This window comes from [Clostridium] polysaccharolyticum, assembly GCF_900111595.1.
GTDB lineage: Bacteria > Bacillota > Clostridia > Lachnospirales > Lachnospiraceae > Clostridium_AI > Clostridium_AI polysaccharolyticum.
In genome coordinates this window covers 1-56,170 of record NZ_FOHN01000016.1, presented here as the reverse complement: position 1 = coordinate 56,170, position 56,170 = coordinate 1, and the positions used below count along the sequence as shown (strand labels likewise).

The 56,170-nt window shown below is 35.8% G+C and carries 70 protein-coding genes and 1 pseudogene (1 of these 71 cut by a window edge); 69 read left to right on the top strand and 2 right to left on the bottom strand.

What is annotated here, in order from left to right; genetic code table 11:
• From BMY85_RS10645 to BMY85_RS10445, 41 genes are all read left to right on the top strand, one after another.
• Positions 1 to 245, top strand: partial view of a class I SAM-dependent methyltransferase gene (locus BMY85_RS10645; RefSeq protein WP_092478261.1) — the 3' end only. The gene continues 616 nt to the left of window position 1, outside the view; the window shows 245 of its 861 coding nt (coding positions 617–861); its start codon lies beyond the left edge, outside the window; its stop codon occupies positions 243 to 245.
• 582 nt (positions 246 to 827) lie between these two features.
• A complete protein-coding gene (gene rpsJ / locus BMY85_RS10640) occupies positions 828 to 1,145 on the top strand; it encodes a 30S ribosomal protein S10 (protein ID WP_092478260.1) in 318 nt (105 codons plus the stop codon).
• Positions 1,146 to 1,313: 168 nt separating this feature from the next.
• Positions 1,314 to 1,946: a 50S ribosomal protein L3 gene (gene rplC / locus BMY85_RS10635; RefSeq protein ID WP_092478259.1), complete on the top strand. Its 633-nt coding sequence runs from the start codon at positions 1,314 to 1,316 to the stop codon at positions 1,944 to 1,946.
• Between the two features lie 25 nt (positions 1,947 to 1,971).
• Positions 1,972 to 2,592: a 50S ribosomal protein L4 gene (rplD, locus tag BMY85_RS10630; protein WP_092478258.1), complete on the top strand. Its 621-nt coding sequence runs from the start codon at positions 1,972 to 1,974 to the stop codon at positions 2,590 to 2,592.
• A complete protein-coding gene (gene rplW, locus BMY85_RS10625; protein ID WP_092478257.1) occupies positions 2,592 to 2,891 on the top strand; it encodes a 50S ribosomal protein L23 in 300 nt (99 codons plus the stop codon). Before rplD ends, rplW begins: the two co-directional genes overlap by 1 nt.
• A 116-nt stretch (positions 2,892 to 3,007) precedes the next feature.
• Positions 3,008 to 3,853, top strand: coding sequence for a 50S ribosomal protein L2 (gene rplB / locus BMY85_RS10620; RefSeq protein WP_092478256.1), 846 nt, complete (start codon positions 3,008 to 3,010; stop codon positions 3,851 to 3,853).
• Between the two features lie 88 nt (positions 3,854 to 3,941).
• Positions 3,942 to 4,220 carry a 30S ribosomal protein S19 gene (gene rpsS / locus BMY85_RS10615; protein WP_092478255.1) on the top strand — a complete coding sequence of 93 codons (279 nt, stop codon included), beginning with the start codon at positions 3,942 to 3,944 and terminating at the stop codon, positions 4,218 to 4,220.
• Between the two features lie 67 nt (positions 4,221 to 4,287).
• Positions 4,288 to 4,677, top strand: coding sequence for a 50S ribosomal protein L22 (gene rplV, locus BMY85_RS10610; protein ID WP_092478254.1), 390 nt, complete (start codon positions 4,288 to 4,290; stop codon positions 4,675 to 4,677).
• 11 nt (positions 4,678 to 4,688) lie between these two features.
• Positions 4,689 to 5,348: a 30S ribosomal protein S3 gene (gene rpsC / locus BMY85_RS10605; RefSeq protein WP_092478253.1), complete on the top strand. Its 660-nt coding sequence runs from the start codon at positions 4,689 to 4,691 to the stop codon at positions 5,346 to 5,348.
• Positions 5,348 to 5,785 carry a 50S ribosomal protein L16 gene (gene rplP / locus BMY85_RS10600; RefSeq protein ID WP_092478252.1) on the top strand — a complete coding sequence of 146 codons (438 nt, stop codon included), beginning with the start codon at positions 5,348 to 5,350 and terminating at the stop codon, positions 5,783 to 5,785. The genes rpsC and rplP overlap by 1 nt, the downstream gene beginning before the upstream one ends.
• The gene (rpmC, locus tag BMY85_RS10595; protein WP_092478251.1) at positions 5,775 to 5,978 is read left to right on the top strand and encodes a 50S ribosomal protein L29; all 204 of its coding nucleotides are present in this window, start codon (positions 5,775 to 5,777) and stop codon (positions 5,976 to 5,978) included. The genes rplP and rpmC overlap by 11 nt, the downstream gene beginning before the upstream one ends.
• A gap of 53 nt (positions 5,979 to 6,031) precedes the next feature.
• Positions 6,032 to 6,286 carry a 30S ribosomal protein S17 gene (gene rpsQ / locus BMY85_RS10590; protein ID WP_456300581.1) on the top strand — a complete coding sequence of 85 codons (255 nt, stop codon included), beginning with the start codon at positions 6,032 to 6,034 and terminating at the stop codon, positions 6,284 to 6,286.
• A gap of 21 nt (positions 6,287 to 6,307) precedes the next feature.
• Positions 6,308 to 6,676 carry a 50S ribosomal protein L14 gene (rplN, locus tag BMY85_RS10585; RefSeq protein WP_092478249.1) on the top strand — a complete coding sequence of 123 codons (369 nt, stop codon included), beginning with the start codon at positions 6,308 to 6,310 and terminating at the stop codon, positions 6,674 to 6,676.
• A 13-nt stretch (positions 6,677 to 6,689) separates the two neighbouring features.
• A complete protein-coding gene (gene rplX / locus BMY85_RS10580) occupies positions 6,690 to 6,995 on the top strand; it encodes a 50S ribosomal protein L24 (RefSeq protein WP_092478248.1) in 306 nt (101 codons plus the stop codon).
• Between the two features lie 20 nt (positions 6,996 to 7,015).
• On the top strand, positions 7,016 to 7,555 hold the full coding sequence (rplE, locus tag BMY85_RS10575) for a 50S ribosomal protein L5 (protein WP_092478247.1): 540 nt from the start codon (positions 7,016 to 7,018) through the stop codon (positions 7,553 to 7,555).
• 15 nt (positions 7,556 to 7,570) lie between these two features.
• Positions 7,571 to 7,756 carry a type Z 30S ribosomal protein S14 gene (locus tag BMY85_RS10570; protein WP_022439391.1) on the top strand — a complete coding sequence of 62 codons (186 nt, stop codon included), beginning with the start codon at positions 7,571 to 7,573 and terminating at the stop codon, positions 7,754 to 7,756.
• Between the two features lie 27 nt (positions 7,757 to 7,783).
• Positions 7,784 to 8,185 (top strand): 30S ribosomal protein S8, encoded by a 402-nt coding sequence (gene rpsH, locus BMY85_RS10565; protein ID WP_092478246.1) that lies wholly within the window; start codon positions 7,784 to 7,786, stop codon positions 8,183 to 8,185.
• Positions 8,186 to 8,364: 179 nt separating this feature from the next.
• A complete protein-coding gene (gene rplF, locus BMY85_RS10560; RefSeq protein ID WP_092478245.1) occupies positions 8,365 to 8,907 on the top strand; it encodes a 50S ribosomal protein L6 in 543 nt (180 codons plus the stop codon).
• Between the two features lie 19 nt (positions 8,908 to 8,926).
• Positions 8,927 to 9,295, top strand: coding sequence for a 50S ribosomal protein L18 (gene rplR, locus BMY85_RS10555; protein ID WP_092478244.1), 369 nt, complete (start codon positions 8,927 to 8,929; stop codon positions 9,293 to 9,295).
• Between the two features lie 16 nt (positions 9,296 to 9,311).
• Positions 9,312 to 9,821 carry a 30S ribosomal protein S5 gene (gene rpsE, locus BMY85_RS10550; protein ID WP_092478243.1) on the top strand — a complete coding sequence of 170 codons (510 nt, stop codon included), beginning with the start codon at positions 9,312 to 9,314 and terminating at the stop codon, positions 9,819 to 9,821.
• Between the two features lie 18 nt (positions 9,822 to 9,839).
• A complete protein-coding gene (rpmD, locus tag BMY85_RS10545; protein WP_092478242.1) occupies positions 9,840 to 10,022 on the top strand; it encodes a 50S ribosomal protein L30 in 183 nt (60 codons plus the stop codon).
• 27 nt (positions 10,023 to 10,049) lie between these two features.
• On the top strand, positions 10,050 to 10,490 hold the full coding sequence (gene rplO, locus BMY85_RS10540) for a 50S ribosomal protein L15 (protein WP_092478241.1): 441 nt from the start codon (positions 10,050 to 10,052) through the stop codon (positions 10,488 to 10,490).
• A 3-nt stretch (positions 10,491 to 10,493) separates the two neighbouring features.
• Positions 10,494 to 11,843: a preprotein translocase subunit SecY gene (secY, locus tag BMY85_RS10535; RefSeq protein ID WP_092478240.1), complete on the top strand. Its 1,350-nt coding sequence runs from the start codon at positions 10,494 to 10,496 to the stop codon at positions 11,841 to 11,843.
• A 107-nt stretch (positions 11,844 to 11,950) separates the two neighbouring features.
• Positions 11,951 to 12,595 (top strand): adenylate kinase, encoded by a 645-nt coding sequence (locus BMY85_RS10530; protein WP_092478239.1) that lies wholly within the window; start codon positions 11,951 to 11,953, stop codon positions 12,593 to 12,595.
• A gap of 2 nt (positions 12,596 to 12,597) precedes the next feature.
• Positions 12,598 to 13,353, top strand: a complete 756-nt coding sequence (map, locus tag BMY85_RS10525) for a type I methionyl aminopeptidase (RefSeq protein WP_092478238.1) — start codon at positions 12,598 to 12,600, stop codon at positions 13,351 to 13,353.
• Positions 13,354 to 13,357: 4 nt separating this feature from the next.
• On the top strand, positions 13,358 to 13,633 hold the full coding sequence (locus BMY85_RS10520; RefSeq protein ID WP_092478237.1) for a KOW domain-containing RNA-binding protein: 276 nt from the start codon (positions 13,358 to 13,360) through the stop codon (positions 13,631 to 13,633).
• Between the two features lie 64 nt (positions 13,634 to 13,697).
• Entirely contained in the window at positions 13,698 to 13,916 is a 219-nt protein-coding gene (gene infA / locus BMY85_RS10515; RefSeq protein ID WP_092478236.1) for a translation initiation factor IF-1, read from the top strand.
• 129 nt (positions 13,917 to 14,045) lie between these two features.
• Positions 14,046 to 14,159, top strand: coding sequence for a 50S ribosomal protein L36 (gene rpmJ, locus BMY85_RS10510; protein ID WP_073278632.1), 114 nt, complete (start codon positions 14,046 to 14,048; stop codon positions 14,157 to 14,159).
• Between the two features lie 362 nt (positions 14,160 to 14,521).
• Entirely contained in the window at positions 14,522 to 14,890 is a 369-nt protein-coding gene (rpsM, locus tag BMY85_RS10505; protein WP_092478235.1) for a 30S ribosomal protein S13, read from the top strand.
• A gap of 79 nt (positions 14,891 to 14,969) precedes the next feature.
• Positions 14,970 to 15,365 (top strand): 30S ribosomal protein S11, encoded by a 396-nt coding sequence (rpsK, locus tag BMY85_RS10500; RefSeq protein WP_092478234.1) that lies wholly within the window; start codon positions 14,970 to 14,972, stop codon positions 15,363 to 15,365.
• Positions 15,366 to 15,493: 128 nt separating this feature from the next.
• Positions 15,494 to 16,087 (top strand): 30S ribosomal protein S4, encoded by a 594-nt coding sequence (rpsD, locus tag BMY85_RS10495; protein ID WP_092478233.1) that lies wholly within the window; start codon positions 15,494 to 15,496, stop codon positions 16,085 to 16,087.
• A gap of 55 nt (positions 16,088 to 16,142) precedes the next feature.
• On the top strand, positions 16,143 to 17,099 hold the full coding sequence (locus tag BMY85_RS10490; RefSeq protein WP_092478232.1) for a DNA-directed RNA polymerase subunit alpha: 957 nt from the start codon (positions 16,143 to 16,145) through the stop codon (positions 17,097 to 17,099).
• Positions 17,100 to 17,120: 21 nt separating this feature from the next.
• Positions 17,121 to 17,657 (top strand): bL17 family ribosomal protein, encoded by a 537-nt coding sequence (locus BMY85_RS10485; RefSeq protein ID WP_092478231.1) that lies wholly within the window; start codon positions 17,121 to 17,123, stop codon positions 17,655 to 17,657.
• Positions 17,658 to 17,830: 173 nt separating this feature from the next.
• Positions 17,831 to 18,691: an energy-coupling factor transporter ATPase gene (locus BMY85_RS10480; RefSeq protein WP_092478230.1), complete on the top strand. Its 861-nt coding sequence runs from the start codon at positions 17,831 to 17,833 to the stop codon at positions 18,689 to 18,691.
• Position 18,692: 1 nt separating this feature from the next.
• Entirely contained in the window at positions 18,693 to 19,556 is an 864-nt protein-coding gene (locus BMY85_RS10475) for an energy-coupling factor transporter ATPase (RefSeq protein ID WP_092478229.1), read from the top strand.
• A complete protein-coding gene (locus BMY85_RS10470; protein ID WP_092478228.1) occupies positions 19,553 to 20,362 on the top strand; it encodes an energy-coupling factor transporter transmembrane component T family protein in 810 nt (269 codons plus the stop codon). The genes BMY85_RS10475 and BMY85_RS10470 overlap by 4 nt, the downstream gene beginning before the upstream one ends.
• A gap of 15 nt (positions 20,363 to 20,377) precedes the next feature.
• Positions 20,378 to 21,133 (top strand): tRNA pseudouridine(38-40) synthase TruA, encoded by a 756-nt coding sequence (truA, locus tag BMY85_RS10465; RefSeq protein ID WP_092478227.1) that lies wholly within the window; start codon positions 20,378 to 20,380, stop codon positions 21,131 to 21,133.
• Positions 21,134 to 21,290: 157 nt separating this feature from the next.
• A complete protein-coding gene (gene rplM / locus BMY85_RS10460) occupies positions 21,291 to 21,731 on the top strand; it encodes a 50S ribosomal protein L13 (RefSeq protein ID WP_092478226.1) in 441 nt (146 codons plus the stop codon).
• A 26-nt stretch (positions 21,732 to 21,757) separates the two neighbouring features.
• Positions 21,758 to 22,150 (top strand): 30S ribosomal protein S9, encoded by a 393-nt coding sequence (gene rpsI / locus BMY85_RS10455; protein ID WP_092478225.1) that lies wholly within the window; start codon positions 21,758 to 21,760, stop codon positions 22,148 to 22,150.
• A gap of 178 nt (positions 22,151 to 22,328) precedes the next feature.
• A complete protein-coding gene (locus tag BMY85_RS10450; protein WP_092478224.1) occupies positions 22,329 to 23,528 on the top strand; it encodes an MFS transporter in 1,200 nt (399 codons plus the stop codon).
• 21 nt (positions 23,529 to 23,549) lie between these two features.
• Positions 23,550 to 24,065 carry a nitroreductase gene (locus BMY85_RS10445; protein ID WP_092478223.1) on the top strand — a complete coding sequence of 172 codons (516 nt, stop codon included), beginning with the start codon at positions 23,550 to 23,552 and terminating at the stop codon, positions 24,063 to 24,065.
• Between the two features lie 161 nt (positions 24,066 to 24,226).
• Here BMY85_RS10445 and BMY85_RS10440 read toward each other — a convergent pair whose 3' ends face one another.
• Positions 24,227 to 26,341 (bottom strand): FkbM family methyltransferase, encoded by a 2,115-nt coding sequence (locus BMY85_RS10440; protein WP_092478222.1) that lies wholly within the window; start codon positions 26,339 to 26,341, stop codon positions 24,227 to 24,229.
• Between the two features lie 287 nt (positions 26,342 to 26,628).
• Between BMY85_RS10440 and BMY85_RS10435 the strand changes: the two genes are divergently transcribed.
• On the top strand, positions 26,629 to 28,002 hold the full coding sequence (locus BMY85_RS10435; protein WP_092478221.1) for an MATE family efflux transporter: 1,374 nt from the start codon (positions 26,629 to 26,631) through the stop codon (positions 28,000 to 28,002).
• Positions 28,003 to 28,070: 68 nt separating this feature from the next.
• Here the strand turns inward: BMY85_RS10435 and BMY85_RS10430 are convergent, their stop codons facing one another.
• Positions 28,071 to 28,550, bottom strand: coding sequence for an S-ribosylhomocysteine lyase (locus BMY85_RS10430; RefSeq protein ID WP_092478220.1), 480 nt, complete (start codon positions 28,548 to 28,550; stop codon positions 28,071 to 28,073).
• Positions 28,551 to 28,767: 217 nt separating this feature from the next.
• Here BMY85_RS10430 and BMY85_RS10425 point away from each other — a divergent pair, with 217 nt between their 5' ends.
• From BMY85_RS10425 to tnpA, 27 genes and pseudogenes are all read left to right on the top strand, one after another.
• Positions 28,768 to 29,358 (top strand): HD domain-containing protein, encoded by a 591-nt coding sequence (locus BMY85_RS10425; protein ID WP_092478275.1) that lies wholly within the window; start codon positions 28,768 to 28,770, stop codon positions 29,356 to 29,358.
• Positions 29,359 to 29,492: 134 nt separating this feature from the next.
• On the top strand, positions 29,493 to 30,167 hold the full coding sequence (locus tag BMY85_RS10420) for a YkgJ family cysteine cluster protein (RefSeq protein WP_092478219.1): 675 nt from the start codon (positions 29,493 to 29,495) through the stop codon (positions 30,165 to 30,167).
• Between the two features lie 74 nt (positions 30,168 to 30,241).
• Complete coding sequence (locus BMY85_RS10415) at positions 30,242 to 31,399, top strand: GGDEF domain-containing protein (protein ID WP_092478218.1); 1,158 nt, start codon at positions 30,242 to 30,244, stop codon at positions 31,397 to 31,399.
• Between the two features lie 86 nt (positions 31,400 to 31,485).
• The gene (locus tag BMY85_RS10410) at positions 31,486 to 32,994 is read left to right on the top strand and encodes a glycoside hydrolase family 43 protein (RefSeq protein WP_092478217.1); all 1,509 of its coding nucleotides are present in this window, start codon (positions 31,486 to 31,488) and stop codon (positions 32,992 to 32,994) included.
• Between the two features lie 41 nt (positions 32,995 to 33,035).
• Positions 33,036 to 35,453, top strand: a complete 2,418-nt coding sequence (locus BMY85_RS10405) for a CotH kinase family protein (RefSeq protein ID WP_092478216.1) — start codon at positions 33,036 to 33,038, stop codon at positions 35,451 to 35,453.
• Positions 35,454 to 35,681: 228 nt separating this feature from the next.
• Complete coding sequence (locus BMY85_RS10400) at positions 35,682 to 36,416, top strand: SDR family NAD(P)-dependent oxidoreductase (RefSeq protein ID WP_092478215.1); 735 nt, start codon at positions 35,682 to 35,684, stop codon at positions 36,414 to 36,416.
• A 12-nt stretch (positions 36,417 to 36,428) separates the two neighbouring features.
• Entirely contained in the window at positions 36,429 to 37,613 is a 1,185-nt protein-coding gene (locus BMY85_RS10395) for an iron-containing alcohol dehydrogenase (RefSeq protein WP_092478214.1), read from the top strand.
• 38 nt (positions 37,614 to 37,651) lie between these two features.
• Positions 37,652 to 38,431, top strand: a pseudogene (locus tag BMY85_RS16275) (amino acid ABC transporter substrate-binding protein); the annotation flags it as partial.
• Between the two features lie 120 nt (positions 38,432 to 38,551).
• Positions 38,552 to 39,196, top strand: a complete 645-nt coding sequence (locus BMY85_RS16270; RefSeq protein WP_278280409.1) for an amino acid ABC transporter permease — start codon at positions 38,552 to 38,554, stop codon at positions 39,194 to 39,196.
• Positions 39,197 to 39,208: 12 nt separating this feature from the next.
• Complete coding sequence (locus BMY85_RS10385; protein WP_092478212.1) at positions 39,209 to 39,967, top strand: amino acid ABC transporter ATP-binding protein; 759 nt, start codon at positions 39,209 to 39,211, stop codon at positions 39,965 to 39,967.
• Positions 39,968 to 40,027: 60 nt separating this feature from the next.
• The gene (locus BMY85_RS10380) at positions 40,028 to 40,963 is read left to right on the top strand and encodes a calcium/sodium antiporter (protein ID WP_092478211.1); all 936 of its coding nucleotides are present in this window, start codon (positions 40,028 to 40,030) and stop codon (positions 40,961 to 40,963) included.
• A gap of 247 nt (positions 40,964 to 41,210) precedes the next feature.
• The gene (locus BMY85_RS10375) at positions 41,211 to 42,176 is read left to right on the top strand and encodes a radical SAM/SPASM domain-containing protein (protein ID WP_177180746.1); all 966 of its coding nucleotides are present in this window, start codon (positions 41,211 to 41,213) and stop codon (positions 42,174 to 42,176) included.
• Between the two features lie 26 nt (positions 42,177 to 42,202).
• Positions 42,203 to 44,218, top strand: coding sequence for a radical SAM protein (locus BMY85_RS10370; protein WP_177180745.1), 2,016 nt, complete (start codon positions 42,203 to 42,205; stop codon positions 44,216 to 44,218).
• Positions 44,219 to 44,237: 19 nt separating this feature from the next.
• Entirely contained in the window at positions 44,238 to 44,429 is a 192-nt protein-coding gene (locus BMY85_RS10365; protein ID WP_092478208.1) for a PLD nuclease N-terminal domain-containing protein, read from the top strand.
• Positions 44,429 to 45,349 carry an ABC transporter ATP-binding protein gene (locus BMY85_RS10360; RefSeq protein ID WP_092478207.1) on the top strand — a complete coding sequence of 307 codons (921 nt, stop codon included), beginning with the start codon at positions 44,429 to 44,431 and terminating at the stop codon, positions 45,347 to 45,349. The genes BMY85_RS10365 and BMY85_RS10360 overlap by 1 nt, the downstream gene beginning before the upstream one ends.
• Positions 45,346 to 46,110, top strand: a complete 765-nt coding sequence (locus BMY85_RS10355; RefSeq protein ID WP_092478206.1) for an ABC transporter permease — start codon at positions 45,346 to 45,348, stop codon at positions 46,108 to 46,110. The genes BMY85_RS10360 and BMY85_RS10355 overlap by 4 nt, the downstream gene beginning before the upstream one ends.
• 16 nt (positions 46,111 to 46,126) lie before the next feature.
• Positions 46,127 to 46,609 (top strand): GNAT family N-acetyltransferase, encoded by a 483-nt coding sequence (locus BMY85_RS10350; RefSeq protein WP_092478205.1) that lies wholly within the window; start codon positions 46,127 to 46,129, stop codon positions 46,607 to 46,609.
• A gap of 88 nt (positions 46,610 to 46,697) precedes the next feature.
• Complete coding sequence (locus BMY85_RS16080) at positions 46,698 to 46,820, top strand: hypothetical protein (RefSeq protein ID WP_278280408.1); 123 nt, start codon at positions 46,698 to 46,700, stop codon at positions 46,818 to 46,820.
• A 196-nt stretch (positions 46,821 to 47,016) separates the two neighbouring features.
• The gene (locus BMY85_RS10345; protein WP_092478204.1) at positions 47,017 to 48,375 is read left to right on the top strand and encodes a PqqD family peptide modification chaperone; all 1,359 of its coding nucleotides are present in this window, start codon (positions 47,017 to 47,019) and stop codon (positions 48,373 to 48,375) included.
• A gap of 13 nt (positions 48,376 to 48,388) precedes the next feature.
• Entirely contained in the window at positions 48,389 to 49,423 is a 1,035-nt protein-coding gene (locus BMY85_RS10340) for a radical SAM/SPASM domain-containing protein (RefSeq protein ID WP_177180744.1), read from the top strand.
• A 14-nt stretch (positions 49,424 to 49,437) separates the two neighbouring features.
• Positions 49,438 to 49,734 carry a PqqD family protein gene (locus BMY85_RS10335; protein ID WP_092478202.1) on the top strand — a complete coding sequence of 99 codons (297 nt, stop codon included), beginning with the start codon at positions 49,438 to 49,440 and terminating at the stop codon, positions 49,732 to 49,734.
• A 27-nt stretch (positions 49,735 to 49,761) separates the two neighbouring features.
• The gene (locus tag BMY85_RS10330) at positions 49,762 to 50,625 is read left to right on the top strand and encodes a hypothetical protein (protein ID WP_092478201.1); all 864 of its coding nucleotides are present in this window, start codon (positions 49,762 to 49,764) and stop codon (positions 50,623 to 50,625) included.
• A gap of 17 nt (positions 50,626 to 50,642) precedes the next feature.
• Positions 50,643 to 52,001, top strand: a complete 1,359-nt coding sequence (locus BMY85_RS10325) for a B12-binding domain-containing radical SAM protein (RefSeq protein ID WP_092478200.1) — start codon at positions 50,643 to 50,645, stop codon at positions 51,999 to 52,001.
• Positions 52,002 to 52,032: 31 nt separating this feature from the next.
• Entirely contained in the window at positions 52,033 to 52,905 is an 873-nt protein-coding gene (locus BMY85_RS10320; RefSeq protein ID WP_092478199.1) for a class I SAM-dependent methyltransferase, read from the top strand.
• A 40-nt stretch (positions 52,906 to 52,945) separates the two neighbouring features.
• Positions 52,946 to 53,668 carry an ABC transporter ATP-binding protein gene (locus BMY85_RS10315; protein WP_092478198.1) on the top strand — a complete coding sequence of 241 codons (723 nt, stop codon included), beginning with the start codon at positions 52,946 to 52,948 and terminating at the stop codon, positions 53,666 to 53,668.
• Positions 53,652 to 55,250, top strand: coding sequence for a hypothetical protein (locus tag BMY85_RS10310; RefSeq protein WP_092478197.1), 1,599 nt, complete (start codon positions 53,652 to 53,654; stop codon positions 55,248 to 55,250). Before BMY85_RS10315 ends, BMY85_RS10310 begins: the two co-directional genes overlap by 17 nt.
• A 668-nt stretch (positions 55,251 to 55,918) precedes the next feature.
• Positions 55,919 to 56,170, top strand: a 252-nt coding sequence (gene tnpA, locus BMY85_RS10305; protein WP_092478196.1) for an IS66 family insertion sequence element accessory protein TnpA, incomplete at its 3' end; no start/stop codon positions are given.

Sequence of the window (56,170 nt, the reverse complement as noted above, 5' to 3'; positions counted from 1 at the left end):
GGAAAATTGAAGAAAAGATTTATCCATTTATTGAACTTTGTTCGCAGGTGCTATCGGACAAACCATTATTTTTCCTTGTAAATTCTTATACAACAGGACTTCAGCCAGCAGTATTGTCCTATATGATGAATACCGTTCTTGTAAATCAATATGGGGGCAAGGTAAAGGCGGAGGAAATTGGACTTCCTGTTACATCCAATGGATTAGTGCTTCCATGTGGAGCTTCAGGGCGTTGGGAGAAGTAAGTCTTAAAAGCAGGTTAAAATTAATTATGGATGATTTATTAACAGCAGGCAGATAAGGAAAAGCAAGAAAACACACTTCTTTTGCCAGCCTGTTTTTTAAGGCAAAGACAGAGTTTCTTCTATAACATAATATATGTTTAGGAACAACATAATAAAAGATATGTTTAGGCAGCTTCTGAATTGGATATCCTAGAGAAGCTGCTATGATAAATAAGTAGAACAAAAGAAAACTCAAATTACCAAAAAAGATAAATTAATTTATAAAAAAAACTTGCAAAAATTATTATACTAGTATATAATAACAATTGCTGTGGCATTGATAGCTAAGAAGCGTGAGGTTGCCTTGCAGAGAGCAAGGGTTTTCCGTGGAGCGAATGCTGAGTTAGGAAACTGGCGACAAGTCACTGTACAAGAACATAATATTCTGTGTTTAAGTTTATTTAGACAGAAAATGGTTGTGTAGGCATTTTGAAAAATGAAATGTTATGATACACACGGATGAGTGTACAGTCACCGCTTGTCGTACTGAAAGATGTGAAAAGAGGAATTTCACAAAAGTGCGAAAAGGAGGCGACTTTTTTTATGGCAAGTCAAGTAATGAGAATTACATTGAAGGCATATGATCATCAGTTAATCGATCAGTCAGCTGGAAAAATTATTGAAACTGTAAAAAAGACAGGTTCTAAGGTGAGTGGACCTGTACCACTGCCAACAAAGAAAGAGGTAGTAACAATCTTAAGAGCAGTTCACAAATACAAAGATTCCAGAGAACAGTTCGAACAGAGAACACACAAGAGATTAATCGACATCATGAGTCCTTCACAAAAAACAGTGGAAGCATTAACAAGATTGGAAATGCCAGCTGGTGTATTCATCGACATTAAGATGAAAAACAAATAAGATTATTGAAATTGGGAAAATCCTTAGGGTTTATATATAGAGTCCAAGCAACGAGATACAAAAGTTTGTGTTGGATACCAAGCACTCGGTTGTAGACCGTCTAGGATGATTGCGGGAAGGATATCCGGAACGTAATCCGCTGTAGATTAAATAGGAGGTGCGCAAAGCATGAAGAAAGCGATTTTAGCAACTAAAATTGGTATGACTCAGATCTTCAATGAAGACGGAGTATTAACACCTGTAACTGTACTTCAGGCTGGTCCATGTGTAGTAACACAGATTAAAACAATGGACAATGATGGATACGAAGCTATCCAGGTAGGTTTCGGTGATATTAGAGAAAAATTAGTCAATAAACCAGTAACAGGTCAGTTTAAAAAAGCTGGTGTTGCTGTAAAAAGATTTTTAAGAGAATTTAGATTTGAAAACTCTACAGAGTATACAGTAGGTCAAGAAATCAAAGCTGACATTTTTGCAGCTGGCGATAAGGTTGATGCAACTGCAACATCTAAGGGTAAAGGATTCCAGGGTGCTATCAAGAGACACGGACAATCCAGAGGGCCTATGGGTCACGGTTCCAAGTTCCACAGACATGCAGGTTCCAACGGTGCTTGTTCTGATCCATCTAAAGTATTCAAAGGCAAAAAAATGCCTGGCCAGATGGGTCATGTAACGGTAACAACTCAGAATCTTGAGATTGTTAAGGTAGATGTTGAGAACAACGTAATCTTAGTTAAAGGTTGTGTGCCTGGACCTAAGAAATCTATGGTAGAAATCAGAGAATCAGTAAAAGCGAAATAAGCTTTGAGGAAGGAGGAACACAGAAATGGCAAACGTATCTGTTTTAAATATGGAAGGCAAAGAAGTTGGAACACTTGAATTAAACGATTCTATCTTTGCTGCACCAGTTAATGAACACTTAGTTCACATGGCAGTTGTGTTACAGTTAGCGAACAAACGTCAGGGAACTCAGAGTGCAAAAACCCGTTCAGAAGTAAGCGGCGGCGGTAGAAAACCTTGGAGACAAAAAGGTACTGGACATGCAAGACAAGGTTCTACAAGATCTCCACAATGGACAGGCGGTGGAGTTGTATTTGCTCCAAAGCCAAGAGATTATTCTTTTAAAATGAACAAGAAAGAAAAAGCTGCAGCTATTAAATCTGTTTTAACTGCTAAAGTAAACGATAACAAATTCATCGTTCTTGACGAGTTAAAAATGGATGATTTCAAAACAAAGAAAATGGTTGAAGTATTAAACAACCTTAAAGTAAATAAAGCATTAGTAGTTTTAGCTGAAAAAGATGAAAAAGTTCTTTATTCTGCTAAAAACATTCCTACAGTTGCTACAACATTATCAAACAGCCTTAGCGTTTACGAGATGTTAAAATATGATTCACTTGTAATCACAAAGGATGCTGTTGCTAAAATTGAGGAGGTGTACGCATAATGGCAGATTTAAAATATTATGATGTAATCCTTAAACCAGTTATTACGGAAAGATCTATGGAAGGTATGGGCGAAAAGAAATATACTTTCTATGTTCACACAGATGCAACAAAAGGTCAGATTAAAGAAGCTGTTGAGAAAATGTTTGCTGGTGCTAAAGTTGCCCGCGTAAACACAATGAACCTTGACGGTAAGAGCCGCAGACGTGGCAATACAGTTGGAAAAACTGCTAAAAGGAAAAAAGCAATTGTTCAGCTGACAGCTGACAGTGCTGATATTGAGATTTTCCAAGGCCTTTAATTAGCAGGCAATTGTAATTTGATAGAACAGATTATGGTTATTTATAACCGATAAGAATAAATACAGGAATGAGATACGCTAGACAGCGTTGATACTCATCGAAAGGAGTAACAGGCATGGGAATTAAAAAGTTTAACCCATATACACCTTCCAGAAGGCATATGACTAGCTCTGATTTCTCAGAGATTACCGCTTCCAAACCAGAGAAATCTTTAGTCGTTTCTATGAAGAAACACGCTGGTCGTAATAATCAAGGTAAAATCACGGTAAGACATCACGGTGGTGGTGCTCGTAAAAAATATAGAATTATTGATTTCAAGAGAACAAAAGATGGTATTCCAGCTACAGTTAAGACGATTGAATACGATCCAAACAGAACAGCCAATATTGCTTTAATCTGCTACGCTGACGGAGCTAAAGCTTATATTCTTGCACCTGCTGGATTAAAAGTTGGCCAGACAGTAATGAACGGTGAAAATGCTGAAATTAAGGTTGGTAACTGCCTTCCATTACAGTTTATTCCAGTTGGTACTCAGGTACACAACATTGAGTTAATGCCTGGAAAAGGTGGACAGATGGTGCGTTCTGCTGGTAACAGTGCTCAGTTAATGGCGAAAGAAGGCAAATATGCTACATTAAGATTGCCATCTGGCGAAATGAGAATGGTACCAATTATGTGCAGAGCAACAATTGGACAGGTTGGAAATGCTGACCACGAGTTAATTAACATTGGTAAAGCTGGACGTAAGCGTCACATGGGTATCAGGCCTACAGTGCGTGGTTCTGTAATGAACCCTAATGACCATCCACATGGTGGTGGTGAAGGCAAGACTGGTATCGGTCGTTCAGGCCCATGTACTCCTTGGGGTAAACCAGCTCTTGGCTTAAAGACTAGAAAGAAAAACAAATCTTCTAACAAGCTGATTGTAAGAAGAAGAGACGGTAAAGCGTTAGCTAAATAATAGGACGCACAGTTTTAAAAAATTCGTGGTTTTGCCAGTGGCGACACAATAAGGCAGAAACGATTGTAATATAAGGAGGTCAAAACCTATGGCACGTTCATTAAAAAAGGGACCATTCGCTGATGAGCATTTATTAAAAAAAGTAGATGCTATGAACGAAGCAGGCGAGAAAAGTGTAATTAAAACCTGGTCACGTCGTTCTACAATCTTCCCTTCCTTTGTGGGACATACAATTGCAGTTCATGATGGCAGGAAACATGTACCTGTATATGTAACTGAAGATATGGTAGGACACAAATTAGGTGAGTTCGTAGCAACTAGAACTTACAGAGGTCACGGTAAGGACGAGAAAAAAGGCAGAAGATAGTTTGCGTAACATCTTCATTTCGATATAAATTGATAGAGAACGTATAGTTTGAAAGGAGGTTACATCCATGGCAAAAGGACATAGATCCCAGATAAAGAGAGAAAGAAATGAAAACCAAAGAGATAATAGACCATCCGCAAAATTATCTTACGCTAGAGTTTCTGCTCGTAAAGCAGGTTTTGTTTTAGACGCAATCAGAGGCAAGGATGTACAAACAGCACTTGGTATTTTAGCATATAATCCAAGATATGCATCAACATTGATAGAGAAGTTATTAAAATCTGCAATTGCTAATGCAGAAAACAATAACGGAATGAATCCAGAGAACCTTTATGTTGCAGCTTGTTATGCGAACAAGGGACCAACAATGAAAAGAATCAGACCAAGAGCACAGGGCAGGGCTTACAGAATCGAAAAGAGAATGAGCCACATCACTATCGTGCTTGATGAAAGATAAGGAGGGCAATAATGGGACAAAAAGTTAATCCTCACGGCTTAAGAGTCGGTGTTATTAAAGATTGGGACTCTAAATGGTATGCGGAAGCTGATTTTGCTGACAACTTAGTCGAAGATTATAATATCAGAAAATTCTTAAAGAAGAAATTATATAATGCAGGTATTGCAAGAATCGAATTAGAAAGAGCTATAGAAAGATTAAAAATTACAATTCATACAGCTAAACCAGGTGTTGTAATTGGCAAAGGCGGTTCTGAAATCGAAAAATTAAAAGTTGAGTTAGCGAAATACACAAGTTTTAAGGTATTAGTTGATATCAAAGAAGTAAAGAAACCAGATAGCAATGCACAGCTTGTTGCAGAAAATATCGCTCAACAGCTTGAAAACCGTATTTCTTTCAGAAGAGCTATGAAATCTTGTATGTCCAGAGCAATGAAGAGTGGTGCGAAAGGTATCAAGACAGCAGTTGCTGGACGTTTAGGCGGTGCTGATATGGCTCGTACAGAGTTCTATAGTGAAGGCACTATTCCACTACAGACATTACGTGCAGATATTGATTACGGTTTTGCTGAAGCAGATACAACATATGGTAAACTTGGCGTTAAGGTCTGGATTTACCATGGTGAAGTTCTTCCAACAAAAGCAGTTAAAAAGGAAGGGAGCGATAAATAATGTTAATGCCTAAAAGAGTAAAACGCCGTAAACAGTTCCGTGGTTCCATGAAAGGAAAAGCAACTAGAGGAAATAAGATTTCCTACGGCGAATTTGGTATTGTTGCCTTAGAATCTGGCTGGGTTAAATCCAATCAAATTGAGGCTGCCCGTATTGCTATGACTCGTTATATCAAACGTGGTGGTAAGGTCTGGATTAAAATCTTCCCTGATAAGCCAGTAACAAATAAACCAGCAGAAACTCGTATGGGTTCCGGAAAAGGTTCCTTAGAATACTGGGTAGCTGTAGTGAAACCAGGACGTGTAATGTTTGAAATCTCTGGTGTAGCTGAAGAAGTTGCAAGAGAAGCGTTACGTCTTGCTACACACAAGTTGCCAGTGAAGTGTAAAGTAGTTTCTCGCGCAGACTTAGAAGGAGGTGCGGGCAGTGAAGAGTAAGAATTTTGTACAAGAATTAAACCAGAAATCAGTAGTTGAATTAAATGAAGAATTAGTAGCTGCTAAAAAGGAACTTTTTAATTTAAGATTCCAGAACGCAACAAATCAATTAGATAATACCAGCAGAATTAAAGAAGTTAGAAAAAATATTGCTAGAATCCAAACCGTTATTTCTGCAAAAGCTAAGGCATAATCAGAACGTTTAAAATAGATGGTTTATCAAGTTGAATGGAAAGGAGAATTGTTGTGGAAAGAAACCTTAGAAAGACTCGTACAGGTAAAGTCGTAAGCGATAAAATGAATAAAACAATCGTTGTTGCAGTAGTAGATAACGTAAAACATCCGCTTTACAACAAAATCGTGAAAAGAACTTACAAATTAAAAGCTCATGATGAAAATAACGAATGTAAAATCGGCGATAGAGTAAAAGTTATGGAAACAAGACCATTGTCAAAGGATAAGAGATGGAGACTTGTTGAAATTATTGAAAGAGCAAAATAATGCTGAAAGGAGTATATTCGCATGATCCAACAAGAATCAAGACTAAGAGTTGCTGATAATACAGGTGCTAAAGAATTACTTTGCATCAGAGTATTAGGCGGCTCTACTAGAAGATATGCTGCAATCGGTGATGTAATCGTTGCTACAGTCAAAGATGCAACACCAGGCGGAGTTGTAAAAAAAGGCGATGTAGTGAAAGCAGTTGTAGTCCGTACTGTAAATAGCACACGTCGTAAGGACGGTTCCTATATTAGATTTGATGAAAATGCAGCTGTAATTATTAAAGATGACAAGAATCCAAGAGGTACCCGTATCTTTGGACCTGTTGCAAGGGAATTAAGAGAAAAACAGTTTATGAAAATCGTATCATTAGCACCAGAAGTATTATAAGGAGGTGTCGAGAGTGGCAACTATGAAGATCAAAAAAGGCGACATGGTTAAAGTTATCGCTGGTAAAGATAAAGGCAAAGAAGGAAAAGTTCTTTCTGTGAAAGATGGTAAAGTTGTAGTTGAAGGTATTAACCAAGTAACGAAGCATGCGAAACCTAGTCAAGCGAATCCTCAAGGTGGTATCATAAAGAAAGAAGCAGCTATTGACATTTCTAACGTTATGTACTCTCTTAAAGGAAAAGCTACAAGAATCGGTTTTAAAATTGATGGTGATAAAAAAGTACGTGTAGCCAAAGCTACTGGCGAAGTTATTGATTAATTCAGGAAGGAGGTAACGTTGTGGCTAGATTAAAAGAAACTTATAAAAGTGAAATTGTAGAAAATATGATGAAAAAGTTTGGATACAAGAACGTAATGCAAGTACCTAAACTTGATAAAATCGTAATCAACATGGGTGTTGGCGAAGCAAAAGACAACTCCAAAATACTAGAATCAGCTGTTAAAGATCTTGAAATTATTTCTGGTCAGAAAGCAGTTTTAACAAGAGCAAAAAAATCTGTAGCGAACTTTAAAATCAGAGAAGGTATGGCAATTGGATGCAAAGTAACTTTAAGAGGCGAAAGAATGTATGAGTTCGCAGATCGTCTTATCAATTTATCATTACCTCGTGTACGTGACTTTAGAGGTGTAAATCCTAATGCATTTGATGGCAGAGGCAACTACTCTTTAGGAATTAAGGAACAATTAATTTTCCCAGAAATCGAATATGATAAAGTTGATAAAGTTCGTGGTATGGATATTTGTTTCGTAACTACTGCTAAAACTGATGAAGAAGCTCGTGAATTATTAACACAGTTCGGTATGCCATTTAAGAAATAATAAGGAGGATGTATCATGGCTAAAACTTCTATGAAAGTAAAACAACAACGCCCAGCAAAATTCTCAACAAGAGAATACAGCCGTTGTAGAATCTGTGGACGTCCACATGCTTATTTAAGAAAATACGGAATCTGCCGTATCTGTTTCCGTGAATTAGCATACAAGGGCCAAATCCCAGGTGTGAAAAAAGCAAGCTGGTAGGATAAAAAGGAAGGAGGCAAACAAAAAATGACAATGAGCGATCCAATCGCAGATATGCTTACAAGAATTCGTAATGCAAATACTGCTAAACATGATACCGTAGATGTTCCTGCTTCAAAGATGAAGATAGCAATTGCGGACATTTTATATAAAGAAGGATATATCAAAAAATATGAAATTGAAGAAATCGGTGGCTTCAAATCCATTCATATTACATTAAAATATGGTGCAGACAAGAACGTTAAAGTTATTTCTGGACTTAAGAGAATTTCAAAACCAGGTCTTCGTGTATATGCGAACGCAGAAGAACTTCCTAGAGTATTAGGTGGTCTTGGTGTAGCAATTATTTCTACAAACAAAGGCGTTATCACGGACAAAGAGGCAAGAAAGCAAAATGTTGGCGGAGAAGTATTAGCTTTCATTTGGTAAGAAATGCTAGCAGTTTTAATCAGCCGGCTAGCTGATAGAACGGGCTGGCAGGTAAGCCTGCTTTCTTTAGGAGAATCTGGTTTGTATTCTTACAAATTATATTGCGTTCTTATGTGAAAGCATTTAAAATGAAGTAGTAAACAATTGATTTTAGATTAGAAAATTACGGAGGTGCGGGCATGTCACGTATAGGAAGAATGCCTATCGCGGTACCAGCAGGCGTAACTGTTGATATTGCAGAAAATAATAAAGTGACTGTAAAAGGTCCTAAGGGAACTCTTGAAAGAGTATTACCTGCTGAAATGGAAATTAAAATGGAAGGTGATACAATCACAGTTTCCAGACCAAATGATTTAAAGAAAATGAAATCATTACACGGCTTAACAAGAACACTTATCAATAACATGGTTATTGGTGTTACAACAGGCTATGAAAAAGTTCTTGAAATCAACGGTGTTGGTTATAGAGCTGCGAAAAAAGGTAAAGTTCTTGACTTATCTCTTGGTTATTCCCATCCAGTTCATATGGAAGATCCAGAAGGTCTTGAAGTTATTGTTGAAGGACAAAACAAGATCATTGTTAAAGGTATAGATAAAGAAAAAGTTGGCCAGTACGCTGCTGAAATCAGAGAAAAGAGAGCTCCAGAACCTTATAAAGGTAAAGGTATCAAATACGCTGATGAAGTTATTAGACGTAAGGTTGGTAAGACTGGTAAGAAATAATTAAAGGAGTGAAATCAGGATGGTTAGTAAAGAATCAAGAAGTAAAGTTCGTGTAAATAAGCATAGAAGAATTCGTAACCGCTTTGCCGGAACTGCTGAGAGACCACGTTTAGCTGTGTTCAGAAGCAACAATCACATGTATGCCCAGATCATTGATGATACTGCTGGCAATACATTAGTTGCTGCTTCAACATTAGATAAAGAAGTGAAATCTGAGCTTGACAAGACAAACGACGTTGCAGCTGCAGCTTTGGTTGGAACTGTAATCGGTAAAAAAGCAGTAGAAAAAGGTATCACAGAAGTTGTCTTCGATAGAGGCGGATTTATTTATCAAGGAAAAATCAAAGCATTAGCAGATGCAGCTAGAGAAGCTGGTCTACAATTCTAGGCAAGGAGGAGAATAAATGAAACGTACAATCATTGACACTACCCAGTTCGAAAATGAATTAGAAGATAAAGTAGTTTCAATCAAACGTGTTACTAAGGTAGTAAAAGGTGGACGTAACTTCAGATTTACTGCATTAGTTGTTGTTGGTGACAAAAATGGACACGTTGGAGCTGGTTTAGGAAAAGCATCAGAAATTCCTGAAGCGATTCGTAAAGGAAAAGAAGATGCAATCAAGAGAATGATTTCCTTACCAATTGACGAAAACGGAAGTATTCCTCATGATTTCATAGGAAAGTTCGGAAGTGCTAACGTATTATTAAAGAGAGCACCAGAAGGTACTGGTATCATCGCTGGTGGTCCTGCCCGTAACGTATTAGAGTTAGCTGGACTTAAGAATATCCGTACAAAATCATTAGGTTCAAATAATAAACAAAACGTTGTACTTGCTACAATCGAAGGTTTAAGTCAATTAAAAACTCCAGAAGAAGTAGCTAAACTTCGCGGAATTTCCGTTGATCAGCTATAGGAATAGGAGGATATTATAATGGCAAATAAGTTAAAAGTAACTTTAGTAAAATCCACAATTGGTGCTATCCCAAAACACAGAGCTACTGTAACAGCTCTTGGTCTTAAAAAGACAAACTCTACAGTTGAATTACCAGACAATGAAGCTGTTAGAGGAATGCTTTGGCATGTAAAGCACTTAGTTAAAGTGGAAGAAATATAATAAATACTTTATAAGGAGGTGCGCAAGATGAATTTATCAGAATTAAGACCAGCTGAAGGTGCGAAACAAAACGATAACTTTAGAAGAGGTCGTGGGCATGGTTCAGGAAACGGTAAAACTGCTGGTAAAGGCCATAAAGGACAGAAAGCTCGTTCTGGAGCTCCAAGACCAGGTTTTGAAGGTGGTCAGATGCCTTTATACAGAAGACTTCCAAAGAGAGGCTTCACTTGCAGAAACAGTAAAGAAATCGTTGCTATCAACGTAGATGTATTAAATAGATTTGAAGATGGTGCAGAAGTTACTATCGCTAGCTTAATTGAAAGTGGCATTATTAAGAATCCGAAAGATGGAGTAAAGATTCTTGGAAATGGAGAATTAACTAAGAAGCTTGATGTTAAAGTGAATGCGTTTAGTGCATCCGCTGCCCAAAAAATTCAGGCTCTTGGTGGAAAAGCTGAGGTGATCTAGGGGATGTTTAAGACGGTCCGAAACGCTCTGAAAGTAAAAGATATTAGAAATAGGATTCTATATACTTTGGTAGCACTAATTATAGTTAGAATTGGATGTCAGCTTCCTGCTCCTGGGGTTAACAGAGGTTTTGTTGCTCAATTTTTTGAGCAGCAGTTCGGCAGTAATGGAACTGCAATGAACTTTTTTGATGCAATGACTGGTGGTTCTTTTACCACCATGTCAATCTTTGCATTGAATATTACACCATACATTACATCATCCATTATTATGCAGTTGCTTACTATAGCAATCCCTAAGTTGGAAGAAATGCAAAAAGACGGTGAAGATGGACGTAAGAAAATTGCTGAATACACAAGGTACTTAACAGTAGCGTTGGCAATCATTGAAGCATTGTCAATGGCAATTGGTTTTGGTAATCAAGGTTACTTAGAAGGTGATTTGAATTTCACTAATGTTGTTATCGTAGTTACATCTATGACAGCAGGTGCTTCATTCTTAATGTGGTTAGGTGAACAGATAACGGAAAAGGGTGTCGGCAATGGTATTTCAATTATTTTATTAATCAATATTGTTTCCAAAATACCATCAGATTTAAAGAGTCTGTTTGATAAGTATGTTATTGGAAAGACTATCGCTAAAGGCGGCTTAGCTGCAATTGTAATCTTTGCTATATTAGTAGCAATGGTTGTATTTATTGTTATTTTATCAGCTGGTGAAAGAAGAATTCCAGTCCAGTATGCCAAGAAAGTGCAAGGAAGAAAAATGGTTGGCGGCCAGACAACCAATATTCCTTTGAAAGTAAATACTGCTGGTGTTATTCCCGTAATCTTCGCAGGATCATTACTTTCTTTCCCAATTGTAATTGCTCAGTTTTTACAGGTTCAGCCAGCGTCTGGTCCAGGAACTTCTATCTGGCAGAAACTCTTGAAGGTCTGTAATCAGAATGCATGGTTCAATGTAACCAATATTCATGAGTTTAAGTACACATTAGGGTTAGTTGGATATATCGTATTGGTTATTTTCTTCGCTTATTTTTACACTTCAATTACATTCAATCCAATTGAAGTTGCGAATAATATGAAGAAAGCTGGTGGATTCATCCCAGGTATCCGTCCAGGAAAACCTACTACAGATTATTTAAATAAAGTACTTAAGTACATTATTTTCATTGGTGCAGTTGGCCTAACGATTGTATGTGTAATACCAATCATTATTTCAGGTGTATTCAATGCCAATATTTCTTTCGGTGGTACATCACTTATCATTATTGTAGGTGTAGTAATCGAAACACTAAAGAAAATCGAATCACAAATGCTTGTACGTCACTACAAAGGCTTTTTAAATGACTAATGAGCAGATAAAATCATTTTGGCTGTGGTGATACTATAGCTAAAATGATTTTTCTATTTATAAGGAAATGAGTGAAAATCAATAGTATAACTGTGGAGGTAATATTCATGAAAATAATTATGTTAGGAGCTCCTGGAGCAGGAAAAGGAACTCAGGCAAAAAGGATTGCTGAGAAATACAGCATCCCTCACATTTCTACCGGTGATATTTTTAGGGCAAACATCAAAAATGGGACTGAATTAGGCAAGAAAGCTAAGACTTTTATGGATCAAGGATTATTAGTACCAGATGAATTAGTGGTTGATTTAGTAGTAGACAGAGTTGGTCAGGATGATGCGAAAAATGGTTATGTTTTAGATGGTTTTCCAAGAACAATTCCTCAGGCAGAAGCTCTTGATAATGCACTGGCTGCTATTAATGAAAAAGTAGATTATGCAATTAATGTTGATGTTCCAGACGAGAACATTATTAACAGAATGTCAGGCCGTCGTGCCTGTGTAAGCTGTGGCGGAACTTACCATATTGTATATGCACCAACAAAAACAGAAGGTGTATGTGATGCGTGTGGCGGTGAGCTTGTTTTAAGAGATGACGATAAGCCAGAAACAGTGAAAAAACGTTTGGGTGTATATCATGAGCAGACACAGCCATTGATTGATTACTATAATAAGAAGAAGATTTTAGTAGATATTGATGGAACACAGGATATGTCTCAAGTTTTTGATGCAATTGTGAAAGTTCTAGGTGAATAAGAATGTCTATTAGCATTAAATCGGAAAGAGAAATCGGCTTGATGCGGGAAGCTGGAAAGATTCTCGCTCAAGTACATGATGAGTTAGAACAATTTGTCAGACCGGGTATTTCTACAAAGGATATTGATAAAAAAGGTGAAGAAATAATTCGCAGTTTTGGATGTATTCCTTCCTTTCTGAACTATAACGGATATCCAGCATCTATCTGTGTATCAATAAATGATGAAGTGGTACATGGCATTCCTGCTAAAAAGAGAATTTTACAGGAGGGTGATATTGTAAGTTTAGATGCTGGAGTAATATATAATGGATATCATTCTGATGCAGCAAGAACTCATGCCGTAGGTGAAATTAGCAGCGAAGCAAAGCAATTACTTGATGTCACAAAAAATAGTTTTTTTGAAGGTATAAAGTATGCCAAAGAAGGTAATCATCTATATGATATATCAAAAGCAATTCAAAACTATGCGGAGTCTTTTGGATACGGTGTTGTTCGGAAATTAGTAGGCCATGGGATTGGAAAAAATCTTCATGAAGAACCTCAAGTACCCAATTTTAAAATGCCGGGCAGAGGCACAAAGCTTTTAGCAGGCATGACATTGGCGATAGAGCCAATGATTAATATAGGTACTCATGATGTTAAATTTTTAAGTGATAAATGGACAGCTGTAACTGCAGATGGTTCTTTATCAGCCCATTATGAGAATACAATAGTGATTACTAAGGGGGAACCCGAAATCCTATCTTTGACGAGGTAAAAAGATGCTGGAAATAGAACGTGGAATGGTTGTTAAGTCTTTAGCAGGCCATGACAAAACACAATTATATGTCATAATTTCGGTGGAAGGCGAATATGTATATCTAGCTGATGGAAAGTGCAGGACCATGGATCATTTAAAAAAGAAAAAGAAAAAACATATTCAGCTAACCAGCTATGTAGATGAAGATATTCGACTTGGAGGGCGTATTGAAAATAGTTCAATTCGTAAATTGTTAAAGAGCGTTGCTGCAAAGCAAGAGTTGGAAATCCAATCTTAAATAAGAACAGCATTGGGCTGTTATGTATAGAGTGTAACATTATATATCAGGAGGTAATGAAAGTATGTCAAAAGCAGACGTAGTTGAAATCGAAGGAACCGTAATTGAAAAACTGCCTAACGCAATGTTTCAGGTAGAATTAGAAAATGGCCATAAAGTATTGGCTCATATCAGCGGTAAATTAAGAATGAACTTTATTCGTATTTTACCAGGCGATAAAGTAACTTTAGAATTATCCCCATATGATTTAACAAAAGGAAGAATTATTTGGCGTGATAAATAGATCGATAGGCGAAAACAGATTTTATTCCAGAATGGGAAAAATTTTGGTTATTCAGTAAACTTCTACTTGCATTACACTTTGAGTTGTGATAAAATAGCAAGTGGACTTTTGCGAAAGGAGAGAATTACGATGAAAGTAAGGTCATCTGTAAAACCAATTTGTGAAAAATGCAAAATCATTAAAAGAAAAGGAAGCGTTAGAGTAATCTGCGAAAATCCTAGACACAAACAAAGACAAGGCTAAGAAGATTCTTACGCCTTAAGGAACTTCTTACAGGTTTCGGCGTTGTTTATGCATTGGATGTTTCGCTGAATACGTTCAATATATAGATAAGTCTTGCTTTTTGTGTTACAAGCCCTTTGTGGCACGCATGTTTTGCATGTGAATGAGAGTAATGCTGGCATTGCTCCCTGTGATACTGTGGGCAGCCTGATTAACTGCTTGAAATATTGCTCCGTCATTGTGATATTTCGTAGGGGGGTACTTCTGTGCGTTCCTATCATGGTTTAAAGCGGCTGATGTGGTGGCACGCTCGGATATGTTGTCATCGCATAATCAAAACAATCAATAGAAAAACTATTCAAATTTTATGGAGGTTAACGTACATGGCTCGTATTAGTGGTGTAGATTTACCAAGAGAAAAACGTGTTGAGATTGGTTTAACTTATGTATACGGTATCGGCAGAGTAAGTTCCAATCGTATTTTAGCAGAAGCAAATGTTAATCCAGATACACGTTGTAAGGATTTAACTGACGAAGAAGTAGCTAGAATTCGTGACGTAATTGATGCTTCTCAGACTGTAGAAGGTGATTTAAGAAGGGAAATTGCCCTTAACATCAAGAGACTTCAGGAAATCGGATGCTACAGAGGAATCCGTCATAGAAAAGGTCTTCCAGTTCGTGGACAGAAGACTAAAACAAACGCTAGAACAAGAAAAGGTCCTAAGCGTACAGTGGCAAATAAGAAGAAATAATTAAAACAGTAAAAACGTGATTATAATCAAACGTGATTAGATAAAAAATTAATTTGAAATCCAGTAGGAGGGTTTGTCAATGGCTAAAAAAGTAGCAAAAAAAGTGACAAAAAAGCGTGTCAGAAAAAACGTTGATCGTGGACAAGCACATATTCAGTCATCTTTTAATAATACAATCGTTACGCTGACAGATTCAGAAGGTAATGCTATTTCCTGGGCAAGTGCAGGTGGATTAGGATTCAGAGGTTCTAGAAAATCAACTCCATTCGCAGCTCAGATGGCAGCTGAAACTGCAGCAAAAGCAGCTTTACCACACGGTTTAAAATCTGTAGAAGTTATGGTAAAAGGTCCTGGTTCAGGCAGGGAAGCAGCAATTCGTGCTCTTCAGGCTTGTGGAATCGAAGTTACAAGCATTCGTGACGTAACACCAGTTCCTCACAACGGATGTAGACCACCAAAACGTCGTCGTGTATAATTTTTAGACAATGTTTTGCACGCATTCATGCGGTAAGGCAATAATTGTTGAAATGAGTCAAATTGTAGTAGGGGCTATGGCTACCGAACAATATGGAAATATAGTGAAAAACTTAGGAGGTAAATTCAATGGCAATTGATAGAAGCCCGGTTCTTAAAAGATGCAGAATGCTTGGTTTAGATCCTATTTACATGGGTCTTTCCAAGAAATCTAATAGAAACGCTAGAGCAGGAAAGAAACAAAGTGAATATGGTCTTCAGTTAAAAGAAAAACAAAAGGCAAAATTCATCTATGGCGTATTAGAAAAACCATTTAGAAATATGTATGCAAAAGCTGAGAAAATGAAATTAAGCACAACAGGTGAAAACTTAATGATTCTTCTTGAGCTTAGATTAGATAACGTAATCTACAGAATGGGTTACGCAAGAACTAGAAGAGAAGCTAGACAGATCGTTGACCATAAACATGTTTTAGTTAATGGCAAAAGAGTTAACATTCCATCTTACTCTGTAAAAGCTGGTGATGTTATCGAAATCGCTGAAAAATACAAATCAGCCCAAAGATATAAAGATATCTTGGAAGTTACAGGTTCTAGAGTAGTTCCTGCCTGGCTAGATGCTGATCAGGAAAACCTGTCTGGTACTGTTAAAGAACTTCCAACAAGAGATCAAATTGATGTTCCAGTTAATGAAGTGCTTATTGTCGAGTTATATAGTAAATAATCCTATATAACAAAGTGATTGTAATAGCATAGAAACCCAAAAGGAGGGTCCATTCGTGTTTGATTTTGAAAAACCAAAAATTGAGATTGCAGAAATTTCTGAAGATAAAAAATACGGACGATTTGTAGTAGAACCTCTTGAAAGAGGTTATGGTACAACTTTGGGAAATTCTTTAAGAAGAATTATGCTTTCATCCTTGCCAGGTGTTGCGGTTAGTCAGGTTAAGATTGACGGCGTAGTTCATGAATTCAGTTCTATCAATGGTGTAAAAGAGGATGTAACTGAAATTATCATGAATATTAAAAGCTTGGCTATCAAAAATACAAGTGAGACCAACGAGCCTAAAACAGCTTATATTGAGTTTGAAGGAGACGGTGTTGTGACTGCTGGTGATATTCAGGTAGATCCAGACATCGAGATTCTGAATCCAGATTTAGTTATTGCAACACTTAGCGGTAGCGATAGTAAATTGTATATGGAATTAACAATTACAAAAGGTCGTGGTTATGTAAGTTCTGATAAGAACAAAAACCCGGATCTTCCAATTGGTGTAATTCCAGTGGATTCTATCTACACTCCTGTTGAGCGTGTTAATTTAACTGTTGAAAATACTCGTGTAGGTCAGATTACTGATTATGATAAGCTTACATTAGACGTATTTACGAATGGAACTTTAGAACCAGACGAAGCAGTCAGCTTAGCAGCAAAAGTACTTTCTGAACATTTGAATTCTTTCATCGACCTGTCTGAAAATGCCAGAACAGCAGAAATCATGGTTGAAAAAGAAGATAATGAAAAAGAAAAAGTACTTGAGATGAATATAGATGAACTTGAGTTATCAGTACGTTCTTACAACTGCTTGAAACGAGCAGGCATCAACACAGTTGAAGAGTTGACAAACAGAACTGCTGAGGACATGATGAAAGTTAGAAACCTTGGTAGAAAATCGCTAGAAGAAGTTTTAGCAAAATTAAAAGAATTAGGTTTATCACTTAACTTAGGTGACGAATAATAAATAAAAGGAGGCACTCACATGGCAGGCTATAGAAAACTTGGCAGAACATCTAGCCAGAGAAAAGCTTTGCTTAGAAATCAGGTAACTAATTTGTTATACAACGGAAAAATTGTTACTACTGAAGCAAAGGCGAAAGAAATTCGCAGAATGGCAGAGAGCTTAATTGCATTAGCTGTAAGAGAAAAAGATAATTTTGAAACTGTAACTGTTACTGCGAAAGTTGCTCGTAAAGATAAAGATGGCAAGAGAGTAAAAGAAGTTGTAGATGGTAAGAAAGTTACTGTTTATGATGAAGTACAGAAAGAAATCAAAAAGGATAACGCTTCTCGTTTACATGCAAGAAGACAGATGATGAAAACTCTTTATACTGTAAAAGAAGTTCCTGCTGAAAACGCTGGTAAGAAAAGAAACACAAAAGTAGTTGATATGACACAAAAGCTTTTTGATGAAATTGCTCCTAAATATGCAGACCGTAACGGTGGTTATACAAGAATCGTAAAGATAGGACCTCGTAAAGGTGATGCTGCTATGGAAGTTCTTATCGAATTAGTATAGTAGATAATTCTTGAAAGACAGGTAAGTCAATTCTTGCCTGTCTTTTTAATATATAAAATTGTGCAGGTTATTAACGATATCGTATAATCAAAACCACAGTTATCCAGCTTATAGAGGATAACATAAGAAAGATTGTGGATAGCTGCAGTCTGGAATAAAGGATTGGTGGATAAATGGAGATTATCAAAACAGAACATGTTGTATTCAACTATATTCGAAAAGATGAGAATGGGGAAATAGAAGCGGTAAAGCGTGCAGTTGATGACGTAAGTATATCCATACAGAGAGGAAAGTTTACGGCAATATTAGGGCATAATGGTTCAGGAAAGTCCACGTTGGCAAAGCAGTTAAATGGCATTTTAATGCCATCAGAAGGAGCTATTTGGGTGGAAAACATGGATACCAGAGAAGAAGAATATCTATGGGATATTAGGCAGACAGCAGGGCTTGTTTTTCAGAATCCGGATAACCAGCTAATCTCCAATGTAGTAGAAGAAGATGTAGGGTTTGGACCAGAAAACCTTGGTATTCCGACAGATGAGATTTGGGAGCGCGTTGTGCATAGCTTAAAGGCAGTAGGAATGTACAGTATGCGTAAAGAATCGCCTAATAGATTATCAGGCGGACAAAAGCAAAGAGTTGCCATAGCTGGTATTCTTGCAATGAAGCCGTCTTGCATCATTTTAGATGAACCAACTGCAATGCTCGATCCCAATGGGCGTAAAGAAGTGCTAGACGCACTCTATGAGTTAAACCAAAAGGAAAAAGTAACGGTTATTTTAATAACCCATTACATGGAAGAAGTAATTCATGCTGATAATGTAATTGTAATGGATCAAGGAAAGGTTGTTATGGAGGGAACTCCAAATCAAGTATTCCGCAATGTGGAGCAGCTTAGAGCAATACGTTTAAATGTTCCACAAGTAACAGAACTAGCATATGAATTAAGAAGAAATGGGTTTCCTATTAAGGAAGGCATTCTGACGAAAGAAGAACTGATAGCAGAGATACTTAAAGTAAGGGGGAAGAGGTAAGATGGGAATACAGCTACAAAACGTAAATTACATCTATTCTCCTGGAACTGCTTTTGAAAAGCATGCTCTAAAGAATATTAGCCTAGATATAAAAGACGGGGAATTTCTTGGACTAATCGGTCACACAGGTTCTGGAAAGTCAACCCTTACCCAATTATTAAATGGATTAGTAAAGGCTACTAGTGGAAGGATCTTATTTCACGGGGAAAACATTTATCAAGAAAAATATAATATGCGTAAGCTTCGTGGAAAAGTCGGGCTGGTATTTCAGTATCCAGAGCATCAGCTGTTTGAAGCAGCCGTAATCAAAGATGTGGAGTTTGGTCCTAAGAATTTAGGATTTAGCAAGGAAGAGGCCAGAATGAGAGCGGAACAGGCATTAAAGGATGTAGGCTTACAGGAAGAGTTCTTTGAATTGTCTCCATTTGAATTATCAGGGGGGCAAAAGCGCCGAGTTGCTATTGCTGGTGTTCTTGCAATGGAACCAGAGGTCTTGATTTTAGATGAACCAACAGCCGCATTAGATCCATTAGGAAAAGAAGAGATTCTTGAATTGGTAAAGTATTTACAGAAAGATAAAAAAATAACAGTAATTCTTGTATCTCACAGTATGGAAGAGGTTGCGAAATATGTAGATAAGCTCATTGTTTTAAATAGAGGAGAAATCGTTTTTCATGATACTCCAAAAGAGGTATTTAAACAGTATAAAAAGCTGGAGAAAATCAATCTGGCTGCACCTCAGATTACGTATATTATGAATGATTTGAAGGATAATGGCATTCCTGTTTCGACAGATGCGATTACAGTAAATGAGGCAAAAAATGCACTGCTAGATTGGGCAAAAGGTGAGGGACTGATACCATGATAAGAGATATAACAATAGGACAGTATTACCCAGAAGATTCTTTCATACACCGCTTAGATCCGCGTGTGAAATTATTAGGGACAGTTTTGTTTATTATTTCCCTGTTTACTTTTTCAAGTTTTTCAGGATATATTGTAGCAGCATTATTTTTAGGAACGGTTATAAAGATTTCAAAAGTTCCTTTAGGATACATTATAAAGGGACTTAAAAGCCTGCTGATGATTATGCTCTTTGCCGTTGTGTTTAATGTATTCTTTTCAACTGGAGAGCGTGTGCTTTATGAATATGGAGTGATTCATATTACAGCAGAAGGACTGCGAAATGCGGCATTTTTGTCTATTAGGCTTGTATTTCTCATTATTGGTTCGTCCCTTATGACATTTACTACAACGCCAACGCAGCTAACGGATGGAATTGAAAAAGTATTAGGACCTCTTAATAAGATAAAAGTTCCTGTTCATGAAATTGCTATGATGATGTCAATTGCTCTTCGTTTTATCCCGATTTTAATGGAAGAGCTGGATAAAATCATGAAGGCACAGACTGCACGTGGAGCTGATTTTGAAAATGGAAAATTAATAGAACGTGTTAAAGCTATGGTTCCTATACTGATTCCTCTATTTATTTCGGCATTCCGACGTGCCAATGATCTTGCTATGGCTATGGAAGCAAGATGCTATAGGGGTGGAACTGGAAGAACCAAAATGAAGCCATTAACTTATAAAAAGCTGGATTTTTACGGTTACTGCTGTTTAGCAGTCTATTTTATGCTGACAATACTAGCAGGCAGAGCTTTTTATATTTAACAGCGGAGGTAGGATATGAAACGAGTAATGCTTGTTGTGGCCTATGACGGAACTGGCTATTGTGGGTGGCAGGTTCAGCCTAATGCGGTAACAGTGGAAGGCGTACTAAACCAGAAGCTGTCAGAACTGTTACATGAGGATATAAAAGTGACAGGGGCCAGCAGAACCGATTCAGGTGTTCATGCACTTGGAAATGTAGCAGTATTTGATACAGAATCACGAATTCCAGGGGAAAAGTTCAGTTATGCTTTAAATCAGAGACTGCCAGACGATATTCGGATTCAGAAATCTATGGAAGTGGAACCAGACTTTCATCCACGTCACTGCAAATGCTGGAAAGAATACGAATACCACATTTTTAATGCAGAGTTTGCCAATCCTATTGAAAGGCTTTATTCGTATTTTGTTTATAAAAAATTAAATATAGAAGCAATGAAGCAGGCTGCCGCCCATTTAATTGGGGAACATGACTTTAAGAGTTTCTGTTCTACGGCAGCACAGACGGAAACAACCGTACGCACCATATATGGAATTGATGTAGAAAGCCAAGGCAATAGTATTGTTATTAAAGTCAGGGGAAATGGATTCTTGTACAACATGGTCCGTATTATCGCTGGAACCTTGGTACAGGTAGGATTAGGATTTTATGAACCAGATCGTGTCAAGGAAATGTTAGAAGCAAAAGACCGGACAGCGGCAGGGCCTACGGCACCAGCCTGTGGCTTGCGGTTAAATGAAATTTTTTATAATGTGGATAAAAATTGTGGATAAAGTATTGACAGAGAAAATATGTTGCCGTATAATATTTAACTGTGACATGTTGTCCGAATTTATAATATTTGGTGAAAAAATACTGATCCAATGCCCCGGTTAGGTATTTTAACATATAGAAAAGATTTATTGAGATAGTAGTTCAAGGAGGTTACCCATGAAGAGTTTTATGGCTAGTGCATCTAACATTGAAAGAAAATGGTATGTTATTGATGCTCAAGATCAGACATTAGGTCGTCTTTGCTCGGAAGTTGCAAAGATTTTAAGAGGAAAAAATAAACCAATTTATACACCACATATGGACTGCGGTGATAACGTAATCGTAGTTAATGCTGAAAAGATCAAAGTTACAGGCAAGAAAATGGAACAGAAAATCTATTACCGTCATAGCGATTATGTTGGTGGCATGAAAGAAACAACATTAAAAGAGATGATGGCTAAAAAGCCTGAAGATGTTATTACCCTTGCAGTTAAAGGGATGCTTCCAAAAGGACCTTTAGGAAGAAGCATGATTAAAAAATTACATGTTTATGCAGGTCCGGAACATGATAATGCAGCTCAAAAACCAGAAGTTCTTGAACTTCAGAAAAGATATTAATTTGGGTGTGAAAGGAGGAAATAACATTGGCTAGTGCAAGATATTACGGAACAGGTAGAAGAAAGAGCAGTGTTGCTAGAGTATATTTAGTACCAGGTACAGGTAAAGTTGTTATCAATAAAAAAGATATGGATGAGTACTTTGGTCTTGAAACTTTAAAATTAGTTGTTCGTCAGCCATTAGTTGCGACAGAAACAACTGAAAAATTTGACGTTTTAGTAAACGTTCATGGTGGTGGATTTACAGGCCAGGCTGGTGCCATCCGTCACGGAATCTCCAGAGCTTTATTACAAGCAGATGCAGATTATCGTCCAGTATTAAAGAAAGCTGGTTTCTTAACAAGAGATCCTCGTATGAAAGAAAGAAAGAAATATGGTTTAAAAGCGGCTCGTCGTGCACCTCAGTTCTCCAAACGTTAGTTTTCAGAATGGGTATGCGAGAGAAGTTTATATCGGATATACTGCCCCTTCACAGCTCTGCTGTGGAGGGGTTTTTATTATGGGCTTTAGCCTTTTTAAGTACATTAGAAAGAAGATTTTATAACAAATTGAGCCAATGCTTAGAACATATAAAATGGATATTGAAAAGGAGAAAACAATGAAATCGACTTACAAATCTACCATGTACGCCTGCTTTGTTGGCTATATAGTACAAGCAATTGTCAACAATTTTATCCCTTTGTTATTTTTAACATTTCAGTCTGCATACGGAATCCCTATTACTAAGATAACTTTTCTAGTAACCTTTAACTTTGGAGTACAGCTTATAGTAGATTTCATATCACCGCCAATTATAGATAAAGCAGGATATCGAATATCCATTATCATAGCACATGTTATGACAGTTTTAGGTTTCTTGGCACTAGTAATACTGCCAGATTTATGCTCCGATCCATTTACAGGCTTAATGACAGCAGTTATTATATATGCAATTGGTGGTGGATTGTTAGAAGTGTTAGTAAGCCCTATTGTGGAAGCTTGTCCAAGTGATAATAAAGAAGCTGCCATGAGTCTTTTGCATTCTTTCTATTGCTGGGGACATGTAGCCGTAGTATTGTTATCTACAATATTCTTTTCATTAGTGGGAATTCATCATTGGAAGATTCTTGCCCTGTTATGGGCAGTAATTCCATTTGCAAATGCTGTCTTTTTTGCAAAGGTTCCAATAGGAAGTTTACTAGAAGACGGAGAAACTGGCTTAATGGTGAAAGAGTTAGCTGTTAGTAAAACTTTCTGGCTAATGGTGGTGTTAATGGTATGTGCAGGTGCTAGTGAGCAGGCAGTCAGCCAGTGGGCATCCGCATTTGCAGAAATGGGCCTAGGGGTTTCGAAAACCATTGGAGATTTAGCAGGGCCAATGTTCTTTGCTATTATGATGGGAACATCCCGTGCCATATACGGAAACTTTGGGAATAAAGTGAGTTTGCAAAAGGTTCTATTAGGAAGTGGAATACTGTGTGTTGCAAGCTATCTGATCATTGTATTTACAACCTTACCAGCTATGGGACTGATAGGCTGTGGTATCTGTGGATTTTCAGTGGGTGTTCTCTGGCCAGGAACTTTTAGCATGTCTTCAGCAAAGTTAAGAGGCGGTGGAACTGCTATGTTTGCTTATTTGGCTTTGGCAGGGGATTTGGGATGTTCCATAGGTCCTACTACCGTAGGAAATGTATATGGATTATCAGGTAGAAGCCTAAAGACAGGAATTTTAGTGGCAATTATTTATCCTGTCTTGTTTGCTTTGTTTTGTGTTATACTATATAAAAAAGACAGGAAGCCAAAGGTTTCTAAAAAATAATTTAAGAGAGGAAATACAGAAATGAAAGAAACATTAATGGATTTAAAAACAAGAAGAAGCTGCCGGAACTATAAGCCAGAGCAGATTAAAGATGAGGAATTAAATGCAGTGCTAGAAGCAGGCATGTATGCACCTACAGGAATGGGGATGCAGTCTCCGGTCATGGTTGTGGTACAGAAACCTGAGATCATAAAAAAACTGTCTGCCATGAATGCAGCGGTAATGGGAGTGGATACAGATCCATTTTATGGAGCTCCAACTGTTGTAATCGTATTAGCAGATAAGACAAGAAGCACATATAAGGAAGATGGAAGTTTGGTTCTTGGCAATCTTATGAATGCAGCTCATGCCATTGGTTTAGGTTCTTGCTGGATACACAGAGCAAAAGAAGTATTTGAAAGCCAGGAAGGGAAAGCAATGTTAAAAGAATGGGGAATTGAAGGAGACTATGAAGGAATTGGACATTGCATTCTTGGATATGCAGAAACAGAGGCACCAGCAAAGCCAAGAAAAGAGAATTATATAGTTCGGGTATAAATGGAATAAGGTGGTTTATTGCAGCTAGATACAAAAAATAGTTCTAGAAATTGTCGTTTCTAGAACTATTTTATCCTAATCTGAAGTTTATTATAAATGACAATTTTGGCAAATATTAAATTTAAAATAATAAATTTTTTGGAAGGATTAAATTGACGATGTTATATTGCATATAATACAATTTCATTTGGATATAGTGTACCACCATAGTACCTTATGTACAATTGATAGCTATCATCTAAAACATCAATTATTCTTGCTATTTTCCATAAATCTTCATTTCCATGATAAATGCAGACAGCCAGCTTAGGGTGTTCCTCTTTAATATGCCTGCTTGCGCCTCTTAAAATATCTCGTTCGGCACCTTCTACATCCATTTTAAGAAATGTAATTTTTTCTTTGATATCTTCATCTAGTGAAACCATTTCTATTAATTTTTGAGCAGTATCTTCTTGTTTTTTGCTGATTCGACTAGATACACTTCGTTCTTCTTGTATATTAACTGCAACTTTTTCACCATGATTCAATCCTACAGCATTATTTCTGGTTTCAATATTAGGAAAGTTTTTTGATGTTTCTGCTAATTCTTTATAATTGTTTGGATCGAGTTCATAGCAGATAATTTTTTTATATTCTTTATAATTGTCTAAAAATGTTAGTAATGTATCTCCATTATATGCACCGATATCTACAAAAACGTCATTTTGATTTATTTTAATGATATCGTGATCAAAATACTGCTGATATCTGCTTTCACAAGAATTTGTTAAGTATTGATTATCAAATGTGATCCAGTAATATAATACATTTGTTAGAATGGTTCTTGATGCACAATCATTTAATCTCTGATATAACCAGATAAAGTCATCCATATGCTGTTTTAAATGATATGCCCTTTGGTAAATTAGTTCAAATTCTTCTTGGTCTAATGAGAGCTTTCCCCAATATGGAAAATTGTGGTGACTTGTTTCCAGTCGTACTCTTGTACTATAATTCATTAAATCATAACCACGATAGCAGCCGATAATTTTTTCTGATATCTGCTTTTCAGTATTGTTTTCAGTAAATTGTATTAATAGATTAAAACAAGAATCCTCTTTAGTTTGTTCTGAAATACACTTTTTGGAACAATTATGTGGTATCGTATTATAATATTCTATCATTTCTTGGGCACGCTTTGCCCATGTATGATTTTTTAATGTGCTGATGCGACCTCTTTGGGCAATTTCCTTAGCTAGTTCTGTATCATTCAGTAATACCTTGATTTTAAATGGCAGTTCATCTAGATTATCAAACTCAAAAAAAACAATTTCTTCATTTTCTATAAATTGCTCTGATAAATATTCATTTTTTTCGCTGACACAGACAGCACCTGATAGCATGGCACTAAAAATTCGTTCATGTCCGCCTTTTCGAAACAGTGGTAAATTATTAATTACGATCTTAGCATCTGCCATTATATTAAGACCTTCTTCTACTGATACAGCTGGATGAATTCGAATATATTCTGGATATGGATTGTCATATTTCTCCCATCCATTTCCAAACACATCTACATATATCTGATTTTTAGCTAATACCTCAAGCATTTGCGTTCTGTTAAAGTTTCTCACATATTTATCTAGAAAGCTTGTTTCCTGCATGATTTTTGGAATATCTTGTTCTTTTAGTTCAATTCCTACTTTTCCAAATTCTTCTATTAATAATTGTTCTAAAGTATTTGTTCCAATACTCAACTTCTCAGCAATTGTAAACAAAATATTTTGCATTGTTTCATTAACAGCATTGAATTTTTTTGCTATTTCCTCTATGCTATTGTAAGTTCCTAAAAATACAACAGAATATGATTTTTCTGTATACTCTTTTAGCTGGGTGCCTGCACTTCCTCCATGTGGAAGAAATAATGTCCTTTCACAATTTTTAAAATACTTATTCACATACAAGCAATGGTCCAGATCTATAAAAGAACTTACTTGATTATGCCATTGCATATGTATTCTTTGCTCATGGTAAACAGGATGATCTACAAAAAAGTTCCAGATAAGAATATGTTGCGTATCTATAAGCTGATGTAGTACATCTGCAGCCATTCCGTTCATAATAACCGCCATATCTATTTTTTTTCTGTTTAGTTTAACATACTGCTGCATAGCGTTCTCTAGTAAATTTAATTCCATTACAGAGTGTCCCATTTGCTTAAATGCATCACCCAATTGATCCAGAAAGTAATTTAATACGCCATACTGTGTACCACCTTTTATTAGTAATATATTCATATTTATTCTCCCTTATTTTCCAATTTTATGTATATAACCACGAAACATTTTAGCACATCTCAATAATACTATCAATATCTTGTAATTATAAACAATACGGATGAGCAAAGAATTTGATTGAATTGCAAAGAGAATGGAAGAAAATCAGGGATTTAATTTGAATAATAGAAAATCCCAAACCAACTTGACTTTTTCAAAAAAATCTTCTAAACTTTATTAGTTGTGCAAGAAATATGTACAAAAGGGTATACTTTAAAAGTACAAATCTGATGAACGGGTGAAGTAAAATGGAAGAAAAAATAAAAAGCAATCCACTGGGCATAGATCCAGTGAAAAAACTTTTAGGACAATTTGCAATACCAAGTATTATTGCGATGTTAGTCAGTGCGTTATACAATATCGTAGACCAGTTTTTTATTGGCAATAGTGTGGGGGATTTGGGAAATGCAGCAACTAATATAGCATTTCCGTTATCTATTTCATGTATTGCTATTTCTTTAATGTTCGGTATTGGTGGAGCATCTGCATTTAATCTTACATTAGGACATGGAGATAAAGAAAAAGCTGGTTATTTTATAGGAAACGCCGTTGTGATGATGTTCGGACTGGGAATACTACTGACTATTATTTCCGAACTGTTTCTTACATCCATGCTGCGTTTTTTTGGTTCTCCAGAAAATGTATTACACTATGCAGAAACCTATACAAGAATTACGGCAGCAGGTTTTCCGTTTTTAATAGTAGCAACAGGTGGTGGACATCTGGTAAGAGCGGATGGCAGTCCAAGGTTCACTATGATTTCTAATATGACAGGTGCTGTCATTAATACGATTTTAGATGCAGTTTTTGTGTTTGGATTAAAATGGGGAATGGCAGGAGCTGCTTATGCAACCATCATTGGCCAGATTGTATCTTTTTTCATGGTTATCTGGTACATGAGACATTTTAAAACTGTGAAAATAGAAAAGAGGCATCTTGGAATTCATTGGGACTGTATTGGCCAGGTTGTATCCTTAGGAGCAGCACCATTTAGCAATCAGGTTGCCATGATGGTTGTTCAGATTGTCATGAACAACTCTTTAAAACATTATGGTTCATTATCTTCTTATGGGGAGTCGATTCCAATTGCGTGTGCGGGTATTATTTCTAAAGTAGGCATGGTGTTCTTTTCCTTTATTATTGGTATTTCACAGGGACTTCAGCCAATTGTAAGTTTCAATTATGGGGCAGGAAAATACAGCCGTGTAAAAGAGGCTTACCGTACGGCGGTGACTTATGGCCTTGTGCTTTCCATTGTGGCGTTTGCACTATTTCAGATTTTTCCAAGAAATATTATTGCTGTTTTTGGAAATGGGACAGAGGAATATTTTCGCTTTGCAGTCAATTATTTTAGAATATTTATGTTCTTTACTTTTATTAATTTTGTGCAGCCAATTACTTCAAATTTCTTTACAGCCATTGGGAAACCAGGAAGAGGCATATTCTTATCGCTTACTAGACAGATTATCTTCCTTTTGCCGTTAATTATTATTTTCCCATTGTTTATTGGAATTGATGGTATTATGTATGCAGGGCCAGTTGCTGACTGCCTGGCAGCAGTTGTATGTATTACTATGGTGGTAAACGAATTTCGAGGAAAAGAATACAAATTGCTGCATTAGAGTGGAAATTTACAATCAAAAAGGAGTATTGCATCAAGTAAACATGTGCGATACTCCTTTTTGGATTCTTATTCTGGATAAACCAGCCGGCTCTCATCAATTCCTTCTAACACTTCAGTTAAGAATTTCTTAGCAAGGTAGTTTGCCATAGGAAGATTCATATCTAAATAATTGCCACATTCAATAGCAGAAGCACCAGGAACGTCTCCTGTAAAGTCTGCTATAAATTGAAATAATTCTGTCATAAGTAAAACGATATCTTTGGATTCATAGTCACCAGCTAAAATCAGATAAAAACCGGTTCTGCATCCCATAGGTCCAAAGTAAACAATTTTAGTACCATACTCGGTATGGTTTCTTAGGAAAGTTGCTGCCAGGTGTTCAATCGTATGCATTTCCGCTGTATTCATAACAGGTTCATGATTAGGTCTGGTCATACGGATATCAAAGGTTGTTACCATATCATTTCCAACACTGTCTTTTCTGGACACATATACACCAGGAAGCAGTTTCTGATGGTCAATTGTGAAACTTGCAATTGTCTTCATAATAATACTCCTTATTTAAAATGAATTTATTTCACTTATTATAACATATTAAAAGAGAAAATGTCTTAAAATAACCTTGACTTATTTTTTCTGATTTGTCAAAGTGTATACATAGGCTGAAAGAAAAAAGGCAATAAGGAGGAATGAAAGTGACAGAACTTGTAAAAGTGACATTAGGAGAACAGGAATAACAAAAACGGGAGGAATCGATATGGATATGGAGCGTTTAAAAAAACAGTTTGAATTTATTAAGGAAATAGACAAGGAAAAATTCATTGGAAGACAGACATACCTGACAGATGCAAAGAGAAAAGAAAATGATGCAGAACATGCGTGGCACATGGCGATTATGGCAGTTTTATTAAGTGAATATGCCAATGAAGAAATTGACGTATTAAAGACCATTACCATGCTTTTAATCCATGATATTGTGGAAATTGATGCAGGAGATACCTATGCGTACGACGAGGCAGGACTTGAGACACAAAGAGAGAGAGAAGAAAAAGCCGCAGACCGTATTTTTGGATTATTACCAAAAGATCAAGAGAAAAAGTTCCGTGAATTATGGGAAGAATTTGAGGCTAGAGAGACAAAGGAAGCAAAGTTTGCAAGGACACTTGATAACGTACAGCCAACTATGCTAAATGCAGCAAGTGACGGCAAAGCATGGAGCGAACATGGGGTCCATATAAGTCAGATTTTAAAGAGAAATGAACGGACAAAGGAAGGCTCAGAAATCCTGTGGAACTATGCAAGAGAGAACTTTATTGAGCCTAATGTGAAGAAGGGCAGAATTAAAAATGACTAGGGAGGAGAGTTCGGTAAAAGAACATTCTAAGATTTAATTTAAGTCTAAAATGTGGTACAATGAATAATCATAGGATTACATCTTATGAGGAATAGGCAGCTTACGAAAAGCAGTTTGCAGAATGGGGACAGGAAATGAGAAAAGTAGAAAATTTGGAAGAAATATCAGACGGCAGAATCTATGAACTGAATGATATGGTTCGTGCAGGATGTCAAGATTGCAAAGGCTGCTCGGATTGCTGCAAGGGAATGGGCAATTCTATCCTATTAGATCCATTAGATGTGTTTCGGATTATGAAAAATGAAAGATGCACATTTGAGCAGCTATTATCTGGTGCAGTGGAATTAAACGTGGTGGATGGAATCATTTTGCCAAATCTTAAAATGGCAGGGGAAAAAGAACAATGTGCCTATTTAAATGAAGAAGGACGCTGTAGTATTCATGCATACCGTCCTGGCATATGCAGGCTGTTTCCATTGGGCAGATGTTATGGGAATCATAGTTTTCAGTATTTTTTACAGACGAAAGAGTGTTCCAGAAAGAACAGAACAAAAGTAAAAGTGAGCAAATGGATTGACACACCAGACATCCAGAAGAATCAGGAGTATATTGTTGCGTGGCATTATTTTTTAAAAGAGCTGGAACTTTATCTTCAGAAACAGACGGAACAGGCAGCTTATAAACAGATTAACATGTATTTTCTTCAGCTGTTTTTTAGCATGCCATATGATACAGAAAATGATTTCTATACCCAGTTTTATAAACGTTTAGAAGAAGCAGAGAATACGTTTTTTAAAAGTAAGTTTTGACAGATTTTTTCACGTATAAGACAAAGGGGCATATAATAAGTATAGTACAGACACGATTGAGTGAGGAATTTAAAATGATCACTAGTCTTTACTTTGAAATATGCGTTATATGCATTATAAGTGTGAGTCTTTTAATAGCCAGTGTGAAAAAACAATGTGGAATCATGTTTGAAGATAGACTGTTTTTGGGGATTATGTGGACCGTTACAGGTATTTTTTTATCGGATGGTGCATGGATTTTAGTAGATGGACTTGATTTTCCAGGATCACAGGGTATTAATAAGGTGCTGAATTTTTTGTATTATACCTTAACAGGCATTGTAGGGCTGCTATGGCTGCTATATACAGATTATAAGATTTATGAAAGTAAGGAGCGGTTAGTGCGCTGTCTGAAATGGTATGTGATACCATGTGTGGTTCTGGTGGTTATTATTTTGTTAAGTCCATGGACTGGGTGGATTTTTTCCTTATCTAAGAATGAGCAATCCCATAGAGGACGATATTATGCACTACCGATGCTGGTTGCTTATGGGTACTTATTATGGGCAGAGGTGCAGGCATTATCTGCTTGGAAGCATACAGAACGGAAAAGTCTGAGGAAAGAATATAAGACATTGGGAAGCTTTATTATCTGGCCAGTGTTAGGCAGCATTATGCAGGGAATCGTATACGGATATCCTATGATTTGGGTCGGCGTAGTAATTTCCGTACTGAAAGTGTATGTAGATACACAAAACCAGCAGATTACCAGAGATGGCTTGACAGGGGTAAACAACCGCCGCTATCTTAATCACTATCTGGATATGAGGCTGTGCAAGAAAAGAAAGAAACAGCTGTTTTTTATTCTTATGGATATTGATTCTTTTAAAGAAATTAATGATAATTATGGCCACACACAAGGAGATGCAGCAATTATCCGAATTGCAGGAATACTTAGAGAAATCTGTTATAAGAACAATGATTTTTTAGCAAGATATGGCGGTGATGAATTCGCCATTGTCTGTGAACGTGAAAATGAACAGGAAGTAGAGAACCTGCTTCAGGAAATAAAAGATATTGTGTTTTTTTCCAATCAGGCAGGAGATATGAAATATGATATCTGGCTTAGCATAGGATATGCGGAATATGGGGAAAGCCAGAGCAAAAATCAAGATGAGCTTATCGCATTAGCAGACAAAAGATTATATGAAGCAAAAAAGAAACGAAAACAAAATGGGAACAAACTGCGTTAGAGTATTGGAAAGACACAAAAGATGCAAATCGCATACAGAGACAGCGAATATGCATTGGTAAGAACGAGAAAAGGGAGAAGATTCATATGATATATAATAATCCAGTAATAGCAGGATTTCATCCTGATCCAAGCATTTGCAGAGTAGGAGACGACTTTTATTTAGTAAATAGTACGTTTGAGTATTTTCCGGGAATTCCAGTGTACCATAGTAAAGATCTTGTGAACTGGCAACAGATAGGGCATTGCATTACCAGAAATGAGCAGCTTGCTTTAAGCAAAGGACAGCCTAATGGTTCTGGTTTGTTTGCACCAGCTATTCGTTATCATGATGGCATTTTCTACGTGATTTGTACCAATGTCACCTATGATGATACCTATGGCGGCAATTTTATTGTATGGAGTGAAAATCCAGAAGGGGACTGGTCAGATCCTGTTTATATAGATGCACAGGGAATTGATCCATCATTATTCTTTGATGAAGATGGAAAGGTGTATTATACAGGAACGAATAACGGAATCTACCTGTGTGAAATAAATCCTAAAACGGGGGAAATCCTTGGTGAGAAACAGTACATATGGGAAGGTTCTGGAGGAAGTAATCCAGAGGGACCACATATTTATAAAAAAGATGGATGGTATTACCTTTTAATTTCAGAAGGAGGAACGGAATACGGCCACATGATTACGATGGCAAGAAGTGAAAAGATTGCAGGACCTTATGTGGCATGTGAGAAGAACCCGGTCTTAACTAATAGAAGTTTAGATACACCAGTTAAAGCGGTTGGACATGCAGATCTGGTAGATGATGCAGATGGAAACTGGTGGGCAGTATGCCTTGGCATTCGTCCATTAGGATACCCATTCCGTCATAATTTAGGAAGGGAAACTATGCTGGTTCCTGTAACATGGGAGTCAGGAGAGTGGCCTTTGTTCGGAGAGAATGGAATGCTTCCGCTAACCGTAGAAACAGATAAACTGAATGGAAAGCAAAATGAGAGAAAAGGAGTTTATCAGGAGCATTTTCATACAAAGGAATTGGCTCCTTGCTGGAACTTTATCTATAATCCCGTTTCTGAACTGTATAAGATTGAAAATGAGGGGCTTGTTTTATATGGAAATGAATGCAGTCTTTCAGAAGCAGATTCTCTTGCATGGGTTGGAAGAAGGCAAGAAGATCACGAATGTATTGCAAGAACGCAGGTAATATTTGAAAGAGAGCAGGATGGAGAAGAGGCAGGGATCACGATATACATGAATAACCTACATCATTATGAAGCTGCATTGACGAGAATTGACGATAAAGGTTATATTATACTTAGACGGCAAATCGGAAGCCTATGGAAAATTGAGCGGCAGATACCGTATGTGAAAGATAAGGTTGTATTTGAGCTTCATTGTTCAAAAGAATTTTATACTTTCTGGTATGGAGAATCAAAAGAAGAACTGAAATTTTTAGGCAAGGGAGAAACGGATTATCTGACCACAGAAGTAGGGGGAAGATTTACTGGAAATTATATTGGACTTTATGCGGCTGGCAATGGAAACAGATGCAGAAAAGGTGCAAAATTCAGATGGTTTGAATACCAAGTGTGAGTGGTTCGCCACACAAAATATTTAAAAGGGAGTGTTTTTCTATGAGAAAAAGGACAAGTAAGCTTGTAATTGCCGGATTACTTAGTATTTCCATGTTTGGAACAACAGTAGGGGCAAAAGAACAAGGTGCTGCTTACAATGCAACAACCTGGTATCAGCATGGGTCAAGTGTGAAAGTAAGTGAAAACCAGTTGAAAACCACAATACCAGCTGGTTACGAGGTGAATCAGAGTACACAGGCTAGTGCAAAGAAAGGGGCATACACAAAACTATTTGCCCAAGACTGTGTGCAAGATCTTAACATTACAGTAGATGAAAACAACTGGAACTATTTATTACAACATGCAAACAAAGAGCCTTATGTATTAGCAGATAAGGTAAGTATTGGTGGCGAGAGCATAGAATACGTCGGATTGAAAACAAAAGGAAACTACTCCCTGCTTACAGCATGGCAGTCAGATTCCGACCGTTTCAGCTTTGCAATCAATGTTGGAAAGTATGTAAAGAAAGACAAAGGATATTCCGACACACAGAATTTTTATGGGTTAAAGAAATTTTCTTTAAATAATGTAACAGGTGATGCAACTTATCTAAAAGAGTATTTAGCATATAAATTATTTCGTGAGTTAGGCATACCAGCACCAGAATGCAGTTTAGTGAAGCTGAATATCAACGGAAAGTACTGGGGCGTCTATACACTTTTAGAAAACATTGATTCTCCAATGTACAAAAGCAAAACAGGGTTCTCAGATGTTGATTTGTATAAACCAGAGAAAAAAGGCGGTTCTTTAGTATATTCAAGTGCATTTGACCCATATTTAAATGGTTCAAGAGACTTCGATTTGTCTACCTATGATCAGAACGGAAATGTGCTTTCTGGTTACACAGGTCTTTGGGATCATCAGGAAACGGGGACAACTATTGAGGACTATTTAGATGAAATGTCTTCTGCAAAGACACAGGAAGAAAAAGAGAAAGCTAAGAAGACTGGCGAAAAGGTGAAAAAGGGCATGAAAGGCCTGCTTACCTGGATGAAGAAATTAAATGAGTTAAACCAGACATCTAATGGCAATACTGCAAGCTATGAAGCAGCAGCAGAGGAAATTCTTGACGTAGATGCTGTTTTAAAATATTTTGCAGGCAACACATTTGTTGCCATGCTTGATGGATACCAGTCAGAAGAACCTCATAACTTCTGTATAGGATATCATGACGGAAAGGTATTTGCAGTACCTTGGGATTACAACTATTCCTTCGGTGCATTTAACTTATCTTCTGCATCCGAATATATTAACTTTAATATTGATAAGCCAGTAGCAAAAGTGAATATACAGGAACGTCCGCTTTTAAATGTGCTTTTAAAAAATGATCATTTCCGTGCCCGTTATGAAAAATATTTGCTAGACTGCTGTAAAATTGCATGTGCAGGTGGAACTGTAACGGATACAGATTTGGCTGGCAACAGTTTTACACGTACTTATCAGCCATACTATTTCAAAAGTATTATTGAAAACTTCAAAAATGGCGAGTTAGGTACGGCATTAAGACAAAATCCAGTAGAAAAACCGTTCTATACTTATGATGAGTATGTAAAATCCTGTACACCATTTGAAAACCTGATTAACCAGAGAACTGTAGCAGTTATCAATCAGGTATATGATAACTTTGACAAAGTCAGTGATATTGGAATCAATATGTCTTCAATGGGATTTACTCATGCATGGGGCGGTGGAGGCTTCCCAGGAATGTGGGGAGGCTGGCCTGGAATGGGAGGCAGTAATAATACACAGGGAACAGAGCCTTGGCCAATTCCAGAAATCAAGGATTCTGGTTATGTACAGCCAAGTCCGTCACCTAGCATAAAACCAAGTGCAAAGCCAAGCCCATCACCTAGCATAAAACCAAGTGCAAAGCCAAGTCCATCACCTAGCATAAAACCAAGTGCAAAGCCAAGTCCATCACCTAGTGTAAAACCAAGCAGTACGCCAGCAGATGGAACATCCAATGTGAAAGTAACGTTGTCTAATCAGACATCTGCTGTTTCTAATACTATCGGCGGTTCTATTTCCTTAAATGTAACAGATGACAAGGCTTTGGATTTATCTAAGGTAAAAGTAAAATATTATTTCTCTGCAGACTCCAATAGCAATCAGACTGTATGGATTGATAGTGCAGCAATGCAGTATCAGAGAGCACCATGGTATGCGGCTTTAACAGATGGAGTAAGTGCAGCAGTAAAAACAGTCCGTACAGGTTCTTCTATGGCAGATCGCTGTATGGAAATTGGCTTCACTTCTACAGACAAGTTAGAACAGGGAGCAACACTTACCATTAACTTTAGACTTGCCAATGACAACTGGTCATCCTTTAACCAGGCCAATGACTATTCTTATGGAAAAGCAGAAAACATTGTCGTTCTTTATGATGGAAAAGTAGTTAGTGGTGTAGAACCTGAATAAGTTTTCCTATTAATTAAACCATATCTGTAGGAAAAATGAAAGATAACCTAATTTAGTAAAAAAGACTAATTATCTATAAAAGTATAGATAGTTAGTCTTTTTGAATTTTTTGGAAATTTCGTATATTTTGGTATACAGGAAAAAGAAATAATTTAATTTGCTTTATTTCGTATGCTGGACCATGCTATAATGGGAAAGGCTATTTAATGTTGGAAAGGAGTACATAGCATGTTAAGTCTAAAGGGAAAGTGGGCGCTTGTTACAGGCGCATCAAGAGGAATAGGCAGACTGGTTTCTTTATTTCTTGCAGAAAAAGGATGCAATTTAATTTTACAAAGTAGAGATATAGCAAATACAAAAGAGGTAGTGAAAAAGGCAGAAGGATTAGGAGTGAAAGCAGTTCCAGTCAGTGCAGAATTATCAGAACTGAAAACAGTAGAAACAATGCTTCAGGAAATCGACCAGTTAAATGTTGATGTGGATATTGTAATGAATAATGCGGGACTTCAAGTTGGTTATAGGGAAGATTATTATAAAACTCCCGTATCAGATTACACTACAAGTTTTTTTGTAAATACAATTGCACCAATGATGATTTGCTATCATTTTTTACCTAAAATGATAGAACGAGGATTTGGCCGTATTGTAAATACTACAAGTGGAATCCGTTTAGAACCAGAACAAGCAGGTTATTCTGCTAGTAAGGCAGCATTAGATAAAGTAACGATTGATATAGGCTCCAAATTAGATGGAACTGGAGTGGTAATCAGTTTGACGGATCCAGGATGGTGCAGAACCGATCTTGGAGGTCCTAAAGCACCGAATGCACCAGAAAGTGCATTGCCTGGTGTTGTAGTTGGAGCATTCATTGAAAATGGCAAATCAGGAAGGCTGTTCCCAGCAGGGGAATTTTATAATATGTCTTTAGAAGAAGCAGTTGCAAAAGCAGAGAATATGAACTAGGAGGAAATTGTAATGGAAAACTTTAATTTTTATAGTCCAACAGAATTTGTTTTTGGCAAGGGTATGGAAGCCCAGTGTGGAAAATGCGTAAAGAAATATGGCGGTACAAAAGTATTGATTCATTACGGTTCTGGTTCCGTTGTCAGATCTGGATTACTAGATCGTGTGAAAAAATCATTAGAAGAAGAAAATATCGCCTATGTGGAATTAGGTGGTGTACAGCCTAATCCAAGAGATACAAAAATATATGAAGGAATTGAACTTTGCAGAAAGGAAAAGGTAGATTTTATCTTATCAGTCGGCGGTGGCTCTTGTATAGACAGTTCCAAAGCCATTGCACTAGGCGTACCATATGATGGTGACTTCTGGGATTTCTACGGAACAGGAAAGCCAGTTGAGAAAGCACTGCCAATTGGAACAGTACTTACCATAGCAGCAGCAGGAAGTGAAGGTTCTGGTGCTTCTGTTGTAACAAAAGAAGAAGGAATGTTAAAAAGAGATACAGGTTCCGATTTATTAAGGCCAAGATTCTCGGTATTAAATCCAGAACTGACTTGTACACTTCCAGCTTATCAGACAGCCTGTGGTGCAACTGATATTATGGCACATGTATTTGAGCGTTATTTTACCAATACAAAAGAAGTAGAGATAACAGACCGTTTATGTGAGGGAATTCTTCTTACTATGATAAAAGAAACACCTAGAGTCATTGCAGATCCAGATAACTACGAAGCAAGAGCCAATATTATGTGGGCTGGAACCGTTGCCCATAATGATATCGTAGGTGTTGGAAGAAGCCAGGACTGGAACAGCCATGCAATTGAGCATGAGTTATCAGGACTTTATGACTGTGCGCATGGGGCTGGTCTTGCAGTGGTTATGCCAAGCTGGATGGAGTTTGTATACAAGCACGATGTAATGCGTTTTGCTCAGATGGCAGTAAGAGTATTCGGATGCCAGATGAACTTTGCAGAGCCAGAAGTAACTGCAATGGAAGGAATCAAAGCCTTTAGAAGATTTCTTCATAGCATTGGCATGCCAATTAACTTTGAAGAGTTAGGCGCAAAAGAAGAAGATATTCCTGTACTTGTAAAGAAATTAGGAATTAAGGATAAAACATGGGGATTCCAGCCTTTATCTTCAGCAGATGCAGGGGAAATTCTAAAGATCGCAGCTCATGCGAAAGTTGAGGAATAAATCTATAAGAAAAATCAATCTATAAAGGATGAGTATATATGAAATTAGACAAGAAACGGTTTTTTAAATCTGCAGTCTGTTTGCTGTTGTCTTTCGTGAGTCTTTTAATAATAGGTGGAGATTATATATTGTTAGAGGCAAAGGAAAAAGAAACGTTTACAGTTGGATTTGATGCTGAATTTCCACCTTATGGATATAAGGATGATAACGGACAGTATGTTGGGTTTGATTTAGATTTGGCACAGGAAGTCTGCAGCAGAAATGACTGGAATTTGAAAAAACAGCCGATAGACTGGGATTCTAAAGATATGGAGTTAAAATCTGGCATGATAGACTGCATATGGAACGGCTTTACTATAAATGGGCGAGAAGACAATTATACCTGGTCAACTCCTTATGTAGATAATTCTCAGGTAGTTGTGGTGCGAAAAGATTCAGGTATTAAAAAACTTAGTGATTTGAAAGGAAAAATAGTTGTAGTGCAAGCAGATTCTTCTGCTTTGGAAGCTTTGACAGGAGAAGAAGCACAGAAGGAGAATCTGGAATTAAGAAAGTCATTCAAGAAACTGGAACAAGTAAATGATTATAATAGTGCATTCATGAATCTGGATATAAAAGCAGTTGATGCAATCTGCATGGATATTGGTGTTGCCCAATATGAAATTGCTTCTCGTGGAGAGGCATTTGTTATGTTAGAAGAACAGATTTCAACCGAAAAGTATGGAGTAGGTTTTTATCTTGGAAATGTAGAACTGCGAGATAAAGTACAGAAAACATTAATCCAGATGCTGGAAGATGGCACATTTGAGGAGATCGCCAAAGAATGGGGACTAGAAGAATGTATTTGCCTTTCCAAAGAGGATAAACCAAAAGACATGTCAGATTCCAGACAAAATGTTGTTACAAAAGGAAAAAAGATAAAGAAAGACTGGAAATGGGTGAAAAATAGTACGAAACAGCTTACAAAAGCATTTATGGACAATATGATCATTTTTTTCTTAACTTTAATTTTTTCATTGCCGTTAGGTTTATTGGTTGCCTTTGGCAGAATGGCCAAATTCAAACCGTTACAGTATCTAGTCAAATTCTATATATCTGTCATGAGAGGAACCCCTTTAATGCTTCAGCTTATTCTTGTATTTTTTGGACCAAGTATTCTATTTGGCTGGAAAACACCAGATAACTACCGTTTTTATGCGGTCATAATTGGGTTTGCATTAAATTATGCGGCTTACTTTGCAGAAATATACAGAGCAGGAATAGAAGGTGTGCCAAGAGGACAGTACGAAGCAGCATCCGTATTAGGTTATACAAAGATACAGACATTCTGGAAAATTATTTTCCCACAGATGTGCAAAAAGGTAATGCCTCCTGTTACCAATGAAGTAATCACTTTAGTAAAAGACACGACACTGGCCTTTGCATTGGCCAATATCGAAATCTTTGCAGTAGCGAATCAGATGGTTTCCAAACAGGCAACCATTTTACCACTATTTATAGCGGGCGGTTATTTCTACGTGTTTAATTTTGTGGTTGCATTTGTTATGGAATGTATTGAGAAGAAGCTAAACTATTATTCATAAAGGAGTGGAATTATGGGACTATTAGAAATAAAGCACTTAAGAAAAAACTTCGGTTCGTTAGAGGTATTAAAGGATATCTCTATGTCAGTAGAAGAAGGAGAAGTGGTTTCCATACTAGGTCCATCTGGCTCCGGAAAATCAACACTTCTTCGCTGTGCAACATTATTAGAGACTATGGACGGTGGGAAACTTTCTTATTGCGATAAGACTGCAGCATGTGAAAACGATGCAGGACAAGTTTTGTATGCCAAAAGAAAATCCATGAAAGAAATAAAGGACTGTTTTGGACTGGTATTCCAGAATTTTAATCTGTTTCCTCACTATACTGTATTAAAAAATATCGTTGACGCACCAATCCATACACAAAAAAGAGAGAAAGAGGAAGTAATCAGGCAGGCAAGGCAGTTATTAAAGAAAATGGGACTTGAGGATAAAGAAAATGCCTATCCACAGCAATTATCAGGTGGACAGCAGCAGCGTATTGCCATTGCGAGAGCACTTTGCATGAATCCGAAAATTCTGTTTTTCGATGAACCTACATCGGCACTTGACCCAGAGCTGACAGGAGAAATCTTACGTGTTCTTCGTAGTCTGGCAGACGAGAAGATGACAATGGTAATTGTAACTCATGAAATTGAATTTGCTAAAAATGTCTCCAAGCGTATTATTTTTATGGATGGTGGAAAAATTGTAGAGGAAGGTTCGCCTGAACAAGTCATTGATAATCCATCTAATCAGCGGACTAGAGAGTTTTTACAGAAAATGAAATAACTGTATTGTGCCGTTGAAAAAATAAGTGTATAGTAGAAGAATATCGTTAGGAGGTTGATTATGTTACTTTTAATAAAAAACATTGTTATTTTATTCATTGGTTTTATCCTGCTTATTAAAGGTGCGGACTATTTTGTAGATGGTGCATCAGGAGTAGCGGATAAGTTTGGCATTCCACAGCTGGTAATTGGTCTTACGATTGTAGCATTTGGGACAAGTGCTCCCGAAGCAGCCATTAGCATTAGTGCGGCGTTAAAAGGAAGCACAGGAATTGCCATTGGAAATGTCATTGGGAGCAATATTATGAACATTCTATTGATTCTGGGGATTACTTCTTGTATTGTTCCACTGAAAGTAGCAAGAACAACGGTGAAATATGAGATTCCATTTACAATTCTGATTTCCATTGTGTTAGTGGTGTATGGTGCCGTTTTCGGAAAAATGAATTTTACTGGCGGCATTATTCTGTGGGTATTGTTCATTTGTTTCTTTATCTATTTAGTGCGTGTTGCGAAGAATTCACAGGAACCAGAGGCCGAAGAACAGAAACATTCGTTCATTATGCTGATTATTTTTATTCTAGGAGGACTTGTTGCGATTGTATACGGCAGTAATTTTACAGTGGACAGTGCGACAGCCATTGCAAAAGTGTTTGGGGTAAGTGATCGGATTATCGGACTTACGATAGTGGCTTTTGGAACATCACTTCCTGAACTTATGACATCAGTGACCGCAGCACGAAAAGGAAAAGCAGATATAGCGATTGGCAATATTATCGGAAGCAATATATTCAACATTCTGTTTGTATTGGGAACAACAGCATTAATTAAATCTGTTCCATTTGCATCAAAGTTTATTGTAGATGGACTGGTCTGTATCGGTGCAGCCGTACTGCTTTATGTGGCAGTTTTAAAAGATGGCAAAATGGGACGTAAGGCAGGTGCGACTATGCTGGTTTGCTATGCCGCTTATTTTGTGTATCTGTTAATTGGATAATGGAGAAGAGCAGTGCTTTTTAGCTAGAGGATATAGCTTGAAAGAGCACTGCTTTATTGTATGCTGTTTATCATGAAGAACATGGTGAAATAATATGGTTTACAGATGAGGGAGATGAGAGGAAAGGTAGCTTTCTGAAAAATTAATTCACAAGACAAGGGGAAATTTGTAAAATCACATAGTATTATTGACAAAATAGGGAAAATATAATATTATTATGAAAAAGAGAAAGTTAATGAGGAATGAAATGAATTATTGTGAGGAGATTTTTTTTAACTATCCCATATCAATTATTTGGGAATTGACAAATAGCTGCCTTTCAAGATGTATTTATTGCTCTGGTGGCTTTGCTGATAAGGATAAGACAAAGGAATTGTCTACGGAAGAGAAAAAAAAGTTAGTTAAAGAACTTATAAATAATAAAATATTTGCAATTAATTTATCCGGAGGGGAACCATTCCTGTGTAATGATTTGGAATGGATTGTCGATGAATTGACTAACAATGAAATTCAGGTACTAATAGCAACAACTGGTTTAGTTTATAAGGAAGAACTTCTTAGGAAACTCTGTAGTAATCCTTTTGTGTCTTTTAATATATCTTTAGATTCTTTTAACGTGGAAATTAATGATTTACATAGAGGTTGTGATGGCACAGTAGATCAAGTTGAAAAATTTATTCAAGCTGTTAATAAGTTTAGTAATGGAAGAATTTTTGTGGCACTTGAGTGTGTTTTAACACAAAAAAATATTGAGTCCATTGATGAATATATTGAAAAAGTAAAAAAACTTTCCGTTTCAGAAATTAGGTTTCAGTCTGTCGTTACTATGAATCAAGCGACATTTAACCAAAAACTAAGTATTACAGAAGAACAGAGAATTGAAGCAGAAAAAAAGGTCGAGCAGTGGAATTCTAGAATAACGGATAAGCATATTAATTTTGTTGATCAGAGCAATACAATAGAAGTTAGTTTTAGAAAAGGAAGAAACTGGGGGGGCATTTTGAGCCCAGAAGGAGATCTGATGGTAAGTGTTTATTTGCCGTATTTATTTGGAAACATAAGGGATGAAGGTAGCCTGAAAGCAGCGTGGGATAAAGGATTTTCAAGAGCCTGGCTTAATTCAAAGACTTATGATGATATTGAAAAAATACATACAGTAACAGATATAGAAGCATTATGTAAGAAGTATGAATGGAGAAAACTTCGACTTTAGGATTTCCTGTGGAGGTGGATAACAGTATGAAGAAGGTACTTTTTTTTCATTGTTCTCGATATAATGAATTAACTCCAGTTATTACAATGGGGCTATGGGGACTGGCAGATATAGCAGCTCATATGGGGTATGATGTGAAAATAATACACACAGGAATTGAGGAACGTAAGAATGGAAGGTTTGCAATTGAAGATTATTTAGAGGAAGATATTGTTTTAATCGGTTTTTCTGCACACTGGTTTCCAATGACAAAGGAATCTATTGATCTTGCACTTGAAGCAAAGAAAAACTGTCCACAGGCATTTATATATATGGGGGGATTTTCTGCAAGCTTTTTTGCAAAACAGATATTGGAAAAGTATGATTTCATTGATGGAATTATGCGGGGAGATAGTGAAATGCCTTTGAAGTGTTTACTAAAAAGTATTGAAAATGATAAGAAAGACATTGGGAGTATACCAAACTTATGTTGGAGAAATGGAGATATAATAGTAGAGAATGCATTTTCATATGTTAGTAAGCCAGAGGATCTTAGGGATATTGACTATGCTACATATGATAAATATATGTTTGATTACGAATATGCAAAAAATTCGGTGGAAATGAGCCTGAAATATGCAGACTTTGCAGATTTTGCAATTACAGACTATGAGTACGGAAAAACATTCTATTTATTGACGGGTAAAGGATGTTATGCGCAATGCTTATTCTGTGGTGGTGGTATATCAGCACAAAAAATGATTAGCAATAGAGAAAAGTGTTTGTTTCTAGATGATAATCACATAATGAAAACAGTTTATGATGCTCAAAAACTAGGATACAGGACATTTTATATTTGTTTTGATCCACTACCACAAAATCCTAAGTATCTTTCTTATTTAAGACGTATGGCAGAGGCTAAGCTAGATATTGACTTATTTTTTGGCTTTTGGCAGTTGCCAACATTAGAAATAATTGATGAGTTTAAAAAGGTGACTAATAATCTGTTATTTGAGCTTTCACCTGAAACAAACTCTGACCGCATAAGGGATAAGGTGAGAGGATATAGTTTTAAAAACGAAGAAATGTATAAGGTGATTCAGAAATGTTATGATGAACAAATATACGTGCACATCTATTTTTCATATCCATTACCATACGAACAGTCAGAAGAAGTAAGAAGTACCAGAAAAGCCTTTTGGCAGTTGAATACACAATACGTGCATTATATAGAGGCTTTTTATATTAAGCTTTCGACAGATCCAGCGTCCCCTCTATATTGTTTACCTGAAAAATATGGATGTAAACTTATCGCAAAAAGTTTAGAGGAACATTTAGAAGAGTGCTACAAGAGTTGTAATGGCAATATTATGGTTCATAGTGCAGGAGAAGATGCGGCAAGGGAGCAGTATCAATATATACTTTTTGATAATAATATAAAAGCTGTGTTTAAATATAATATTAAGATAGTTATAACTGCATTTAAAAATGTTGATGAATTTGTAGATTACTTAGATGAATTTTATAAGGAATGCCTAAGTAAAGAGGTTTATCTGCAATTCCATACAGGCTCAGATATTATAGATTACTTAATTACTTACACAGAGCGTTCAAGTGTAGTTTGTAGTGAGTGGCTTATTGAGTTTTATAAGTATGTTCTCTATTTAGCTAATAATAAGCTAAAAAAAATGGAGCTGGTTTCTAGCAATATCCAAGAAGAAAAATCAGATGATATTTATACATTAGGAGAAGGAGTTGAAGTATTTCAGGTAACATATAATTTTTATGAAGTATGTGAAAAGCTTATAGATAAAGAACTAGTTCCTGTAGAAAAACTGCCAGAAGCGAAATTTTATTTATTTTTTTCTGGAGAAAGCTTTGAAATCAATGAGTCATTTTATGATTTATTAACTGCTTACAAGAGTAATACTTATGACTCAATGAAAAGTGTGTGTAGTGCTGTTGCAGAACTTTACACGGATCAGGAAGAGGAGCATAATTATATAACTCAGGATTTAATGAGAATAAGCAGTATAATTAAAGAGCAGAAAATATTGAAATGAGATTAAAAAGGAGAGAGAAATGAAAGATATTATTGTATATTTGATTCCATTAGTTATATTGGAATTAGCATTGGTAATTCCTGCACTTATTCATGTGTTAAAACATGATCGTTATAAGTTTGGTAATAAGCCTCTCTGGACAGTTGTAGTATTATTTATTCAGATAATAGGTCCGATAGTTTATTTTATACTGGGGAAGGAAGAAGACTGATGAATGTTTTGGAGATAAGGAATCTAAATAAGAAATTTGGAGAACAGACAGTGATTCAGAATTTGAATGTAACCATTCCAGAAAATTCTGTATTCGGCTTTTTAGGTCAAAATGGCGCTGGAAAGACTACTACCATGAAGATGATTTTGGGGTTGCTAAAAGCCGATTCCGGGGAAATAAGAGTATGTGGTGAAAAAGTTGAATACGGACAAAATATGACAAATCGCTATATTGGTTACTTGCCAGATGTCCCAGAGTACTACGGTTATATGAGTTCCCTAGAGTATTTAAAGTTTTGCGGAAAGATAACAGGTATGAAGAGAGACGAAATTAAAAGAAAAAGTGATGAACTAATCGAGATGGTAGGATTAGGTGAAAGTAGAAAAAAAAGAATTGGGAGTTTCTCGCGTGGGATGAAACAGCGGCTGGGAATTGCACAGGGATTGCTGAATTCGCCTAAACTGTTAATATGTGATGAGCCGACTTCTGCGTTAGATCCTATTGGAAGGAACGAAATACTGAATTTGTTGTCTTACGGATCATGCAAAACAACGATTTTGTTTTCTACCCATATATTATCCGATGTAGAGAAAATATGTAGAGACATTGCTATTCTGCATAATGGCAGAGTTGTATTAAGTGGACCTATTGATAAGATTAAGAGTGAGCATAATACCAATCTTGTAGAAGTCAGGTTTTCTAGTGTAGATGATATAGAGCAATTTCTAAATCTAAAAGATGTACAAAAGTATAGATGTGAAGTGGATAGAGAAAAGAGACATGTCATTCTGCATGGTTCAAATCAAGAGGAGATAGTTCAAAAGCTGATAGAGATACTTTATCAAAGCGGTATTGTTCCAAGTGGAGTTAATTGCCTAGAACCATCCTTGGATAGTTTGTTTTCGGAGGTGGTAAGATGATGTCATATAGAGCATTTGTTGAAAAAGAGTTTTGTGAAAATATACGTTCCTATAAGATGTATATATTAATTGTTATTTTTGTATTCTTGGGGTTATTGAATCCAATAACTGCAAAAATGACACCAGTGATATTAAATACACTTGTAGAACAGGGAGTTTCTATAACAATTCCAGAACCTGTCGCGATTGATTCGTGGATGCAATTTTATAAAAATGTTCCGAATATGGGGATCATAGTTTTTGTTATTGTATTCAGTGGCATAATGTCTTCTGAATATGGAAAAGGAACCTTGATTAATATTATTGCAAAAGGATTACCAAGGAGAGATGTGGTTTTGGCAAAGTATACAGTAGTATCTTTGCTTTGGACAGTGTGCTATTGGACTTGCTACGGGGTTACATATATTTATACAGGGTATTTCTGGAGGAATTCTTTTGTTCATCATGTTGTATATGCAGCATTCTGTTTATGGGTATTTGGTCTATTTATTTTTTCAACATTGATTTTAGGAGCAGTATTATATAGAAGTAATTATGGAAGTATGTTGTTTACAGGTGTATTTTTTTTATGTATGTATTTATTTAGTATGTTACCTAAACTAGGCAAACTGAGTCCTGTATTTTTGTCATCCTGTAATATGAGGATTATTCAGGAAAATTTGGATTGCTCAGATACTGTTTTAACACTTGGTATTACAGTGTTATTAAGTGTTATTATGGTTGTAATAGCTATTATAGTATTAAATAAGAAAAAATTATAAAAGAGGGGTATATGGTATGGAGATAAGAAAAAATGAAGTTGAATGTTTAGAAAATGTACAAAAGTTTGTAGAAAAAAGCATGCAGGGAGTTGAAAAAGTTTACCAGACACAATGTCAAATGTTTTATGGAAATTTACAAATGATTCAGCAAAGAGTGTCCCATGGTATGGAAAAGATGTATACCGTCTGGGAGGGGGATAGCTGTATTGCTTTATTGAGTGCGGTAGTTTCACCTAATCAAGGAACTGGCTGTATTAGTGCGACAGTTGTGTTTACATATGTGGATGAAAAGCACAGAAATCAAAAGATTGCAAGTCAATTAGTAGATACTTGTCTAAATGACTGTAGAGAATCTGGAATAAATAAGTTAACACTAAGTGTTGCATTTCCAGAAAAGAGAACGCTATGTCTTTACATAACAAAAGGATTTAAGCCTGAGGGTTATGTAAACTCCATAAAAGAAGAGTATGATACTGTAATTTTAGGGAAGTTACTATAATAATTATCTGAGTATAAACGGAAAGTCAAATTTGATTTTTCATTTATATTATACATATTTATATTCAAAAAAGAGGGAGGTGTATATTATGAAGAAACAATATCAGTCACCAACATCAATTAAGTTATCAGGTGTAGAGAATGAATATGGTGCAGCAATTGGTGCAGCAGCTGTATGGGCAATTGGTATCGGAGCCGTATGGGTTTGGTAGTAATTAGTCGCTAGTAGTAAAAAGATGCATCAGAGGATTTATAGAGAATGTACTATATTCTTTTTAAATCCTCTGGTCATAAATTATGTAAGAATGGGGATGAAAAAAAATTAATTCATTAGTTAAAAATTGTAGTCCAATATTGACAGGAAAAATTAGAAAAGAGGATTGGGGCGGGATTTACTGGAATCATGGGATGGCTAGAATTGATATTCTGAATGAAGTTGCATATGATATTTTAAGTAAGTGTGACGGAAGCACCAATGTATCAGATATTATTAAGCAGATACAAGAAGAGTATGATGCTGAGTATGATGTAATTGAAAAAGATGTAATTGAGTATTTAATGAAAACATCTATTATTGGATATATAGAAGGGATTGAGTTACAAGAACTGAAAGACCAAAAGATAGATGTTTCTAGTTTTGGTGTAATCTCAAAAGCTGATTGTGATAATGTATTAAATGGAAAGGGAATTATCGGAACGTCAGAAAACCCACTAAGTGCTCCTATGAAAGTACTTATTGAATTCACTAAGAATTGTAATTTGCGTTGTGTACACTGTTTTGCAGAAGCAGAATGTAAAGTGACAGAACAAGGATATTTAGAGGGAGAATTAAATACGGAACAATGGTATAAAGTAATTGATAATATATATGATGCTGGTGTATTTGATATCTTTGTATCTGGTGGGGAAGCTTTATTACGTTCAGATATATTTGATATATTAGAATATATTAATTCCAAGGGATTTGGATTTTGCTTATTGACAAATGCAACTTTAATTACTGATGAAGTTGCTAAGAAGTTAAAATCTTTAAACTGCTATAAAGTTGAAGCAAATATGGATGGATACGATGAGAAGACCTATGATATGTTCCGTGGAGTGAAAGGGGCTTTTGCAGATACGGTTAGAGGTATCAAGGCCTGTATAGATAATGACTTGCCAATTAGGTGTAATGTTACAATGACGAAACTAAACATTGGTTGGTTAAAGGAAATTGCTGATACGGCATATAGCTTGGGAGTAAGAGAAGTATGCTGTGTTCCATTGGAACAAGGAGGAAGAGCAGATTCCAACTGGGAAAGGTTACATATAGAGGATGAGGCAGCAGCACAAGAATATTATAAAGAGGTAGACGCATACACAAAAGAAAAATATGGAGATAAACTGATGTTTATTGTTCCATTGGATCATCACAGGTCAAATGTATTGAATGATATACATAATGTAGCTAAAAGATGGGATCCTAATAAGCTTATGCCATCTTGTGGGGCAGGAAAATATCATTGTAGTGTAAATTCTTATGGTGAAGTGATATTATGTCCGACGGCTGATGATACAATAAAATTTGAACCAAATGGTCTTTTAGAATACAGTTTATTGGATATATGGCAGAATGCCCAGACTTTTAAAGATATACGTAATAGTATGGATGAAAAATGCATGGGATGTGAGAATTTGTTCTGTGAAAGAGGATGTCCACTGACGATGTATAGAAAATATGGAAAAGTATATCTCGAAGATCGAAAGGAATGTCCAACGAAAGCATAAAGGAGCTGAAATTATGATAAAAAATAAACTGTTTGATTATGCAATTGAAAACGAATCAACGAAAGATATGTTTGATCAGATTAATGATGTTTATGAACAGTTTGATAAAGTTAAAGAATTAGGTTGTGTGCCACAAAAATTGCAGGCACCTCTATTTGGTATGTGGGAAATTACTGCAAAATGTCCACAAAATTGTATTTATTGCTATAATTCTTCTCCAAGAAAAGCTGATGAATTAACCTCAAAACAGCTATTTGATGTTGCGGATCAGATTATAGATATGAAATTCTTTAATATGTGCGTTACTGGTGGAGAACCAACTATGAGACCAGAATACTTCCAGTTAGTTCGATATTTGGCTACTAATGGTGTACAGGTAGGAACAGTGTTGAGTGGAGCTAATTTGAATTCAGTAAACATAAAAAGAGTTGCAAGGTATGCAACGGTTGTTCAGCTTAGTCTAGATGGTTCGAAAGCAGAGATTCATGATAAGGTAAGAAGAAGAGATGGATCGTTTAATGATGTAATCAATGCAATTAAGTATTTTGTATCGCAAGGAGTTGCTGTTAAGATTTCATTTGCTTCTACAAAATATAATATTGATGATTTTGAAAATGTGTATAATCTTTGCAATGAACTTGGTGTATCTGAGCTGCGCACTCAAAAACTAGCGGTTTCTGGTAAAGTAAAAGGAAGAGAGGGAGATATCTGCGCATCTGAAGAACAGTATAGAAGACAGAAAGAGTTTATTGATAGTCATAAAAAGAGTATCCTACGATATGGTGATGCTTCTGTACATATGCAGCATGGATTAAGGACGGGTATTGTGCTTATGATGCGTATTACAGCAGATGGTAATGTCGGAATTACACCTTATGCAGATATTTTCTTTGGAAATGTAAAAGAGCAGCCATTGAAAGAAATTTTTAAGAATATGGCTAGTGGATGGGCTGATACTCAAGTTAGAAAATGTCTGATGGATGGAACTATTTCAACAGATAATGAGATTATTCGAGATAATTTAACTGATAAGATGTTTGTAAAATAAGGAGGATATTAACAATGGAAAATGAAATTTTGAGTCAGTATCCAAAGAAAGTGAAACTTAGATGGAGATGGGATGGAGAAAATAATGATTATATTACTTATCAGAATCCGCAGTCAGGTGCAATATGTATATTGAATCCGGTAGGTGCCTCTATATTTAATTATTGTGATGGAAGTATTACGGTTGATGAAATTATAACTAAGATGCTGGACGAATATGATGTTCCATCCAGAGATTATCTGAAAAATGATGTAGTTTCATTTGTAACAGAGTTTAATAAAATGGGTATTATTATGCTTTTAAGTGATTAACCAAATGTAGATTAAGGTGGAGAAAATATGTTTTTATTAGTTGCACCAGGAAAAATTAAGTTAGATGCGTCTATTGAATCAGAACAGGAATTAGAAAGAATAAATTTGATTCTAGACAGGATTATTCATGATAGAAAAGTTATTTCCATATACTTAACAGGAATAGAAAAACTGATTCAATATGATGCATCCTTAACTATTATAGATAAGATAGTGAAGGCTCATATAGGTGTCGAAGTTTATATTGAACCAGAAAAGATAGAACTGAGTTCTTATCAGGCTTTATTGGAAAAGTGTGATTTTGTCAATCTGAATATTACAAGTGGGAATGCAAAGATATTAACTGAAAATGAATTAGATAAATATAATGCGGTGGTTCGGCTTATATTCTATGTAAACAAAAATAATTTTGCAGTGCTTGAAGAAAAAGAGAAGTATTTTTATGCATATAGAGACAAGTTCTCTGAAATATATGTAAAACCAGATTTTAACCAGAAGCTTGAAGGAGAGCAAGTACAGGAGTTCGTGGAATATATGGAGGATATATCAATTGATATAATTGAAATGTCCGTAGATTATTCAGAAGATTATTCTGTGGTCTATGTAGATGAAAGTGATAGTATTCGAAATATGCTGCATGATAAAATGATTTCTAGTGATTATTATGTAGATAAAAATGGAGATGTGTTCATAAGTGAGTATGTACATGTAAAGTGTGGCAATATCATTTCAGAAGATTTAGTGCTTATATGGGACAAAATTAGAATGTTCTGGCATATGGCACAAGTTAAGAAATATTTTAAAGATTTTAATAGTCTTATAGAATGGAATAAATATAGCTGTTTAGCAACCAATGTTGCTTTAGAAGAGATATTATCTTACGAAATATAGATAAAGAAGGTGATACAGTGAAAGTTACTATTTCGTTTGTACCACAGAAGAGAATGTTTAATAGCCGAGGTTTAGATTCGCAGCCTGTACAGTCTATATATCTACTTGGTAAAATTTTAAAGAAAAGTGATTATGATGTTACTATAGTTGATCCATATTTTTTAGAGGATTTAGATGTTACTGATCCTGTAGAAGTAGAACGCAGATTATTGAAAGATACGGATGCGTTGCTTCTTTCAGTTAACACATTCAATTGGGGAAATACGAAGACACTTATTGAGAGTGCAAAAAAGGCACGCATAGATATTCCTATTATAGTTGGAGGAATACATGCATCGTCTTTCGATCAATATATTATAGAACATTCTCCAGTAGATGTTGTTATCCGGGGCGAGGGAGAAAAAAGAGATGCACTTGTTCTAGAAAAGCTTTCTAAAAAAGACTGGAATGGTCTTAAAGAAATAAAAGGGATTACATACAGAGATGATAAAGGGAACCTTATTCGAAATGCAGATGCGATTCCGCTAACAGTGGATGAGTACAATGAATATAATGCAGATAGTCCTTTTCACTGTTTGCCAAAGGGTGTTTACAATGGTATACCTTGTGAGACTTCACGGGGGTGTATGTATAATTGTATTTTTTGTGGCATTGATGGACATCGAAGCTGGAAAAGTCTTACAGTAAAAAATACAATCCATAAGATAGAGCAAGCTATTGAAAATGTACAGATGTTGACAAATAATGGTTTTTTGACTATAACAGATGACTGTTTTACATCAAATAAAGAACGAATGATAACAGTGCTTAATTATTTAAATCGGAGACCAGATAACTTTCAGCTTGTTTTGGAGGGAAGGCTGAATGAATTACAGTCACCTGAAGTAATGGCTGCAATTAATATTGATAGAGTTAAGCGTTTTTTGGTTGGAGTTGAATGTGGTTATAATGAAGGTCTAAAGAAAGTGCGAAAAGGTTATACGGTAGATAGTCTTGAACGATGTCTAAGCAATATTAAGGCATCTGGACTTAATAAAATGATTTATTGTTCTTTTATTATCGCTTTGCCTTGGGAAACAGAAAAGGAATGTATACAGACAATAAGATTTGCTGCAAAAATTATGGAGAAGTATGGAGTTCAATCTAATATTAGTTTTTGGAGTATCATACCTTCTGAATTATGGACCACAAGAGTTGAGTATGGAATTCAGTTGGATGAAACATTCTTTGATAATCCACTTTGGTTTTTTCATAATGAGAATCAGATGGATGAATTCAGGCGCATTCATCCAAATCTTTCAGCAAAGGGACTTATTAAGGTAGAGAAAGTATTAGCTATGTATCGCGAAAGAGGATATAAGTTAACTGATAACTAAGATACATTGCAAAGTGTTAGAGGTAATAAAAATGATTTTTACGGATGGAACATTTTTAGACTTAAGTAGGAAATTTACATGGAGAAATGAAGATAGAAGGAAGATTATATCGTTTTTAAAAGAAGAGTTAAATGATCAGTCTAAAAAAGTACTTGAAGTCGGATGTGGAAATGGAATCATAACGAAAAGTTTTGCCCAACAGGCTTTGAACAGTACATTTATAGGCATAGATATTCAAGGGGATTTAATAGATCAGGCACGTAGAGAATGTGATTTAGAAAATCTAACTTATGAGACTGTGGATTTTTGCAAGGAAGAATACGAAAACGAGTACGATGTAATATATTCACACTTTCTTTTAGTTGATTGTAAGCAAGCAGATAAAATATTAGAAAATATGTACAAGGCATTAAAGATAGGAGGTACAATCTGTTGTTTTGAACCTTTTTATCAGACAGATGGACTGAATTCGTATATGCCTTTCTTGAATGAGAAAGAAAAGAGCAAATTAAGAGAACTTTCAAGAGAGTTATTAATAGACATACCTAGGAAAAATGGAATAAGTCGTGATTACGCTGCTTCAATACCCAACAGATTTTATGCGATGAGATTGAGTCATATTGAAATAGAGATTATACCCACTTATGAGTTATCAGAAAAGTATGATGTGTATCGAAAACGGTTTATTTTGTCTCAAGCAAAAGAAATTATGAAAGACAGACAGGCATACAGAGAAAAAATCTATACTAGTAAGTTATATTCTCAGCTAACGCAAGAACAGTTAGATGATTATTGCAACATTCAGTTAAAGATAGTTGAGGAAATTGTATCTAATCCAAAAGCATTTTTTTCGTATCGAATTTTTTCCGCAGGTTCTATGTTGGCAATAAAGGGTGTAAGGTGATTTATTTGTTACTTAAGCATTATATGCGAGGAGGGTTACTGTGATTGAAATAAATAATATTAAAAAGAGTTATGATAAGTCAAAGACAGTATTGAAAGGGATAAGTCTGAAAGTTGAAAGAGGGGAGATATTTGGACTGCTTGGGGCAAATGGTGCAGGTAAAACAACTCTTATTAAAATAATGACAGGACTGCTTAATGAAGATAGTGGGAAGGTAATGCTAGATGGAAAAGGCATGGATAAAGATATTGTGGCGACAAAAAAATCATTTTATTTTATGCCAGATAATTATAAGGTATACAACAGTATTACTGGAAGAGAATGGATAAGGTTTGTGTGTTCTTTCTATGATTTAAAAGAAGGAGAATATGCCGGTAAAGTTGATATAATAGCAAATAAGTTCAATATGGATGAAGCATTAGATGTTTTGATAGGAAAATATTCATTTGGAATGATGAATAAGTTGGGGATTATGTTAGGTTTTATTATTAATCCGCCAATATTAATATATGATGAACCCTTAAATGGACTAGACCCCTATGCTATCGTTGCTTATAAGGAACTGCTAAAGGATTATGTGGATAAGGGCGGAACTGTATTTTATTCTACTCATTTGTTGGATCTTGCACAAACAATCTGTACTAAAGTAGCAATCTTAAGAGAGGGTATCATATTAAAAATACTTGGTTTAGAGCAGATTAAAAATATGAAATCTCTAGAAGAAATGTTTATGGAGGTTACAGGTTATGAGAAACATAATTAGAATTACAAAATTAAACAGAGTAATGATAAGGAGAAGAATAAAAGATATAATGCCCAAGAATCTTGTTCTGAAAATATTGATAGTTTTGATTTTCTTATATATGTTGTCAGGAATATTAATAGGGCAGCACTTTTTTTATATTAGTATTGGAAATAAACTAAATATCAAAAGTGTAATATATGTACAGTATATAGTAAGTATAATAGTAACAGCAGTGCTATCGTATACAACAGTAACTTCAAATTTTTTTCATGCAGATGATTTTTTTGTATTAGCAGCTTTGCCTATGAAGCCTAAGGAAATACTGTATGCAAAGAGTGTAAGCTTATTATTAGCCTATGAGTTTGTGCAGAGTTTAATTATTGTGCCATCTGTAATTACATTTTTACGATTAGGTGAAGTAATGGTAATTACCACGTTTTTGATTCATATAATACTTTTGACGGTAGTTACATTTTTAATAGTGGGTATTATCTGCTCCTTGAGTGTTCTGGGAAAGAGCTATAAAGGGATATATCGTATTAGCAGTATGATAGTAGGTATTTTAGTTCTATGCGGAGTAGTATGTAAAATAGTAAGCATCTATACTTGTGTTATGAAAATAATAGGTGTGAAAGATACAAACAAGACTTTATTTATCCGCATAATAGAAAAATGTTATAATGAATCAGTGGTAATGAAATCAATATGTCATTATTCATATGTCTCTATCCTAATATTAGGAGTGATTATAGTTTTATTGTGTATTATACTAGCTAAACTGTTTGGGAAGTGTGTAGTTGCATATGACTTTTCGGAAGTAAAAAGTGTTAATTACAGATTAAGACTAGGGAAGACAAGTAATAAGATGCTTTTATTATTACAACGCGAATTTTGGGTAGTACAAAGTGAGCCATTTTTTAAATCAAACTTAATTTTAGAATGTTGCCTTGCCCCCTTGTTTTTAACAATTGTATCAATAATATTGCATTTTGCAAAAACAAGCAAAGAGATAGAAGAATTTCTGAATTTGGCAAACGGCAAATGGTATTTAGCATATATTATAATTGGAGTTATCGTACTTATTATTTCTACACAAGCCAGTTTTCTAGTTCCAGTATCAAAGGAAGGTAAATTTTATATGTTATCAAGGACATTACCTATACCATATGAAATGCAGTATAAGGCAAAAAGTATATATACTTTTATTTTAAGTACAGTTTCTGGTTCAATTGCTTATTGGATCGTCATAATCACAAAGGTTTTTGTATTCCAGCATAGAGTATTAAATTATATTATTTTATTAGAGGTACTCTTTTTGTTAGTAGTTACATGTTCTGCAAGTGATTATAGAAGACCATATATAAACTGGGATGAGCCACGAAAAGCAACCAATGGAAATTTAATGTTATTGTTTGGAGTATTGCATGTTTTTGCAATTCTCGCAGTAATATTAGGAATCATACTAGGAGGAGAATGGTTAATCAAAAATGAATTAATAGAAAAAATATGTTTAATACTAGTTATCTTTATTATGGATATCGCAAGTGAAAAGTGGAATATAAGTAGAGCAAACAGGAGATACAAAAATGTTCAGATTTAATCCTATCTTTTATGATAATTGTATGAGTTAGAATCATCACATTTATGTTTTGCAGTCTAGCTTTTGCTATTATTAATATCTAAAGAAATGCATGTCAAAAACATGTGATAAAATCAACACCTGTGATGACATGCATTTATGCACATCCAAGTGATTGTTTATCAGACTGGCACCTGGGGGTCTTTTTTATTATAAGCAAAAAATGCTGGAGATGCGAATAGTTTCTTTCGCATACTTAATTCATAGTGTAATAGTGTTGTTTTTAACTCTTACATCTTTGCCCCCTCTCAAAATTATTTCTCGAGCCTTCTTGGCATCCTCCTTATCAAGATTCTTACTTCCTTTCAGAGGATACTCCATTCCTAAGTTTTCATACTTTACGACTCCCATAGAATGATAAGGGAGTACTTCCAATTTTTTTAAGTTTTTAAACTGTCCGATTGTCTGTCCAAGATGAAATAACCGTTCTTCATCAAATGTATAGCCAGGAACAATTACAATACAAGCAGTGATAGTTTACAAGGTGAGAACATTAAAGTCAACAGTGGAATACTGGGTATAAACAGTTGAAAAAAAATAATAAATAATCGTAACCGTCAACTCAGATACGCCTCCTCAATCCACGTTTCTTCCATTATACTATACAAAAAAGTTAGGAGGCAGTATAAATGGAGAAACGAAAATATACATCCAAGCAAGAACGAGAACAACACATCCAGAACTTTCTGTCCAGTGGAAAGACCAGTCTTTCCTGGTGTCAGGAAAATAACATCAAGCCCTCAACCTTTGGAAAATGGCTGCATGATTACCAGACAAAGAAACAGGAAGTAAAATTCATTCCACTGAAACCAAAACAGAACACAAGCCAGCAGTCAAGTACAGGTGAAATCCTGATCGAAATCGGTGTCTGCAGACTGCAT

What these genes read in the sequence shown, in the direction of transcription:
- rpsJ (WP_092478260.1), top strand. Translation starts at nt 828, where the DNA reads ATGGCAAGTCAAGTAATGAGAATTACATTGAAGGCATATGATCATCAG.
- rplC (WP_092478259.1), top strand. Translation starts at nt 1,314, where the DNA reads ATGAAGAAAGCGATTTTAGCAACTAAAATTGGTATGACTCAGATCTTC.
- rplD (WP_092478258.1), top strand. Translation starts at nt 1,972, where the DNA reads ATGGCAAACGTATCTGTTTTAAATATGGAAGGCAAAGAAGTTGGAACA.
- rplW (WP_092478257.1), top strand. Translation starts at nt 2,592, where the DNA reads ATGGCAGATTTAAAATATTATGATGTAATCCTTAAACCAGTTATTACG.
- rplB (WP_092478256.1), top strand. Translation starts at nt 3,008, where the DNA reads ATGGGAATTAAAAAGTTTAACCCATATACACCTTCCAGAAGGCATATG.
- rpsS (WP_092478255.1), top strand. Translation starts at nt 3,942, where the DNA reads ATGGCACGTTCATTAAAAAAGGGACCATTCGCTGATGAGCATTTATTA.
- rplV (WP_092478254.1), top strand. Translation starts at nt 4,288, where the DNA reads ATGGCAAAAGGACATAGATCCCAGATAAAGAGAGAAAGAAATGAAAAC.
- rpsC (WP_092478253.1), top strand. Translation starts at nt 4,689, where the DNA reads ATGGGACAAAAAGTTAATCCTCACGGCTTAAGAGTCGGTGTTATTAAA.
- rplP (WP_092478252.1), top strand. Translation starts at nt 5,348, where the DNA reads ATGTTAATGCCTAAAAGAGTAAAACGCCGTAAACAGTTCCGTGGTTCC.
- rplN (WP_092478249.1), top strand. Translation starts at nt 6,308, where the DNA reads ATGATCCAACAAGAATCAAGACTAAGAGTTGCTGATAATACAGGTGCT.
- BMY85_RS10570 (WP_022439391.1), top strand. Translation starts at nt 7,571, where the DNA reads ATGGCTAAAACTTCTATGAAAGTAAAACAACAACGCCCAGCAAAATTC.
- rpsH (WP_092478246.1), top strand. Translation starts at nt 7,784, where the DNA reads ATGACAATGAGCGATCCAATCGCAGATATGCTTACAAGAATTCGTAAT.
- rplF (WP_092478245.1), top strand. Translation starts at nt 8,365, where the DNA reads ATGTCACGTATAGGAAGAATGCCTATCGCGGTACCAGCAGGCGTAACT.
- rplR (WP_092478244.1), top strand. Translation starts at nt 8,927, where the DNA reads ATGGTTAGTAAAGAATCAAGAAGTAAAGTTCGTGTAAATAAGCATAGA.
- rpsE (WP_092478243.1), top strand. Translation starts at nt 9,312, where the DNA reads ATGAAACGTACAATCATTGACACTACCCAGTTCGAAAATGAATTAGAA.
- rpmD (WP_092478242.1), top strand. Translation starts at nt 9,840, where the DNA reads ATGGCAAATAAGTTAAAAGTAACTTTAGTAAAATCCACAATTGGTGCT.
- rplO (WP_092478241.1), top strand. Translation starts at nt 10,050, where the DNA reads ATGAATTTATCAGAATTAAGACCAGCTGAAGGTGCGAAACAAAACGAT.
- secY (WP_092478240.1), top strand. Translation starts at nt 10,494, where the DNA reads ATGTTTAAGACGGTCCGAAACGCTCTGAAAGTAAAAGATATTAGAAAT.
- BMY85_RS10530 (WP_092478239.1), top strand. Translation starts at nt 11,951, where the DNA reads ATGAAAATAATTATGTTAGGAGCTCCTGGAGCAGGAAAAGGAACTCAG.
- map (WP_092478238.1), top strand. Translation starts at nt 12,598, where the DNA reads ATGTCTATTAGCATTAAATCGGAAAGAGAAATCGGCTTGATGCGGGAA.
- BMY85_RS10520 (WP_092478237.1), top strand. Translation starts at nt 13,358, where the DNA reads ATGCTGGAAATAGAACGTGGAATGGTTGTTAAGTCTTTAGCAGGCCAT.
- infA (WP_092478236.1), top strand. Translation starts at nt 13,698, where the DNA reads ATGTCAAAAGCAGACGTAGTTGAAATCGAAGGAACCGTAATTGAAAAA.
- rpmJ (WP_073278632.1), top strand. Translation starts at nt 14,046, where the DNA reads ATGAAAGTAAGGTCATCTGTAAAACCAATTTGTGAAAAATGCAAAATC.
- rpsM (WP_092478235.1), top strand. Translation starts at nt 14,522, where the DNA reads ATGGCTCGTATTAGTGGTGTAGATTTACCAAGAGAAAAACGTGTTGAG.
- rpsK (WP_092478234.1), top strand. Translation starts at nt 14,970, where the DNA reads ATGGCTAAAAAAGTAGCAAAAAAAGTGACAAAAAAGCGTGTCAGAAAA.
- rpsD (WP_092478233.1), top strand. Translation starts at nt 15,494, where the DNA reads ATGGCAATTGATAGAAGCCCGGTTCTTAAAAGATGCAGAATGCTTGGT.
- BMY85_RS10485 (WP_092478231.1), top strand. Translation starts at nt 17,121, where the DNA reads ATGGCAGGCTATAGAAAACTTGGCAGAACATCTAGCCAGAGAAAAGCT.
- BMY85_RS10480 (WP_092478230.1), top strand. Translation starts at nt 17,831, where the DNA reads ATGGAGATTATCAAAACAGAACATGTTGTATTCAACTATATTCGAAAA.
- BMY85_RS10475 (WP_092478229.1), top strand. Translation starts at nt 18,693, where the DNA reads ATGGGAATACAGCTACAAAACGTAAATTACATCTATTCTCCTGGAACT.
- BMY85_RS10470 (WP_092478228.1), top strand. Translation starts at nt 19,553, where the DNA reads ATGATAAGAGATATAACAATAGGACAGTATTACCCAGAAGATTCTTTC.
- truA (WP_092478227.1), top strand. Translation starts at nt 20,378, where the DNA reads ATGAAACGAGTAATGCTTGTTGTGGCCTATGACGGAACTGGCTATTGT.
- rplM (WP_092478226.1), top strand. Translation starts at nt 21,291, where the DNA reads ATGAAGAGTTTTATGGCTAGTGCATCTAACATTGAAAGAAAATGGTAT.
- BMY85_RS10450 (WP_092478224.1), top strand. Translation starts at nt 22,329, where the DNA reads ATGAAATCGACTTACAAATCTACCATGTACGCCTGCTTTGTTGGCTAT.
- BMY85_RS10445 (WP_092478223.1), top strand. Translation starts at nt 23,550, where the DNA reads ATGAAAGAAACATTAATGGATTTAAAAACAAGAAGAAGCTGCCGGAAC.
- BMY85_RS10440 (WP_092478222.1), bottom strand. Translation starts at nt 26,341, where the DNA reads ATGAATATATTACTAATAAAAGGTGGTACACAGTATGGCGTATTAAAT.
- BMY85_RS10435 (WP_092478221.1), top strand. Translation starts at nt 26,629, where the DNA reads ATGGAAGAAAAAATAAAAAGCAATCCACTGGGCATAGATCCAGTGAAA.
- BMY85_RS10430 (WP_092478220.1), bottom strand. Translation starts at nt 28,550, where the DNA reads ATGAAGACAATTGCAAGTTTCACAATTGACCATCAGAAACTGCTTCCT.
- BMY85_RS10425 (WP_092478275.1), top strand. Translation starts at nt 28,768, where the DNA reads ATGGAGCGTTTAAAAAAACAGTTTGAATTTATTAAGGAAATAGACAAG.
- BMY85_RS10420 (WP_092478219.1), top strand. Translation starts at nt 29,493, where the DNA reads ATGAGAAAAGTAGAAAATTTGGAAGAAATATCAGACGGCAGAATCTAT.
- BMY85_RS10415 (WP_092478218.1), top strand. Translation starts at nt 30,242, where the DNA reads ATGATCACTAGTCTTTACTTTGAAATATGCGTTATATGCATTATAAGT.
- BMY85_RS10410 (WP_092478217.1), top strand. Translation starts at nt 31,486, where the DNA reads ATGATATATAATAATCCAGTAATAGCAGGATTTCATCCTGATCCAAGC.
- BMY85_RS10405 (WP_092478216.1), top strand. Translation starts at nt 33,036, where the DNA reads ATGAGAAAAAGGACAAGTAAGCTTGTAATTGCCGGATTACTTAGTATT.
- BMY85_RS10400 (WP_092478215.1), top strand. Translation starts at nt 35,682, where the DNA reads ATGTTAAGTCTAAAGGGAAAGTGGGCGCTTGTTACAGGCGCATCAAGA.
- BMY85_RS10395 (WP_092478214.1), top strand. Translation starts at nt 36,429, where the DNA reads ATGGAAAACTTTAATTTTTATAGTCCAACAGAATTTGTTTTTGGCAAG.
- BMY85_RS10385 (WP_092478212.1), top strand. Translation starts at nt 39,209, where the DNA reads ATGGGACTATTAGAAATAAAGCACTTAAGAAAAAACTTCGGTTCGTTA.
- BMY85_RS10380 (WP_092478211.1), top strand. Translation starts at nt 40,028, where the DNA reads ATGTTACTTTTAATAAAAAACATTGTTATTTTATTCATTGGTTTTATC.
- BMY85_RS10375 (WP_177180746.1), top strand. Translation starts at nt 41,211, where the DNA reads ATGAATTATTGTGAGGAGATTTTTTTTAACTATCCCATATCAATTATT.
- BMY85_RS10370 (WP_177180745.1), top strand. Translation starts at nt 42,203, where the DNA reads ATGAAGAAGGTACTTTTTTTTCATTGTTCTCGATATAATGAATTAACT.
- BMY85_RS10365 (WP_092478208.1), top strand. Translation starts at nt 44,238, where the DNA reads ATGAAAGATATTATTGTATATTTGATTCCATTAGTTATATTGGAATTA.
- BMY85_RS10360 (WP_092478207.1), top strand. Translation starts at nt 44,429, where the DNA reads ATGAATGTTTTGGAGATAAGGAATCTAAATAAGAAATTTGGAGAACAG.
- BMY85_RS10355 (WP_092478206.1), top strand. Translation starts at nt 45,346, where the DNA reads ATGATGTCATATAGAGCATTTGTTGAAAAAGAGTTTTGTGAAAATATA.
- BMY85_RS10350 (WP_092478205.1), top strand. Translation starts at nt 46,127, where the DNA reads ATGGAGATAAGAAAAAATGAAGTTGAATGTTTAGAAAATGTACAAAAG.
- BMY85_RS16080 (WP_278280408.1), top strand. Translation starts at nt 46,698, where the DNA reads ATGAAGAAACAATATCAGTCACCAACATCAATTAAGTTATCAGGTGTA.
- BMY85_RS10345 (WP_092478204.1), top strand. Translation starts at nt 47,017, where the DNA reads ATGGCTAGAATTGATATTCTGAATGAAGTTGCATATGATATTTTAAGT.
- BMY85_RS10340 (WP_177180744.1), top strand. Translation starts at nt 48,389, where the DNA reads ATGATAAAAAATAAACTGTTTGATTATGCAATTGAAAACGAATCAACG.
- BMY85_RS10335 (WP_092478202.1), top strand. Translation starts at nt 49,438, where the DNA reads ATGGAAAATGAAATTTTGAGTCAGTATCCAAAGAAAGTGAAACTTAGA.
- BMY85_RS10330 (WP_092478201.1), top strand. Translation starts at nt 49,762, where the DNA reads ATGTTTTTATTAGTTGCACCAGGAAAAATTAAGTTAGATGCGTCTATT.
- BMY85_RS10320 (WP_092478199.1), top strand. Translation starts at nt 52,033, where the DNA reads ATGATTTTTACGGATGGAACATTTTTAGACTTAAGTAGGAAATTTACA.
- BMY85_RS10310 (WP_092478197.1), top strand. Translation starts at nt 53,652, where the DNA reads ATGAGAAACATAATTAGAATTACAAAATTAAACAGAGTAATGATAAGG.